The following is a 55,548-nucleotide window of genomic DNA, read 5'->3' as shown; positions in this document are numbered from 1 at the left end:
ACCGGACGGCAGGTAATGTAATAGAAACTGCAAACGCTTTTCTCCACAACACTAACCAAGTGCGATAACAACACTAAAATATTACCTTACAACGTTGCGTTCACCTGCGGATTGTAAGTAGCGCGTTGCGATAAACTCAGCGTAGCGATATTGCATAAGCGCTACTTACAATGCGTCAGGTGCAATGCATTGTTATAAATTTTTTAACTAGGCTGGCGGCCTTTTGGTTGAAAACAGTAATACATAGATTAGTGCACTAAGTATTGCAATTGGCATTATTAAAAGCTTAGTAGAAAATACATCTTTGAATTCATATACTAAAAAATTAGCCCTTACGAATTCAAAGGTAAAACCACTTAATAATGATGCGACTATTGCAGATATAAATACAGATACAGAATTGTATTTGGTGATTTTATTTAGGCCGCAATTTACGGCGAACCAAAAGACCAAGCCAGACACCCCGAACATTATAAAACCACCGACAGAAATAAAGGCAGCAATATATATGCCCGTTCCTGCAAACATTATTAGCACCGTCAAAATTAGCAGGGTAATCAATACTGAGGCCGACATTTTTGCGAACACTGAAATTCCCTTCATGGATAAGATCACCTTTTTATAACATTTGTATACCGCGCATGCGCGTTTTCTCATTTCTGATTTTTATAAAAAATCTGCCTAAGCAACTGATTTAAATAAAAATTCAGCTCGGTTGCGTCAAACAACGACTGGTGAAAAACGGGCATGCGCATTATTTACCTTGTGGGGGCAAGGTATTTACCCTGGTCAACACGCTAAGCCGTTGACTATAAAGGATTAGTTTTTATCTTGGTAGTGCTTTTGAGCATGGTAAAGAACGTAAATGAGCATCGAAGGGTAGGTGAGCTAAATAACAGATCTCCGCTACCGATGTAATTACCGCCCATTACATATTCCCCACGCGAAGGGTCTGCGCAGTAAGCGATTCAAAGCTTGCCAGCTGGCATTAAGCGCGGAGCCAAGTTGTTAGGCTTATCTGAAGCATGTGAGCGAGTGGGAGAGCTGGAGGTAGGAGTAGTTTGATCTTGAGAAAAATTTCGGGTGGCAATAAAAAATCCCGGAAGCGAATTGCCTCCGGGCTATTTTTTTTAATTACAAGAGTATGGCGATAAGGATAATGATAGGAATTGGGATGCCGAGAAAGTACAAGAGTATTGAGCGCATATTTTTCTCCTTAAGAAAAAATATTGTTAATTAAGATCGCGTTGGCGTCCGCCGTATATGGCCATTAAGCTCGCGATAAACGCACCACTTAATAATGAAATAAATAACCACAGCGATGTATAGGCTGTTACTTCACGTGCTTTGTCAGCGGCAGCGAGTGCGGCGGTTTCAGCTTCGTCTAATTTTTCTCTTAATGTGTTGAAGCTGTCTGCGACGCGTTTTTCAGCGGTTTGTTGATCTGTGCCAGTTACTTGTGCCACAAGTTGCCCCGCGTATTCCACATCGTTTTGTGGCAGCGAATCAGTTGCTACTGCGTGAACAAAAATACGCATGAGTTCGCCTTTGGCTGCATCGTTTTCTGCAGCAGTGGTATTTTCATTTGCTTGTGGTGCTGGTGCTGGTGCTGGTGCTGGTGCTGGTTCGGTCGCGGGGGCACCATCGACAGGGTCGGGTGAAGTGACCGGCTGTTGCGGGGAAGTATCTGCAGCAGTGTTTGGATCTTTGCGCAGCAGTGTGTCCAACAGGTATGGCAAGGTGGTATCGCCTTCACTGTTATCTGAAGCCAGCGCTGCCGCCGTGCCACTTGCAATCGCACTGGTGGCCGCCGTCGCTGCGCCACCAGCTACTGCTGCACCCGCCTTAACACCGCTGCCCATGATGCCGCTAATGACGGAAGTGAGTAAGGCGGCGGTACCGAGTGTGGCTACTGCCCAAGATAAAAATCCGTGTGCTGTATCGCGAAAATAGACTTCGTCGTTATGAGTGTTGAGCCAGCGGGTTCTTAATCGGCCAGCGAGATAACCGCCAAGCGCTGATGCGGCTACCGATATCAAGGTGATACCAACAATACTCGACACACCAAAACTCGTGCTGCTAATTCCTTCGCTCGACCAGGGGGACACCAGCGTTAATCCAAAACCGGTGCCGAGTAATAATAAAATTAACGATAAGGCCGCAGAAGCGACTGCACCGGCAAACACAGCACACCATGCAACGGCGCTGTTATTTTCTGGCTGAGTACTAATGATGCCTTCGCGGTAATTATTGTCCGGGCGTTGTGCAAATTGTGTTTCCATTTCAAGCTCCCATCAGTTTGTGAATCGCTAACATATAAACTGGCACTGTTCATGTCTGTACGAAAACACACACTCTCCCATTGTTTTGCTTATGCGGGTTAGCGCACTGATCTTTGTAAATTCCCACCTTATTGTTTGCGCGTGCGATCTGTTTTCTGGCGCACACTTTTTCTGAATTATTTATTAATGCTTAATAATAGTCAGTAAATTCACAGGTGGACTGAGAAATGAAAAGAGATACCCATAGCAATAAAAACAATTATGTTCAGAGTGAAAAATCTTTCCATGAATTAGGCGCGCAACCGCGTCGATCTGATGCCCGTGTGCATAAATATGCGCAGGATTCACAAAGCTATGATGATGACGAAAAAAAATCTCATCACAGTCATCGCAATGAACCGAATAAAAATCATGTCCGTGTGCAGTTGCGTCGCATAGAGCGTCTATATCACTAGTATGTAAAAGCCAAAGCTCGCTAACGAACAGACAGCCCCCCGCGAATTGCCCAAGCTTGGTAGAACCATCTTCCCCCAAGGCTTTAATTATGCAGAACGCAAACTGGGGTAAAACCTTGTCCCGCTTTTTCACTTCGGGTATCAGTTCCTGGCGCGGCCGGGTGTACGACCGGCGCGCACAGCGACCGGAAGATCTCAATCCACTGCGCGCGGAGTTATTCAGTGCCGACCAGATGGAACATTTCGGCAAAGTGCTGGCGAGTGAGCACAGCCTGAGTAAGGCGCGCACGCGCGACCGTTTGCTGACGCGCTTGGATGAAAACGAGCAGGTGTTGATTAGCGGCTGCGAGTTGCTCGCGGCTGCAGTAAAAGCGCGTTCGCGCATCGCGCCAGCGGGTGAATGGTTGCTCGACAACTTTTACATGATTGAAGAACAAATCCGCACAGCCAAGCGCCATTTCCCCAAAAATTACAGCCGTGAATTGCCGCGTTTAAGCGCCGGGCGATCTGCCGGGTTGCCGCGCGTTTACGATTTGGCGCTCGCTGCTATCGCCCATGGTGATGGCCGCATCGATGCTGAAATCCTCAGCCGTTTTGTTGCGGCTTATCAAACCGTCACACCACTAACACTGGGTGAACTCTGGGCAATTCCGATCATGTTGCGCCTCGCACTGATTGAAAATTTGCGCCGTGTGAGTTTGCGTATTACCCATGCGCGCAGCTATTTGAATCAAGCGCGCGAATGGGCGAGCCAGATGGTGGAAGTGGCCGAGAGCGACCCGAAAAATCTGATTGTGGTGATTGCCGATATGGCGCGTTCTAACCCGCCGATGGTGAGTGCGTTTATCGCTGAATTAGTGCGCCGTTTGCAAGGGCATGGCCCCGCACTCGCGTTGCCGCTGACCTGGATTGAACAGCGCTTGGCGGAGGAGAGTTTGACCATTGAGCAAATGGTGCAGGCGGAAACCCAGCAGCAGGCGGTTGATCAAGTGTCGATTAGCAACAGTATTGGCAGTTTGCGGTTTTTAGGTGCTTACGATTGGCGCGTGTTTGTGGAAACCATGAGCATCGTCGAGCAGATTTTGTTGGAGGACAGGGACGGCATTTATCGCCGCATGGATTTTGCGACGCGCGATGAATATCGCCATGTGATCGACCGGCTTGCCAAGCGCAGCAAAATTTCTGAAGCGGGTATTGCGCGCGTGGCGATCGAACTGGCGCAGCATGCGGGCGATACACCTGACGCGCATACGCGCCATGTTGGTTACTACCTGGTTGATCGCGGTTTGCCGCAATTGGAGCGCGCGGTTGCGGTGCGTTTACCACTGGCAGAGCGATTCCGGCGCGGTTGTTCCCATGTGCGTTTGCCCCTGTATCTTGGGGCAATAGTGTCACTGGTATTGCTCACGACAGCCGGATTTTTCCTGGTGGCGCAGAGTTACAACATTAGCAATTGGCAGCTAGGTGTTTTGACCTTGCTCGCCTTGATCGCTTCAACCTCACTCGCCTCGGCGCTGGTCAATTGGGTAGTTACCTTGGTGGTAAAACCCAAGCGTTTGCCGCGCCTGGATTTTGTGCAAGGTATTCCCGAAGAATTGGCGACACTTGTGGTGGTGCCAACGCTGCTCACCAGCACCCAGGGTATCGATGACTTGTTGGAGGCGCTGGAAGTGCGCTTCCTGGGCAACCGCGATGAGCAGTTATATTTTGGTTTGCTCACCGATTTTGGTGATGCGGACAGTGAAACCTTACCGGCTGATGAGCCATTGTTAGCGCGCGCGCGCACAGGTATTGAGCGGCTCAACAAAGCCTATCCATCCAGCAGTGCCAGCAATCGCTTCTTCCTTTTCCATCGCCCGCGCCTGTGGAACCCTACCGTCAAACGCTGGATGGGTTATGAACGCAAACGCGGCAAGCTCGCTGATTTAAACCAGCTGTTGCGCGAAGGGTGTGGCCATTCAGCGGCATTTTCACTGATTGTTGGCGATATAACAGCGCTGCCCAAACTGCGCTACGTGATCACGCTGGATACAGATACCCAGCTACCGCGCGATGCTGCCCGCCAGTGTGTCGGCACTATGGCGCACCCGCTGAATCGCCCGGTATACGACCCTGAACATCATGTAATCCGCCGTGGTTACGGCATCTTGCAGCCGCGTATGGCGGCGACGCTATCGGCCGCCAATTGCTCGCGCTATGTGCAACTCTACGGTGGCGAAGCGGGGATTGATCCTTACACCCGCTCGGTATCGGATGTGTATCAGGATGTGTTTGGCGAAGGCTCGTTTATCGGCAAGGGCATTTATGATCTGGACGCCTTCGAACAAGTGCTCGGTGGGCGTTTCCCTGACAACCGCATCCTGAGTCACGATTTACTCGAGGGCTGTTATGCGCGCGCGGGCTTACTGAGCGATGTTCATCTCTACGAAGATTCGCCCGCTCGCTACGAGTTGGATGTCGCTCGGCGCGAGCGCTGGATGCGCGGCGATTGGCAAATTGCCAGTTGGTTGTGGCCGCGCGTACCGGGCGCCAATGGCCAGCGGCTGGCGAATCCGCTGTCGGCTTTGTCGCGCTGGAAAATCGCCGACAATATGCTGCGCAGCCTTGCACCCGTGGCATTGCTGTTGCTGCTGTTGATCGGTTGGACACTGTTGCCCGCCCCCGAACTTTGGACGCTTGCTGCACTGGGTATCATCCTGCTGCCACCGATGCTGGTCACCCTGGTCGATGTACTGCGCAAGCCGCGCGAGATATTTCTGGCGGAACATTTGGCCGCCGTATTTGCCAATGCGCGGCGCCATTTTCTGCAGGCGCTGTTCCGTATTAGCTGTTTGCCCCATGAAGCCTGTTTTAGTTTGACGGCGATTCTGCGCAGCCTGTGGCGCTTGTGGTGTGCACCGGGATTGCTGCTGGAGTGGTGTGCTTCGGCTGAGCAGGAACGCAAAACCAAGGGCAGTTTGCTGGCGAGTTGGGACCTGCTGTGGTCGGCGCCGGCGATTGCTCTGGCGGTAACTGCTGCGCTGGTGATATTGCAACCCACCGCCTTGCCCAGCGCAGCGCCGCTGTTGGTGTTGTGGTTTATCGCACCCTTCAGTGTGTGGTGGCTAGGTCTGCCGCTGGAGCGGAAAGAGGCGAGTTTATCCGGGCAGCAGACGCAGTTTTTGCGCAAAATCGCCCGTAAAACCTGGGCTTATTTTGAACGTTTTGTGGTGGCTGAAGACAATTGGTTACCGCCCGATAACTTTCAGGAAAATCCCGGCCCGGTGATTGCGCATCGCACCTCGCCAACGAATATCGGGCTGGCGCTGCTGGGCAATCTATCGGCTTACGATTTTGGTTTTATCTCCGCCAACGTGTTGCTCGAACGCACGGCCAATACCTTTGGCAGTATGGGCAAGCTGCAGCGCCATCGCGGCCATTTTTTTAATTGGTACGACACGCTCACCTTACGGCCATTGCCACCGCGCTACATTTCGGCAGTGGACAGCGGCAACCTCGCCGGGCATCTGCTCACCCTGCGCGCCGGGTTAGTGGCGCTGCCTGATCAGACGATTCCCCACGAACGTGTCTTCCATGGCTTGGCCGATACCCTCGCGGTGCTCACCGATAGTTTGCAGTTTGCGCATATGCTGGACGATCTGCCGCATGTGGTAGAGGCGGCGATCATCCGTCTGCGCAGCTTGTTGAATTCTGCTTGTGCTCACACCCACGCCGAGCGTATCAACAATTTGCCGGCGCTCTTGCATTGCCTGGAAGGGGTTATGAACGCGGCAGTGAGTATCAATGCCTATCTAGCCGTGCAGCCTAACGTCAAACTGGCGGTGAGCGGAGCGCTTCTGAACGATATGCTCGGCGCTCCGGTGATTGATCATGTGGGGCTTGCCCATGAAGCTAAAACCTGGGGGGCAGCACTTGCCCAACAGAGCCGCTCCGCGCTCGATGAATTATTATTTTTTGCTCCCTGGTTAGGGCTGCGCGCCCCGCCACCTGCACTGGGTGGGTTTGTGGCCACCCTCGCGCATTTCACCCCCGGGATCGACTTGAACCGGATTCCCAGCCTGCGCCTGTTGACTACCTACAACCTGGGGCTGGTGCCGCTATTGGATGCACAATTGTTGCGGCCCGGTACGGTGGCCGAACGGGAATGGTTGCTCGAATTGCGCGGCTTGATAGTCACTGCCAGCCAGCGTGCCAATGAGCGCATCGCCACCTGTATGGAGCTGGCCGCACAGGCCAATGAGTTTGCGGCGATGGAGTACGACTTCCTGTACGACCGCACCCGCCACCTCATCGCCGTAGGTTACAACCTCGACGATTATCGCCGCGACAACAGCTTTTACGACCTGCTCGCCTCGGAGGCGCGTCTGTGTAATTTCGTCGCTATCGCCCAGGGCCAGGTACCGCAAGAGAGTTGGTTTGCTTTGGGGCGGTTGCGCACCATGGCGGAGGGCGAGCCAGTGTTGATGTCCTGGAGCGGCTCCATGTTTGAGTACCTGATGCCGATGCTGGTGATGCCCAGTTACGACGGCACCTTGCTTGACCAAACCTGTCGCGCCGCCGTTGGCCGCCAGATCGCCTATGGCAAGCAGCGCAATCTGCCCTGGGGGATCTCGGAATCCGGTTATCACACCTTTGATGCCAGCTTGAATTACCAGTATCACGCCTTTGGTGTACCCGGTTTGGGCTTCAAACGCGGCTTGGCGGAAGATACGGTTATCTCCCCTTATGCCTCGGTGATGGCCTTGATGGTCGCGCCCGAAGCAGCCTGCGAAAATCTGGAATGGCTCGCCGGCAATGGCGTGGAAGGGCGCTTCGGGTTTTATGAAGCGGTGGATTACACCCCCTCGCGCTTGGCGCGTGGCCAGACCAGCGCCTGTGTGCGCTCGTTTATGGTTCACCACCAGGGCATGAGTCTCCTGGCGCTCGCCTATCTGTTGTTGGATCGCCCCATGCAGCGCCGGTTTGAAGCTGACCCGCTGTTACAGGCGACCTTGCTGTTGTTGCAGGAGCGCATACCCAAAGCATCGGTACTGCACACCCATGTGGCTGACCATGCCGATGGCGCCGCCCTATTTGATCAGGTCGAAACCGCCACCTACGCGCCTTTGGAGGCGGATACCCCCACGCCGGAAGTCCAGTTGTTATCCAACGGCCGCTACCAGGTGATGGTCACCAACGCCGGTGGTGGTTACAGCCGCTGGAAAGATCTGGCGGTGACCCGTTGGCGCGAAGATGCCACACGCGACAATTGGGGCATGTTTGTTTACCTGCGCGATACCACCACCAGCGAGTTCTGGTCGGCAAGCCATCAACCCACACTCAAGCGCGCTGACAACTACGAGGCGATGTTCTCGGAAGGCCGCGCCGAATTCCGCCGTCGCGACCACGACATCGAAACCTATACCGAATTGGTCGTCTCCCCCGAGGACGACATCGAACTGCGCCGCCTGCGCATCACCAACCGTTCGTCGCGCACCCGCACCCTGGAACTCACCAGCTATGCCGAAGTGGTGCTGGCGTTACCGGCGGCCGATGCGACCCAAACCGCCTTTGGCAATTTGTTTGTGCAGACGGAAATGCTGCCCGAGCGACGTGCGTTACTTTGCACCCGTCGCCCGCGTTCCGTGGGTGAGCATACGCCCTGGATGTTTCATCTGCTCTCACCGAATGGCAGTCCAGTGGATCAGTTTTCTTACGAGACTGACCGGTTGCGCTTTACCGGCCGCGGCCGCACCTTGATGGCGCCGCAAGCCGTTACCGATGGCGGTGAACTCTCAGGTAGCCAAGGCTCGGTGCTGGACCCGATTGTTGCCATTCGCTGCCGCATAACTCTGGAAGCCGGGCAGGTGGCGACGCTCGATCTGGTGAGTGGCACTGCCGACAACCGCGAGTCTTGCATGACCCTGGTCGGCCGTTATCAGGATCGCCATTTGGCCGATCGGGTGTTTGACCTTGCCGCGACTCATAGCGGTGTCACACTCCGCCAGATCAACGCCAGCGAGGCCGATGCACAGATTTATCGCCGCTTGGCCAGCGCCGTGCTCTACGCTCACTCCGCCCTGCGGGCCGAGGCGAGTGTGTTGGTCCAGAACCGGCGCGGGCAGTCAGGTTTGTGGGGCTATGCCATCTCCGGTGACCTGCCCATCGTGTTGTTAAAAATCGCCACCAGTGAACACATCGAGCTGGCGCGGCAGTTGATCCAATGCCACGCCTACTGGCGATTGAAAGGCTTGTCGGTCGATCTGGTGATCTGGAATGAAGACCACATCGGCTACCGCCAGCGCCTGCAGGACCAGATTATGGGTTTGATCGCCACTGGCAGCGAAAGCCATGCGATTGACCGCCCCGGCGGTATTTTTGTGCGCTCGGCGGAACAGATTTCCCATGAAGACCGCATCCTGCTGCAATCTGTGGCGCGGGCGATTATCGACGGTGCCAATGGCAGTTTGGCGGAGCAGGTCAATTGGAAAGGGTTGGCAGAGAAGAAAGTTGCGCGCTTGGTGCCGAATCGCAAACCGGCGGTTGAGGCTAACCGTCCCCAACAAATCGCTCCGCGTGCGGATTTGATCCTTACCAATCCGCTCGGCGGTTTTACCGCCGACGGCCGTGAATACATCATTACCACTACCCAAGCGCAAGTGACACCGCTGCCTTGGGTCAACGTTATCGCCAACCCTAACTTTGGTACCGTGATTTCAGAGAGCGGCCTCGCCTATACCTGGAGCGAAAATGCGCATGAATATCGGTTGACGCCCTGGTGCGATGATCCCGTGGGCAGCTCCGGTGGCGAAGCGATTTACCTGCGCGATGAAGACACCGGCCATTTCTGGTCGCCCACGCCTTTGCCCAAACGTGGCCATGCGCCCTATGTGACGCGCCACGGATTTGGCTACAGCGTGTTTGAACACACGGAAGATGATGTCTGCTCGCAACTCTGGGTCTATGTCGATTTGGAAGAGTCGGTCAAATTCTCCGTACTCAAAGTCACTAACCTATCCGGCCGCAGGAGGCGCTTATCTGCAACGGGATACGTGGAGTGGGTATTGGGCGACTTGCGCACCAAATCCGCGTTGCATACGGTGACTGAAATCGATTCTGCGAGTGGCGCACTCTTTGCCCGCAATGCCTACAACAGCGAATTTGGCGGGCGCGCCTGCTTTTTTGATGTGGACGACAACTCCCGCACCTTAACCGGCGACCGCACCGAATTCCTCGGTCGCAACGGTTCGCTCGGCAACCCGGATGCGCTCACGCGTGCGCGGCTTTCAGGGCGTTTAGGCGCAGGGTTGGATCCCTGCGGCGCCATCCAGGTACCGTTTGAATTGGGCGAGGGAGAGTCGCGCGAGATTATTTTCCGCCTCGGCGCGGGGCAGGATATCGAACAGGCTCGCGCGTTGGCACAGCGGATGCGTCATCTGGGTTCGGCTCGCGCCGCGCTCGCTAAAGTGCACGAATACTGGACGCGCACCCTCGGTGCTGTGCAAGTCAAAACCCCTGATCCTGCCTTCAATGTGCTCGCCAACGGTTGGCTGCTCTACCAGACATTAGCCTGTCGCCTCTGGGCGCGCAGCGGTTATTACCAATCCGGCGGCGCCTACGGGTATCGTGATCAATTGCAAGACACTATGGCTCTCGCCCACACTCAACCGGGCATGATGCGCGCGCAATTATTGCGCGCCGCCCAGCGCCAATATCACGAAGGCGATGTGCAACATTGGTGGCATCCTCCTCAAGGGCGCGGCGTGCGCACCCGCTGTTCGGACGACTACCTCTGGCTGCCGTTGGTGACTTGCCACTACGTGCAAAACACTGGCGATACCGGTGTACTCGACGAACAATTGCATTACCTCACCGGGCGTTTGCTCAATGAGGATGAAGAGTCCTACTACGACTTGCCGGGGCAGAGCACCGACACCGGTAGCCTCTATCAACATTGCCAGCGCGCCATCGAACACGGTCTGCGCTTTGGCGAGCGCGGCATGCCGCTGATGGGCTCGGGCGATTGGAATGACGGCATGAATCTGGTCGGCATCCACGGCAAAGGCGAGAGCGTCTGGCTCGGTTTTATGCTCTACAAAGTGCTGCTCGCCTTCGCCAAGATCGCGCATCAACGCCACGATCTGGTCTTTGCTGATCGCTGTATGCACGAGGCAAAACTGTTGCAACACAATATCGACCAATACGCTTGGGACGGCGCCTGGTTCCGCCGCGCCTGGTTCGACGATGGTGTCGCTCTAGGTTCAGCGGTTAACGATGAGTGCCGTATCGATTCCATTGCCCAGAGCTGGTCGGTGCTTTCAGGGGCGGGCGATCCCATGCGCGCGCGCCAAGCCATGGCCTCGCTCGACAAGCATTTGGTGCGCCGCGATCAGGGCATTATCCAACTGCTCGATCCGCCGTTCGATAAATCCGCCATGAACCCCGGCTATATCAAAGGTTATGTACCGGGCGTGCGCGAAAACGGCGGTCAATACACCCACGCCGCCATCTGGGCAACCATGGCCTTCGCCGAATTGGGCGATAGCCAGCGCGCCTGGGAGTTGTTCAACATCATCAACCCTGTAAACCATGGCAACAGTGCCGCTGCGGTCGCGCTTTACAAAGCCGAACCCTATGTCGTCGCTGCCGACGTCTACGCCATCGCCCCCCATACCGGGCGCGGCGGCTGGAGTTGGTACACCGGCTCGGCGGGTTGGTTGTATCGTCTGATGGTGGAATCCCTGCTCGGCATCACTCGCCAAGGTACGGAGCTGCACATTAAACCCTGCTTACCAAAAGACTGGCCGGGTTACAGCCTGGATTATCGGTTTGGTAATACGGTTTATCGTATTGAAATCATTCAGCGTGATGGGGGTGAAAGCAAAATCCTGCTTGATGGTGTCGCATTGGAAGGTACGGGAATTCCGTTGGTAGAAGATGGGAGGGAGCGACGAGTGGAGGTGAGACTCGGTTCAGGTTAAATAATGCGATCCGCTTTATTTATTCTCACCCTTTATCGCCAAAATCATCTCCGTACGTCAGCGCACTGACATCAACGGCCTATCGCATTAATCTCATGCATCTTTCCTGTATTGGGTGATGTTTTGTCATGATGATCCCCGCGACCCATTTATTGCTAATTGAAAGCAATCCCGCTGATGCCAAATTGATAAAAGATGCGCTGCGCGACGACGGCACTGCGTTTATGGTGGAGTGGGTGACCTCACTTGCAGATGCGTTGAAGCATCTTGCTCAAAACTCCATTGAGGTTATTTTGCTGGATCTTGCGCTACCCGACGGCAAAGGTTTGGATGTATTCGATAAAGTGATTGCTGCTGCACCTGATGCGTTGATTTTAGTGTTGAGCGCGGCGAGTGATGACAAGTTAATGCGCGCGGCCATGAAGCGCGGAGCACACGATTATTTTGCTAAAGGTCATATCGATGCACATTGGCTACCGCGTGCGCTGAAATATATTTTGGAGCGAAAAGTATCGCGTATCGCATTGCATGAAAGCGATGAACGTTTTCGGGCGATGAGCGATGCATCGCCGCTCGGCATTTTTGTGTCGGATGCACAGGGAAACTGCATTTACACTAACGCCGCTTATCACACCATCTCCGGGCAAACCCTTGAGGAGACGCTCGGTACTAATTGGACCAGCGCCATTCATCCTGATGATCGCTTGCAGGCTATTTCAGAGTGGGGCGATGCGGTGCGCTGCCAAACCCCTTTTATCGCCGAAGTGCGTTTTTTGCGTAAAGATAAATCAGTAATCTGGACACGTTTAAATGCCGCTGCAATTCGTACAGGTGGCGAAGGAAAAAAATCGCAAGGTTTTGTGCAAATTGTCGAAGATATCAGCGACCGAAAATCCATTGAGATGATTTTGCGTTTATCGGAAGAAACAGTTTTTGAGCAGCAAGAGCGCGCGCAGGTTACCTTGAATTCGATAGGCGATGGTGTGCTTACCACTAATCTTGCCGGTAAAGTCAGTTATTTAAATCGTGTTGCAGAAACAATGACGGGCTGGACGCTAAAAGATGCCTTGGGGTTGCCGCTGGAAAAAGTGTTTACCCTAATCGACGCTGAAACGCGCAAGACGCCAGAAAATCCTATCGCACGCGCACTTACAGCGGATACCACCGTAAAGTTGCCGACGAATTGTTTGCTGGTGCGTCGAGACGGTACTGAATCACCTATCGAAGATTCGATTGCTCCTATACACAACCGCGATAACCAGGTGACAGGTGCGGTCATTGTGTTTCACGATGTCAGCGAAACGCGCGCAATGGCACAAAAAATGTTGCATATGGCGCAGCACGATTTCCTTACCGGACTCGCTAACCGCGCACTCCTGACCGAACGTTTAACCCGTGCAGTGGGGTTAGCCCAGCGCAAGAAAAAGCAAGTCGCACTACTGTTTATAGATTTGGATAACTTTAAGCTTGTCAACGACACGCTCGGTCATGCTGTAGGTGACAAATTACTGCAGTCAGTTGCAAAACGTATGACGGATGTTGTGCGTGCTACCGATACTGTGTGCCGTCAGGGAGGGGATGAGTTTGTAGTATTGCTGACAGAAATAGCTCAACGTCAGGATGCAGCACAAGTTGCCGAAAAACTGATTACTGCATTTGCAGCACCACATACTATCCATGAGTGTGAATTAGACGTGACCTTGAGTATTGGTGTGAGCATCTATCCTGACGATGGCAACGATGTGGAGAGTTTATTTCAACACGCGGATGCTGCTATGTATTGCGCTAAAACCTATGGGCGAAATAATTACCAGTTTTACCGCGCTGATATAAGCCCATCTAATCCATGCCCAATCGCGCGAAGTGGTTAAAGTCATTAAAGATTGTTTGCAGGTTTGCTGTGCCATTCCTTATGAAAATATATTTTCATAATCCCGAATCATCATGTTGTAGCATTCGCAGGCTGCAGATTCCAAACCTTTGCGGTCGAGAATTATTATTTCGCCTCGACTGTAGTGGATTATTTTTTTCGTTTGTAAAGCACCTGCCGCGACGGTAACGCTACTGCGACGTACACCGAGCATATCTGCAAGGAATTCCTGTGTTAAATGCAATTGGTCAGCATGTGTGCGGTCATGCGTCATTAATAACCAACGTGCGAGCCGCGGTTCTGTTTCATGGAAATGAATACATGCTGTTGTTTTTGCTAATTGTTCATGCTGCACATACACATAACTGTTCAATTGGTTAACCAGTGCCGGTGCCGCATGAAGTTCGCGGCGCAATTGTGCCGCACTCAGGCGCAATGATTTGCCCGAACCTTGCACAAGGGCGCGCAGTGGCGCAGTGGGAATACCCAGTGACAATGTTGAGCCCAGCATACCTTCATTGCCGATTAAACCCACCTCAAGCGGTTGATGCCCGTCAATAAGGGTAACTAAAGAAATAAATGCTGTAAGAGGGAAGTACACGTATTTAAACGGACGTTCTGCTTCGCACAAAATCGTGCCAAATTGTAGATTAACCAGTTCACAAGAGTTGAGTAAATGATCGCGCAATTTTGGTGGCAATCCTTGCAATAATCGGTTGGTTGCTGGTTCCAATGGCTGTGGTTTTTGCGAGTCCGATGGCTGGTGCATTTAATTCTTCCATATAGCACTGCGGCGCCAACAAGGGCGCGAGACAGGTGCCGTACAATCTCGCTTCCCTAGTTTGTCGAATCAATTCACATACCTCTGTTCGGTACACCACAAAGCACCTGTTTGTCGCTATTGAGACCTCGTTTGTGCGGTTGCGCACCGACTCAGTATTTTCCGCAGGGCAAGCTGGGGTACATCTTCAGGAAATATGATCATGAAAATTAAACCCAATGAAAACATTGTAGAAAGCTTGCGCGATCAAGCGCTGGAGAATTTAGAGCAGGGTGCGGTTACTGCAGGTTATTCCGCTAATGTTGATGAGGTTCTTTATTATCTCAATGAAGCCTTGGCAACTGAATTGATTTGTGTGCTGCGCTATCGCTCACATCACTTCATGGCGCGTGGCATTCACGCCAAAGGTATTGCACAGGAATTTTTAGTGCACGCTAGCGAAGAATTGGCGCACGCCGATATGATCGCTGCGCGTATTGTGCAATTGGGAGGCGAGCCAAACTTTTCACCCGATGGACTTAATACACGCAGCCATGTCAAGTTTGCTTCTGCCAATTCTTTGGTTGAAATGATCAGGGAGAATTTGATCGCCGAGCGTGTTGCGATTGACAGCTATCGCGACCTGATCCAATACCTTGGTAATGACGATCCTACCACCAGCCGTATGCTCGAGGAAATTTTAGCAATGGAAGAGTCGCATGCAGATGAGTTGGCGGATTGGTTAGATGATTTCCCTAAATCAAACGTAAGTGAGTTTGTTATCAACTGAAAAACCGGAGCTGACAATGCATCTGACAAAAGGATTAAAAATAGCAGTAGCTGTTGTAGGCGTACTTTTTTTTGCTTTTGTAATATACGGCTTAACTACTGACTGCCCTCACACTGCCGGTTACTTTTTTTGCAGCGAATCCGAGCGCGAGTATTTGCAGCCGTAAGTTTAAATGGAATGCAGGCTAATGCGAATGACATTAGTCTGCTCTTCTTTATTCGAATGCTAGATATATCGTTCAAGAATTTCTGTAGCGCGCACATAAATAATTGGCATCGCTAAATAGCACGATTAAAACTCTTTACGTGCATTCTCTGCTTTCTTGGCCTTTTTTGCTTCCTGTTTTTCTTTTGCTGTCTTAGCGGCGGGTTTCTTGGTTTCCTTTTTGCTGTCTTGTGCTTTGCTCATGATAGTTCTCGCGGATTGGGAAAAGGAGTCCTGCAGCCCTAGGCTACATCCAATTATGCAGGAAAGATATATAGCAATAGCCTCAAATGGCATCAAGATATGTGCCTTGGGTTCGGTATCGCACGGAAAACCGACGAGTCAGGTAGTCTAATGCTTGCCTCTGCGATGACTCGTTAACGGTAAATGGAGATAACATTAAATGACCAAGCGGCAGCGATCACTGGGTTTGAATGTAGCCGTTATTGCCGTATTGGTAATGGGATTTTGTGGTTGCGATAAATCTGAGGGTATTGTCAGCTCAGAAGATACTCTGGCCAGTGTGACTGCAGAGGTAGTCGATATGGAATTGGCGCACGCCGTAAAAGTAGCACTGGCCGAGCAAGAATCCTTGGCTGATGTTGATATTGCCGTAATGGTTAGCAATGGTGAGGTGAGTTTACGCGGCATTGTGGATAATCAAGCACAGCATGATCTCGCCGTAAGAACTGCAAGGGGCGTGGCAGGTGTTGAGTCAGTGGAAGATGTGCTGGGGATAAAAGAGCAAAATTAAGGCAAATGTATTTTTCGGTGACAATATTGAAGTTTTTAATTGTTTTCTGAATCAAAGCTGAATGCAGGATTTTTGTTTGGAAAAATAGTTGGATTGGATGATACCGCACAGATTTCATTTCTTTTTATCGTCTCGTTGCACATTGTGCGATGTGGATGGTCTTTCTTAAACGCCATTATTTTATGGATTCTGCAGTTCTAATTCATTTGATTTACAGTGGTGTGAGTACAATCACATTTGCAGATGTGTTTCTTATTTTGTTCATATGTTGCTGTTACTATCGCAACGGTTTTCACTAGCGGATTTTATTAATTATTAGTTAATTTTTTTCGCGATGCCAATCACGGTTTTTTTAAAAGTTTTTAGTTAAAAAATGCCGATTTTATCGGGTAGACGCGATAATTTGGCACATCAGTTTGTAATATGAATATCAGGCATTATTTGAATCTGGATATTTTTACACTAGGAATGTTTTTTTGCCTTATTTGATTTTAACTGTTTGGTATGAAGAGCGTGGCATTAAAAGTTTCTACGAGGATAGTTGAATGGCAAATTTCAAGGGTGATACCCAGGCAATCAAGATGGTTGAAGGGCACGCATTGAGCGAAAAAATAATGCGTTTTGAGCCCGAACGCAGAATCAATACCCGTGCTGCAGCGGCGCATGGAATATTTCAGCTGTATGAGTCCCAATGTCAATACACCAAAGCAGTGTTTCTACAGGACCCTGCCACTACTACCCCGGTCTTTGTACGTTTTTCTACCCTTGCCAGCGTGCGTGGTTCGGGTGACTGCACGCGCACTCCGCGTGGTTTTGCGGTGCGCTTCTTTACTGGTGAGGGGAATTTTGATTTAGTCGGCAGTAACCTGCCGGTGATGTATAGCCAGTATGGTGCAACCTTCGCCGACCTGATTCACGCGGCAAAACCGGAAACGGATAACCAGGCGCCCCATGTTTCATCCGCGCATAACCGATTTTGGGATGTTATTTCACTGAACCCGGAATCCATGCATAAAGTTATGTGGACTATGTCGGATCGCGCGCTGCCGCGCAGCTTCGCCATGATGGAAGGTTTTGGTGTGCATACGTTTCGCTTTGTTAACGCGCGCGGCAAATCCTATTGGGTGAAATTTCATTGGAAGCCAGTGCTGGGAGTGCATTCATTGGTGTGGGATGAGGCGGTAAAACTGGCAGCCAAGGATGCTGATTTTCATTTGCGCCATCTGTGGGAGTTAATCGATCAAGGGCACTTTCCCGAATGGGAATTGGGTTTGCAGATAGTTCTGGAAGAAGATCGCTACAAATTTGATTTTGATCTGCAGGATGCGACTAAATTGATTCCGGAATCCCTGGTGCCTGTGCGTATTGTCGGCAAGCTCACTCTGAACCAAAATCCGGAAAACTATTTTGATGAAATTGAGCAGGTAGCTTTTCATACAGACAATCTGGTTCCTGGAATTGAACTCAATAACGAACACTCCGTAAAAGCATTTTCTGATTCCGATATACAAATGTCGCGTCTTTGCAGCGCCAATTTTACAGAATTACCACTTAACCGTTCGCGTACGATGATTGATAAGCTTAAACGCGATATCCAGTTGCGCGCATTCAGGAATTCCGACAGCTCAAGTTGCGAACTTTATTCCGTTGAAAACCCAATGCAAAAATATTTGGCGGTCGGCGATCCTGTTAACTTTCCAGAAACGCTATCAAGTGAAAAAAAACTGGCAACCAATCAATTATTCAGTGACCGCTTTACGCAAGCCGCGCTGTTTTGGCGCAGCCAGTCAGCGTGGGAGCAGAACCATATGGTTGCGGCATTTTGTTTTGAATTGGCCAAGGTGAGCGTGCCAGAAATACGCGAACGCATGGTGGCTAACCTGATGCAGGTAGATAACACATTGGCTGCACGTGTCGCTGAGGGTTTGGGGATCACTCTGCCGGTCTCTGAATCTTTATCGGTTGCGAACATTGAATTTATAGAGTCGTCATTGAGTATGGCGCACACACGCAAGAATGTTCTCGTCGGTCGGTGTGTTGCGGTATTGGTTGGCAATGGATTCGAAGGTGCGCGCCTCATTGCATTGCGCGAGGAATTGGTGGCCGGTGGCGCAAGTGTAAAAATAATTGGCTCGCGCCTTGGTGAAGTTAAATGCAGTCAGGGGCGTGCGCTGCAGATTGATAAGAGCCTCGCCACCGTCGGGTCGGTGATGTTCGATGCAGTCTACATTCCCGGTGGGCACCGTAGTGTTGAAGCTCTCTGTAAGGATGCCAACGCAGTGCTGTTTGTCAAAGAAGCTTATAAGCATGGCAAGGCAATCGCTGCGAGCAACGAGGGCGGTATGTTAATTACTCGTGCAGCGCGCTCATCAGTCATGTCGGATGTATTTAAAGGGCCAGGTGTTATTACCGCTGGTCCCAATACGCCAACCGACGATTTTGTGAGGTCATTTATCGATGCCGTAGCCGCTCACCGTTTTAGTGAACGTCCAGATATGGGTGCCATAGTCGCCTGATAAATAACCGTCAAGTAATGTGCGCTGGGCTTAGCCCATGCGCACATTTTTTTTACCACTTACTGCGAATGTATCGCTTGGGTATGCTGTTGCGCTCGGAGCAAGTCAATGCACAACCAGAATGGAATTTAAAATATTGATAAGCAGATAAAAATAAAAACGGAGATAAATATTCAAACAATAAACGAGATACAGAATGACAATAATCGAGTGCTGGATTAACCAAGGTATCCAGCGCTAAGCGCCAGAATCCCCAAGCCGATAATACCTAACGTCATTATTGTAATAAGGCTAAGAACCATACGCGGATAGCGATTGAAAAAACTTTGCCGAAACATGGTGCATTTGCCTCCAAAAATATTACAGTCGACCCATTAATACCAATACCAGTATGATCACTACCACCAAACCTAAACCACCACTCGGGCCATAGCCCCAGCTGCGGCTGTGCGGCCAACTGGGAATCGCACCTATCAACATTAAAATCAACACAATTAATAAAATCGTTCCTACGCTCATATACTTTTCCTCAATTTTTAATAATGAATAGTCTCACCTGACCGATGTTAGTGCATCGATCAGGCGAGTGTTTTATTGTGCAGCTGTTGCATTCGCGATGATCACTTCCACGCGGCGATTCAATGCGCGCCCGGAAACTGAATCGTTGCTTGCGACGGGTGAATTTTCTCCCTTGCCATAAGCGCCCAGGCGACTGGTACTGATGCCTTGCTCTAATAGATAGGTGCGAACTGATTCGGCGCGGCGTTGCGAGAGCGATAAATTACTCTCTTCACTGCCCACGTTGTCGGTGTGGCCTTCAATCATCAGCGTGCGCTCAGGATAGGCTTTAAGAAAGCTGGATAATTTCGCCAGGTTTTCTGCCGCATTGCCTTTCAATTGTGAATTGCCGGTTTCAAACAGCATATCGCCCAGTGTCACCACTAAACCGCGTTCGGTTTCTTTTGCATTCAGCTCGGCAATTTGGCGACGCAATGCATCGCTGTCTTCGCGTGCCATATCGGCATCCAGACGGGCTTGTTCAGCGGCGTCCTGCGCGCGATCGGCTTCACGGGTGCGCGAATCCAATCGCTCAGTATTGCGTTGTTCAGTCAAGCCGGCGCGCTGGTCTTCCAGTTGTCGCGTTTTGGCTTGCGCCCAGGCGACATCTACTTCATGCGCAGCAACAAACACCAAGTGGTCAGAGAGCGCTTTATCTTTACGCGGAATTTCCGCTTCTTTTACGGCTGTGTCCGCGTTGCGGATGGCGACCGACACCTTGCTTGCGAGCGCCGGGTCATTTTGCAGCTGCGTGAGTTTTTCACGCGCAACAACGGCACCCTCAGGTGTTTTAGGTGCGCTGGCGCAACCGCCTAGAATTAACAGGCTGGTGAAAGCGATCAATATCGGCGTGCGCAAACGCAGCGAGTTTTTGGTGGAGTTCAGTTTTAATGATTTCATTGTGCATCCCCTGTTTTACGCTGCATTTCTTCTTTAAGAACATCAATGTTTTTAGTCATATCCGTATTCACTTCTTCGGCTTTGGCAAGTTCTGCTTTAGCGGCCGCGAGTTTGATATTCATACTCGCCTGCTGGGCCAAACGTTTTGCCAGTACCATATCTTCCTTTAATACTGCCGCGCGTGAAGCGCTCAATTGTTCGCGCGCTTCCTGCATTTCCGGTAATGCATATTCGGCAACACGCGCCTGTTCTGCATCGGTCAGGGATTGTTCGGCAGCGCTAATTTCTTGCGTTGGTGGCAGTGGTTTTGATGCGCAAGCGGCGAGCAGTAATAAGCTTGTGCCTAGCGCCATGAGGTGCAGGATTGACATCCGTGGACCTCTGGCAGTAGTAGTGTGTGTTAATGGATTCATGATGTTTACCTTTAGTGGGTGGGCGGTTTTGTTGCGATTAATTAATCAATTCTTTTGATTGAACGCTTTTTACGCCGCGAATATTTTGTGCAAGCTCAATGGCGAGTGCGCGTTCAACACCGCTATCGAGTTTGCCGCTCAAGGTGACGACACCGGCGTTGGTGCTAACGTTGATGTCAGAGCCATTCACATTGCGCGAGTACATATAAGTCGATTTCAGTTTGGTGGTAATCCAGCTATCAGAAATGGTTTTACTCATTTCTTTCGTGGATGCTTTGGCCATTCCGGTAACGCCGGGGGTTTTATTGACGACGAGTTTGTTGTCTACCGATGTAACACCGTGTGTGCCGGTTGCCAAACGGCCAGCGAGCGCTTTAGCTTCTTCTGTGTCGGCGGTGCCAACGAGCGTCACCTTGCCAGCATTCGTTTCCACTTCAATGGATTGGCTATCGGTGTATTTACTCCACAGCAATTTTGATTTCACGGTGCTGGTGATAGTAAGGTCATCAATGTGATCACCATAACCGCGTCCCGTTGCGGCAGGTTTGTAATCGGCCAGCACTTCAATTTTGTTATCGACATCTTTAATGCCGGTTACGCCTTTTGCGATGGCGGTAGCCAAATCCTTATTCACATCTTCTTCTACGGTACCGGTTAAAGTTGCCTTGCCTGCATCAACTGATACTTTGATATCGTTTGCGCGCAAATAAGGGCTGAGTGCATAAGTTGTCCAGATCTGTGTTTCCTGACGCGCATTAACCACCTCTTGCGAGGGTGTAGCGGAGAAACAAGCGCTGCTCATAATGATCAGCGAAAACGCGACAGCGGGAGTGAGTAATTTATGTAATGAGTTTTTCAAGTGTTTCTCCAAGAACCCGGTTAGGGTTAATAAATCGAAAGGTTATGCCGCTACAAAAATGCGTATTAATAGGTAGGGGGGATAACCTGATCCTTCAGTTGAAGCTTCTCTGGGCTACACCTTTAATTGCAGTGTGTGGGACAGGCGAATTAGCGGATAAAGACACGTTAACAGCGGGCGCCGCATTTTTCGGTGCGCTGGCGCACCCTGCTATTAGTTAAGGGAATTGGTTAGGTGAATTGGTTAGGTGAATTGGTTAGTTAAATGGGATAAGTAAATGGGATAGGTAAATGGGATAGGTAAATGGATTGGGCGAACGGGTTAGGTGAATTGCAGCGGATGAGTGCGCTGGCGAACAGACGAAGGTGGGCTTGCGGATTAATATCAGTATTCTGTTCCCGGTTGAGGTAAGCATTGAGCATTACCTGATTGTGGTGGACGAAATGAATACTTATTTAAACAACTTATTATTAGGAATTAATTATGCAAGTTACTCAAAATAATCCCGCTTCGAACGCCAATAGCAAAGACACCAGTGTAGGTGACGCGAGTTCAGGTGTTGCACGTGAGTTTCACAGTTTTGTGGCTGACATAGAGGATCTCATTAAAGCGACTACCAATCTCACTGGCGATGAATTAAACCGCGCTAAAGCCAAATTGAACCAACGCATTGCATCAGCTAAAACCACTGTAGAAGATATGGGCGAAACAATTGTTAATCGCGCACGTAAAACTGCAGAAACCACTAATACTTACGTACATGAACAGCCGTGGAATGCCATAGGTGCCAGTGCTGCGGTAGGTTTGTTGCTCGGTTATTTGTTGGCGCGTCGCTCGTAAATATTCCATCGGCAGTGATTAACAAGGATGCATTCTTTTGAATGCATTTTTTTTGATATCAAGGATGTGCAATATCCCTTAGTCACCGCGTTTGAGTGATTACACATTGGAGTAGAACATCCATGGAAATAATTAAGCGCCTGCGCTCAATGGCTAAAATCGTAATGACCCGGCTGGAGCTGCATGGGCAGCTTATGAGTGTAGAGTGGGCGGAAGAGCGGCAGCGGTTACAGCAGTTGCTCGCTATTTCCCTGCTGGGGTTCATCTTCCTATTTTGTGCGCTGTTGTTTGTCGGGATTTTTGCTATTGCACTCACCTGGACTTCTGACTATCGCATTCATACAATCGCAGTGATGCTTGCACTTTACACTGTGGGATTCGGTGTGTGCGCTTATCGTTTTACTTGCCTTGCTGCACGCGGTTCAGCGACTTTTGCTGCTACGCGCGAGGAAGTTGCCGCCGATTTGGCGCTAATACGGAGCCAGTTATGAGTTTACCTGTTGAGCCAAGCCTGAGCGCACGACGCTGTTTGTTGCAGCAGCAATTACGTATCCAAAGGCAACAAATTATTGAGCAGTTGTGTGAATCTGCCGCTGCTGAACAGCAGTTCCCGCGCAGCGCCACAATGCGTTTTCTCTCTGGGCGCACAGGTTTGAAATTATTAACTGAGCTTGCTGTGCGGCAATTATCGGTGCGCTACCCGGGTCTTTTGGTAAATGCTTTTACCTTGCTGCGCTTATTTAAAAATAAAAATCCGTAGAACAATTTAAATAATCAGGGAAGTTTTCCTAGCGAATAAACCTGTCAAAGGGAATGACGTTAACAGTCTCCCCCTCCGCTACCGACCCGCGCTCCGCGTCAAGGCGGATATAACAATTGGCTTGCGCCATCGCGCTCAATACGCCGGAGCTTTGCAAGCCTGCACTAATCACCGTGGTGATGCCGTTATTGCTGGAGAGAATTCCGCGTTGGAAATCGGTGCGCCCCGGTTGTTTTTTTAATGCATGACCGGCAATAGCGCTGAGCATTTGCGGTGGTGAGATTGTCTCCCCCGCCAAATGGCGCAAGCCAGGTACAACTAATTGGTGATAAGTCACTGCAGTAGAAACCGGATTACCCGGCAAACCAAAAAACCAACCTTGCCCCAAGCGGCCAAACGCAAAAGGCTTGCCCGGTTTCATCGCAATTTTCCAAAAATCAATTTCACCTAATTCTGCAAGTACATCTTTGGTGTAGTCCGCATCGCCCACCGAAACGCCTCCGGTAGAAATCACCACATCGGCCCACTGCATGGCGGTAGTAAATGCGCTGCGCAGAGCGGGTAGATCGTCAGCAATTATTCCCAAATCGATCAGATCAATTGGCATGCGTGTTAAGAGCGCAGCGAGCAGGGGGCGATTGCTATCATAAATTTTCCCTTGCTCGGGTGTCGCGCCCGCGGGCAACAATTCATCGCCGGTGGTGACAATTGCCACACGCAGGCGGCGCACCACCGTCACTTGCGCTATTCCGAGCGATGCGAGCAAACCAATATCCAGCGCAGATAAACGCTGCCCTGCTGCTAACACCTGGCTACCTGATTTAATGTCCTCACCTGCACGCCGAATATTTTCGCCCGCTTCAGGCAATTGTGTGAGGGTGATGTGATCGCCAGTGCGCTGCACATTCTCCTGCATCACCACTGTATCGGCACCGGCGGGCACTAACGCCCCGGTCATAATGCGCACTGCTTGATTGTTGCCGAGCGCGCCGGTAAATGGATGGCCAGCGAGCGACTGGCCGATAACATTCAGTGCTGCGGTGCAATCCTGCGTGCGCAGGGCGTAGCCGTCCATCGCGGAATTATCGCCAGCAGGGACGTTGATCGGAGCGGTAATAGGTGCAGCCAGCACACGATCCAATGCAGAGTGCAACCCAATCGTCTCAACTTCCTGCACGGGATTTAATTGATTGCAAATACGCGCGAGTGCCTCTTCGATTGGCAGCAGGCCGGGTTGAACGCAGTGATCCACAGTTTGCTCCTGTACTGGATGTAGATTGAGTGTCGTTGCAATAAATTTAGCGCAGCAAATTCTTCAGGTTATCCGCTGCAGAATGCGCCACAAAATGCCCCAGTGCACGATAAACCTCAAATTGGGTTTCTTCAAAATATTGGTCGCTGGTCGCTTCGTGTGGATACAGGGGATTGGCATTGCGATAGTAATGCAAATATTCCGGTTCGCGCCCGGTAAATGCCAGCTTCAAATACAACAAGCGCCCAATCTCGCCGTTGCTGTATTCAATAATACCTTCAGCAAAATTACTGGCGGAGATGCGATCAGCCGGACGTATGGCGGACACATCCAATTTAATATTGATCCCGAAATCAATTGCGGCGTAACGCTGCAATGTAATGAGGCCAGCGAAAGCTAATGTGGGATCCGCTTCAGCGTCAATACAAATAATGGTTTTACATTGCCGCTTGAGCAATTCGTAAACCCCTAAGTTTTCCAAATGCCCACCGTCGGAACAATTGATATAAGCGGTGCGCTCGCTGGCAAATCCGAACGCTTCCCGTATCAAATAGGGCAACCCTGGTGGGCGGAAACGGAAATTATATTTTTTTCCTTTTTGGTTGAATTTCCCGGGGTTGGGCAACCAATAATTCAAGCGCAGGTTTAACAGGGTAAGCAAAAAGCGCAATGGATTAATAGTGCCCACACCCATGTTGGGTGAAACCGCCGCTGCTGAAATAGCCACAGCGGTGCCCAGGTTAAAGTGTTTGTCTGCTGTCTCCAATGCGGTAGTGGGGCAGTAACCGGTAAAATCGCTGCCGCAATAATGCTTGGTCAAAATAAAAGGGATTGACCGGCGCGAGCGCAATTGTGGGTTGGAGCTGCCCTGTAAATTTAATGTGGTATTAATGATGTGATAGGGCGCGCTACTGTTGGCGCCGTTCAACTCGCTCATTTTTAATTGATCAACGTGTACAAGCTTTTTATCTTTTGGGCTAATTAAAAAAGTGCGGCTCAACCTATCGCGATAGAATGGATGCAATGAAAAACGGTTAATACTGATGCAGATAAAGTTGTACAGCCACACGGCCAGCCCCATCAGATAAATCCACCATTCGGCATGCCCGCGTGACAATTGCAATTGGTTAACACGCAGCATGGTTTTGTTGGCGGGCAGGTGTAACGCGCTGGCCAATTTCTCCCATCCCATTTGGCGTAGTAGAAAACCCAGACTTAGCTCATCGGCAATTACTACGTCGATTTCAGCTTGTCTTTCGGTAGTAAAAATATGTGTCCAGTGTGTGGGTGGGCAATCAAAATGAATAGTGTTATTGCCATAAGCGGTTACTGCACAGCCTTGGGTATCAATATATTTGCTCGTGAGGATCGGCAATAGCAATGTCTGCAGTTGCGCTGCAACGGCGGCATCAAACACATAGGGCTGGTAGGCGATGTTTTGCTCATAGTAGTCGAGTACTCCCGACGCATTGCCTGCGTAATTCAAGCCCACTTTATCGCTCAATTTATCACCCTGGTGATAACTGAAGGGCGAATTGACTGCCTGGATGCAAAAGAAAAGATAGATTAATACCAGCAATACCGGCGCCAGCAAACTGCTGAGTATAAGAATTAATTTTGCCCGTAGTTTTATATAGCCCACCACAAATGCCAGCAATAGCACCACACCGGTGATGGCGATGCCATTGGCTTGGGTTTTTACAAAGTGATTAATATCGATCAATAAAGTGGTGGCGTTGTAGCCAACAATATTGCGCAGGAAATGCAGCAGCGGGATTGTTAAAATCGCAGTGAGTGCGATGACGGTGTAGATGACCAAACGGCCATCGGCGCGGTCGCGCCCGCACCAGCTCAGCTTATCTTTATACAAAGGACGAAGTATAAAACCGCCAATCAGCGGTAATATTCCCAGCAGCAGCGGAAAGAAAAATTGAATTTCCGCGCTGAAGTGGCCAATCATTTCCAAAAATAATTCGGTGGCAAATACCGCCAGAATAACGAGCGGAAAAAAGGTCAATACGCTGCGCAGTACCCCTTCTACAAATAAAACGGGGGTCCTAAGGCCATTCATAAATCCACCCGCGCGCAGATATTCGCTGTAATTGCGAATATGGTTCAAGGCATCGGGTTCATTGCGGCCATTTTTATCGGTTAACAGATGTAGATTGTCTGAATTATCTTTGGCCAGCGCACTGACACAACTGCCAATGTAACCACCGCCGGACACAGTGGACAGATAATCGATTTTGGAAAAAAGCTTGTGGCTGATGAGATGTTGGATCACGCCCAAACAAAATGATGCAGAGCGAATACCGCCGCCGGAGCAGGCAAGTCCAACCAGATCATTGTCGGTGGTAAAAGTATTTTTCAGGGAGTCTGCACTCTGGTTTTCAGCGCGATTAGCTCGCCGTTTTGCCACTTCTAACAGCTCCTGCGGGAAAACTTCCTCCTGAAATTTTTCGATCTTTAGGTCTTCATTCATGGTGAGAATTTCCTTTTTATTATGAAAGCGTTATGCGCCTCTTAATAAGCCGGGGCGAATAAGGCAGTAATGCGGGATTTTGGAAGGGGTGACCTTATGCGATAAGCGGGGGGCAATACAAGTCTGGCGCAGGGTTATTTTTGTTGTATGAGTTTGTGAACCGGGCAGGTTTAACACGGGGCATATAGTTGCAAAAACGCCCCGCAGCTTGGCTGCGGGGCGTTGTTAGTGGGTGTGATGTTCCGGATTAAAACCCTTTGTATTTGCTCACCCAAGGCGAGCGACACAAGCGGCAGTTAGTCCCGATGAACATACCTTTACCTGAACCCGTCAGGTCATCTTTTAACATCCAATTTAACCAACCTACGGCAACTATCCCGAATTCGCCACCGTTATCCTGAAAATAGGCATCGCCATGGCCTTGTGGATAATTGGCGTGATACACAGGGACATTGTTCACTTCGCTGTATTCCTGTAATCCTGGATTGTAAGCAACATCGCGTGAGTCGCCGTTAAAAATGGCGATGGGTGAGTGGAAGCGCGGGTAGTAACTGAATCTATCGCCGTAAATACCGAGGCCGCTGTTCAATGCAACAGCGGTATCCACACGTGGGTCTACCGCAGCGAAGTGCGCCATACCACCACCACAGGACCAACCCATAGTCGCAATTTTATCGACATTAAGTTTGCCGTAATACTGACTGCACTTGCGGCTGTTTTCTTTCACCGCCCAATCAATTGCCTTGACAAGTTCTGTTTCATGTTGGTCGTTGGAGCCTGAACCAAAAGGTCCGCCATTGGCGATAACCAGATAGCCATTGGACGCAATTTGCAACAGGAAATCGGCTTGTTCGGTACCGACATTCGAGCAAGCGCCGTTACCCCACACCACAATCGGAATATTATTCGCACGGCTCAAATCCGGGCGATAAATCGTGTGATTCGATAAGGTTTGCGTTGCATGTTCGATGGCATAACCAAAAGCACCCGATGGTGGATTCTTTTGTTCTTGCCGTGTTACCGCTCTGTTGTAGTCGATGGCAGTGGGTGTCTGACGATCTGCGGTAGTGCATTCGGGTTCGGTTGAGCCGGTGAAGGTTCCGCCATTGGTTGAATAAATCGCAAATCCGCTGAGGGTGGCGTTATCGACAATTGTTGTAAGGTTGATTGTCAGCTTGCCATCGGTCACGGCGATATTATTAACGCGTTGATCATAGGCAGTGTTACGGCCAACCAAACCGAATAAATCAAAATCGGAAAGTACAGCTTGCCCTTCAACACTGATATTAAATGCGCGCGCGCCTGCGCCGTTGTGATACAGCTCGGCAAAATGCAGCACAACATTATAAGTAGCATTGCTCACCGGAATTTCATAACTGTAGGTGCCGTAACGTTCGGATTGATAAAGTGCATCTTCCGTCACTCCCGCAATTCCATCCGTCACCGTTTGTGTTGTACCGCCAGACGCAAAGCGATCAGGCTGATACACGACGCCATTTAATGTTGCCGCCGATGAATTTCCTGCGTTGATGGCATAGACAAATGTTTCTGCCGCGCGTGAACTGCTCGAGCTGGAAACGCGGCTTGAACTTGATGAGCTAAGCACACTGGACGAACTCATCACGCTTGATGAACTGCTGAAGCGAGATGAACTGATCGCACTGGACGAACTTCTTACCGAGCTGGCGGCGTTACACACTAGGCCGCCCTGATTCGTCGGCTGGCTGTTACAGGTGGTATTGCTGATGCAGCTTTTGTTATTTTCCCAGCCCCAACCGCTCTGCGTAGTTATACAACTTGGGTACAAAGTACCGTACCAGTTACATTGGCATTGATTTGCGCTGCTGCTTGTAGTGACAACACTGCTGCTGGTTGCTGTGATACTACTGCGTGCGCTGCTTGTGGCGTTGATGCTGCTCGCAGTGCTGCTAATACCTCCACCACAGTTTCCGCTGAAACAATCTGTGGTTGAACCAAATCCAATAACTCCATTGCAGTGCATCAATTCACTATTGCCACCGCCACCGCAAGCCCCATTCGCGTAAAGCGCAGTGTTGTAAGTCATATCTTCCGCTTGGCGAGTTTCACCATTCACCTGGATGTAATCGACTTGCACATCGCGGCTGCCAGAATCATTGTCGTACTCGATGTTGATATCGCCGGATGCAGCACCGGTGTAAACATAATTTTGGTAACTGGTGGTTAACGTCCAGTTGCCAACATTCACGCCGCCCACTCTGAGATAAATATGTTCTGTTCCAGTAACACCGCGTGCGCGTACGACAACGCTACCTGCGCCAATACTTGTGGCGCTGCTATTCGCGCTTGAAGAGTTATTCGCAACACTGCTGCTGCCTCCATTGATAGGGCCTTGGCTAACGGTGATGTCGGAACTACCGGTGCTTTGATAACCCTCAGTCGCCACGATCTGGTAATCATGGTTGCCCAGGTTTAATCCTTTGCTCGCCCAAAAATTAGCGTGGTTCGCAAACGTAATGGTGCCGGAAATATTGCCGAATCCCTTTTTAGGATTTCTTACACTGAAATATTGATAAAAGGTTTGGGTTCCATCGATAGAAGGCTGTTGCGTACGCAAGCAACGGCGTACGTTATAGGTTGCACCATCGCTTTGGAAGCTGCCGTAATCAGTACCACCAGAACAACTCGCGGGATTGTACGAACCGTAACTTTCAATCACGTAATATTCGATCAATGGACTGCGTGTCCAACCGTAGAGTGCAAGATAAGTATTTTGGCTGTTGCTGCCACCGTAATTGCCGCTGTAGCTAATAGTTCTGGAACTGTTGCCTGGCTGCCAGCCTTTACCGCCCACCCAGTTATTCGTGCTGTTATTCCATTGTGAGGCATAGCGGCCACCGCCGTACAAGGTCATGGTTGCACTGCCGGAATCTTTCCAGAATGAATAAAAAAATCCATTGTTGGTGCCAGTGGAATTGCTGCTCAGTGTTTGTGAATTTGCCGAGGTGGAACACAAAGTGGCGAGCCCCAAAACCGAAAGGCAAACCATTTTTTTTAGCGTTGTCAGTTTCATTGGGAATTACCTCCACATAAATAAGCGTGATTAAACTGCCGGGTAGTTAATGTCATTATTGATCTCCGAAGGGCTGCTGGTGTGTTGACGCATCCTGATCGCTAGGAGCAGGTTTTTTAATCGAGAGAAGGAATGCTGTTTTTATGTGAGGGTCAGCTGAAGAATTGTGGCTGGCGATCTGTCTCGACCGAATGAATTTTAAATATTGTATGTTTATATGGATATTGGAGTTTTTTACAAAAGTGTCGGTTTAGCAAACTGGTTCTACAAATCGGGCATGGGAAGTGTTTTTTTATGATCTGGTTCTACTATTTAAGTGCCAGGCATAATCAAACAGCATTGCCAGGGAAAAATTATTTAAAGGTAAAAATTTTTGCGCAATTTTTAGTTTTGAAATGTGAATATTTTTTTGCAGGTGTGATTGTGTGCAGTTAATGCCGCGTCTATGTCAGCCAGATTAATAGTTACCGATTTTGAAGCAAGTGAAATTTGACTAAAAATTATTATTTAAATTTTAAAAAAGGATAACAGGCGTTAAATAGCTTGCGCGCGAAATGTGAAGTGGATAATCAGCGTAATCTATAGGAGGGGATTTGTATTGCAGGCTAACACAACGGAGCAGGCTTACAGAGAAGCCCGCTCCGTTAATTGAATGATCTTAATGTTGGATAAATTTATTCACATCCAGCCAATGCATAAACGCATCGAACCATTTGTTACTAGTGCGATCCGGATTGCCTAATCCAAAACCATGTCCACCGTTTTGGTACAGGTGAAATTCCACTGGAACCTTGGCGTCATACCAGGATTTTATTAATCCGAATTCACCATGGAAAAGGAAATCATCAACCGCGATTGCCGCGAACATGGGTGGTGCGTTTTTGGGTACTTCAACCGCGTTCATGCCGCCGTAGATAGGCGCAATAAAAGCCAGCTTTACTTTTTTCGATTGCAGTGTGGTTGCCATGGTTAAGCCTGCTCCAGCAGAAAAGCCCATCATGCCAATTTTCTTCATATCGACATTCCACTCTTTAGCGCGGCTCTCAATTAGCGCATAGGCGGCTTCCGCATCTTCCAATTGGTTTTCAAGGTTTCCACCGGGTCTTGCACGCGGCGTTTTATCGCTCGAATTTTTTGCTGCTTCTGCAAATCGCTGGGTCATTTGTGTTTCAAATGCTTCCAATGAGTCAGCGGTTGGTTGCAACCGGTATTTCAATACAAATGCATTGATGCCGCGCGCTGCAAGTGCTTCAGCAACTTCCCAGCCCTCATTGCCCATCGACAGCCACATAAACCCACCACCGGGTGCAACTATGACGCTGGTGCCGGTTGCTTTTTTGGGGTCGGCGAGAAAGGGCGTTAATGTTGCCGTTGAAATATTTCTCGCCATAGGGTCGCCCCATTGGCGAAACCAGGATTCTTTCGCCGGTTGATCATCGACACCGCCTGTACCCAGAGGAATAGCGCCAGGTTCTTTCGGCGCTTCTATGGGGTACATTTTTCCATCCTGGGCAAATGCTGCGCTACTGACCAGGCAAAAACCCAAGACTAACGATTGAAAAAAACGAATAAATTGCCGCTGCATAGGGAGGACTCCGATTAACAAACATTTTTATAGTTGAGAGGAAAAAAACGTGCTTTTATTTTTTTATAAGCTTATTTAAACAAATGCGGATGATTTTTGACTGCGGCATTTGCGCATGTCTCAAGCATGCTGGCTAATTCGCACAGGGCCTTAATCGATTTGTCGGGCGCACCTGCCAGTAAAGTGTCAATCACTTTCCCATAAATCCTGAGGATGGTTACGTAATCTGCCTGCCGTTTTACCGATAGCCTCAAGGTTCTATCAATATTTAGTTTTTCTTTAAAAATAATTTTATTTAAACGCGGGAATCCACTTAACTCCGACAGTGTTAGATGAAAGTCGTGATCGAGCTTGAAAAATGCTACCTCTGAAAAATTGTTGTTCTTTTCCAGAGCTAATAAATTTTCCCGTAATCGCGACAACGGCAAGGTCTTGTCAAGATAGGCGAGATGCACATCTTTAACGATCGCAATCAGTATTGACCTGACGATAAAGATCGAATCTAAAATATTTCCCAGCTCCAGTTTGCAGATAGTGGTGCATCTTTGCGGGATAACCTGAACCAACTTATCTTGCGACAGCAAATTAAACGCTTCCCTTACTTTTCCTCGAGGTATGCCCAGCTCATTGGCTAATTCCATTTCCGAGAAATTGCTGCCGGGTGCATATTCCATGGATGCGATTTTGACTTTTATAAGATCGTAGACTGATACGCTGAGCATTTGATTTCCAAATAATAAAATTACGCCTATATATCGCTAAAAAGCGGCATCAAAAATTCTCTGCGCCTCCAAATCGATCCTCACTATGTGAATACACCTGACAAATCATCCAGGAAGCACAGCTATTGTGATCAATCTATCTTGTAGTCAATATTACCATAATTAAAACATACAATATTTCAATATGCTTATCAATCAATTGCGTGTGTAAATCGTTCGAGGCTGGTGAACTAGTGTGCTAGTGATGAGCAAATGATTTCGGTTACACCGATATTTCTACAATTTTTTTTGAGAGAGACAGGCTTATGCGTCAGCTCTTTTTTTAGAAAATACCGAGGGGGTGATTGGCAGCGCCAATTTAACGGGCGGAGTAGATTGAGCGATGTTTCTTAATAAAAGAATAGGCAGCCTGAACCCGTTTAAAACGTTCGGTGGCTATATGCATTTGTTCTTGCGCCAGACCCTGACTCATTAATTTATCGGGATGGAGCTGGCTCGCCAGTTTTTTATAGGCTCGCCGGATTTCATCTTCAGTCATCTCAGTCGTCACACCCAGTATTTTGTAGGCCTTGTGTAGGTCCTGATGGCGATTGCCAGTTGGTTGATGGGCGTTGGTGTTTGCTTTTTTCTGTTCTTTATTTGGCTCAGGTTGTGGTGCACTGTAGGTATCGGGTTGTGCAGGCTGCGGCGGATTGCGGCTCAGGGCGAGTTGGTCTTGCTCGTAAATCATTTTTAACAAGTGATTGAACACTATGCTTTTGTAACCAAGTTCCCGTGCGACCCACAGCAGCGCATGCAGCTCTTTTTCCATCAGGAACCCATCAGCACGCGCCATGGTGAGCAGGTGCACCAATAAAATCTGGATCAGTTTGGGGGTTGTTGCTGCGCGAAACTCCACCAAGGCCTGACTCGCATTAAAGTCGGGTGCAGTGCCAGATTTGAATAACAGCAGCGCATTGCGCTGCTCATCCTCGGACAAGTGCATCTTTTTCATATGGACTTTAATGCGATTCACTTCCTCACGGTTGATTTGTCCGTCGCAACTGGCGATATACCCCAAAAAACTAAATGTCGCCTTCAAAAAAGCTGCGCGAATACTTTGGCGCTTGTCGGCCATGAGGATGATCTTCCTGTTACAGGTTTATCTCATTGTTTTACCAAAGCCTACATCTTAATATGACATTGCGCTACATCCCGGATTACGGAAGTTGCCGTTTATGGCAGTGCTGGAATGACGTTTTGGATATTAATAATAATGAATGCAAATTTTCTCAATCTTCACGACGCGGTCCTAATTCTCACGTTTATTGAGTGCCTGTTTTTAGTTGGGCTACTTAAAGTGTTGCCGACTGCAAGACCCCAGTCGCGCATGCTTTTGTCATTCTTTTTTGTGCTGAACGCTATTTGGGTGGTGGTGACGCTGCTCTCCTGGAATGACCAACTGCGCGTGCTCTGGATCAACACCACCTTGGTTGCGCCCGTGTTCACTGCTTTCGCGTTGTTATTGCAAGGGCCCTGTTTATATTTTTATTTTCGCTCATTGATCGAAACTATTGATTTCAAACAGTGGAAAATTTGGTTGCATCTATCGCCTTTTGGTTTGGTGACGCTGGTCTTGATTGTATTTGATGTAGACGGTGTCTCCTGGATTTTAAAAACAGAAATGCCTGCCGAGCGCGAGGCGGCAGCGCGCTTTGCATGGACCATTATTCGCTGCTTGCCGATTGTGTATATAGTGGCCTGCTTCTCCGTTATCCGCCGTTTGCATGAACAACAACACCATCTTTATTCGGTGGTATCACCCGCTAAGTTTAAATTGGATTATTTTGTATTGTGGAGTTTTGTCACCCACTGGAGCTGGGCGTTTTTCCAATATGTGGTAGGCAATTTCCTGAGTGAGGAAGTGAATGACGTCATCGGCAATATGGAGGATTATCTCGTCGTCGTTCAACTCAATGCACTATTGGTTTTGGGTTTGATTAACGCCAAAGAGTTATTGAACGTAACCCAATACGATGTTAAAAAAATTGGCAACCAACCGCTGGATGATTCCAAAATAGCATTGGTTGAGCGCGCGATTAACGAACAAAAAATATATCTGGAAAATAACATCAACCTCGACCGCTTCGCGGAAGCTGCAGGCCTTAAACCACGGGTGTTGTCCGCGATTTTGCACACCCATTACCAACTGAATTTTTTTGATTTTATTAATGGTTTGCGCGTCGAGGAAGCCAAGCGTTTGCTCAGCGCACCGGACATGGATGATGTTTCCATCCTCGACATTATTTATAAATCCGGATTCAACAGCCAGTCATCTTTTCAACGGATCTTTAAGCGAGCTACCGGATGTACGCCGAGTGAATATCGGCGCAACGCACGTTCATCTACAGCTTTGACAGAATAATTTTACGCACAAAAAAACGGTCACACACAGATGTGTGCGACCGTGATCAAGCAAAGCAAATCGGTAGTATTAGTTGCTTGTGCCAGAGCAGCCAGGCAATGAAAAATTAGCGCCAGTATTTCCGGTAAAGCCAAAGTTGGTGGATGCGCCGCTCGCCAAAGTACCGTTATAATTTACGTTGGTTGCAGTCACTTTAGTGGTACCGTTACCCGCCAGTGTTGCGTTCCAGCCGCTGGTAATTTGTGCATTTTGCGCAAAATTTAAATAAACCTTCCATCCATTTACCGCAGCTCCTGTGTTAGTAACCCGCACATCTGCCTGGTAGCCGCCCGACCAACTGCCCGTACGTGTAACCGTGCAGGTAAATTGGCTGGGCGCAGCACTGGATGCGCTACTGGCGACAGAAGAGCTGGCTGCTCTTGATGAGCTGCTCGCTACCGATGAACTACTCGCCGCTGAACTTATGCTGTCCGAAGAAGCTGCGCTGCTCACCGAGGAGGCAGTGGTCGAATCGCCAAAGACTGAGACCTCCCACAGCGAATAGCCCCAGTTGGGATTGGCTTTGCCGGTCAGGTTGATGCGCAGGTAGCGTCCTTGCCCAACGAACGACAGATTTTCAATGCCGCCCGCGCCATTATTTTTGCTGAAAATCGGGTTGGAAAAATTCACATTGTCCGTAGAAATTTGAATGTTATACGCGGTGGCGTAAGCGGCCTCCCATTGCAGGCGCGCGCCGGACAGGTCGTAATAGCTGCCCAAATCAATCGTTACCGATGCATTCGCCGCATTTAATGCCGATGCCCAACGGGTCGCCCCGTTGCCATCAACCAATTTGGCGGCCTCGTAACCCGCGCCTTCTGTGGAGCTGGCAACTGCTGCCTTACCCAGCGCTAAATTAACCGGTCCGGCGGACGAGCTGGAGCTGCTGGTGGCGGAGAAATCCGGCAACTGATCGATGGAGATGGTTTTGCTGTTACTCATGGCGGTGCGCCAGGAGTTTTCGCAACCTTTTACATCGCCAGAGCTGGGTTGCCCCTGGGTGCGATAACAATCGCGAAATGCCCAAACGATTGAAAATGAAAAGGGCGGTTCGTTAGCGGGATTGAGTGCGTTAAAGGTTTCGGCGATGCCGACGATTTTATTGTTGCCGATGGCTTTGAGCGTGTTGTAGTCAGTCCAGCTTTGGTAGTAATCCGAAGTGACCGAGTCCACCATGTTATCGCCGGGGTACCAGTCGCGCATGTTACTGCGATAGCCGCCGGTGCTGGCCATGCCATTGAATACCCAAAGCACATTATTCACGCCCTGCGCGTTGACGCGATCGTAAATCAGCTTCCACAAACGCTTGTAATTGTCGGCGCCTTTTTTGGCCCACCACATGAAATTGTCGTTGGCTTCATGGAGCGGGCGGAACAATACCGGTACGCCCGCGTCGCCCATTTTTTTCAGTTCGCGCGCAACCACGTCGATATCCTGATACAGCTTGGAGTTGGGGTTATTCATGTCCTGATCAAAGGCGCAATCGGTGTAGTACTCGCCACCGCGCGGGCATTTCCAATGCCATTGAAAGGCCACTATGCCTTTTTTGATTTTGGCAAAATCGATGGCCTTTTGCGTTTCAGAGGTATCGCCGTCGGTGTAGCGATAAAAATCGAACGCGATGATTGCGGGGTAACGCCCAGTCCACTGTTGGACTTTATCGGCATCGGGCATATCGGTTTGGCCGGAGATAAAACTGTTATTTTTCAGGTAGCAAAGCAGGTTTTTGGCCTGCAGGTTTGCATCCGGATCAGCCGGTGTCTGGCCACAACTACTTTGGGCAAGCGCGCTACTCGCCAGCAGGCTGCTGGCGGCGCTGATAATGAATCCTGCAAGAAATGGTTTTTTCATAATAGTGTCTGCCTGTTTATGCGCCGCCCTGTTCTACAGCGGGCGGCCGGGAGGATTAAAAAGAGCCCGTCCCTGGGCAAGCTCAAGAAGCCAATCGCGCGCAAACAAACTGCCCACGCGCGAAAGACCGGGGGGCTACAAGGGTGGATAGGCGTTGTTCAAGAGCACCTGGAATCCTTCTTTGAACCAACGTCCAGCAACGGGTGCGTTGGCCAGTGCGCCGGTAGTGGTACCGGCAGCATTGGTGAAGGTGGGGTCGCAGTTGCGGTCAAAGCCTTTGGCTGGATCTTGCGGGTCGTATGACAATGCCAGCGAGGCCGCGCCGTCTGATTCGCCCGGCGGTTTTACCCATACATAGGCGTCAATACCGGCAAGCGGAGCAACTTGCGGGCGCTCGCCCACACCGCCGGGTTGGTTGCACCAGTTGCCGCGATGCGCGCGGCGGTCAATGCGCGATTGATCGACAAAGGAGTCCAGCGTACTGCTGGTAGAGCGTGCAGTTGGACGGTTAGTACCACCCCAGCCGTTGCGCGAGGTATCCACCAACATACCTATGGAGGATGGGAAGCCCGCTGAGATCATCGCCGAACGCCACGCCTGCACGAAGGAGACTTCGCTGAAGTGCGGGTTCCACTCATAGAATTTGGCTTGACGGGTTTGGCTGCCGCCACCGGGGAAGGCGCTATTGGCCAGCGAATCCAGGAAGGGCTCGTACAAAGGTGTGTAGCCAGAGGTGTTGGAGACAAATCCGGCGATGGAGTTAACGCCGCCCGTTGCGCCCTTGATCGCGTCGCCTATCAAAGTCACAGCTTTACCGAAATTCTCGCTCCAACCTAACCAGCCGGAGTGACCAATATCCACATAGCTGTAGACGTTCGGAATCGCATACAACTTGCTCAGGGTGTAACGGGTATTGGCGACATAACCATGGGTCGCGTCAGCCGCTTGTTGGCAGGCGGGTGTGCTCAGGTTGGTCACCAGATTGGGGAGCGAGTCCGGCTCAATAATCGCGATGATGCGCAGGTCGCGATATTTGGGATCGGCAAAAATTGCTGCTAAAGCATCAATGTATTCAGTGCGATAGCGGTTTGAACCCTCAGCGCCTTGTTTTAACTCACCGTTGGACGCCAGCGCATGGCAATCGCGGTTGGGCAGGTCATACACCACTACCTGAATCACGTTGGCATTTTGGTCCAGCGCGGCATCCAGGTGATCGCGCAGGCCCCAGCTGCCGTCGGTCGGTGCAATAGCCCCGATGCGGTCCATCCATACGGCGGTGTTGTAGCCGGAGATTTTGGAACCACCGGGTTCTGCCTGCGCCTTATCTGACCAGACTGGGTCCCGGTACCACTGGGCGCCTACGAACGGGTTATCCAGACGTACACCCGGTGCAACACTCGATACTGATGAACTTGAGCGAGAGCTGGGTGCAATTGAAGAGCTAGTGGAAGGAATTGAGCTGGAGGTCGTTGTCACACTTGAACTGCTGGGTACAACCGACGAGCGCGAGCTGGGTGCAACCGAGCTGGATGGCCGGGACGATGAGGTCACCACCACCGGCTGGCCGGAACAGCTTGGCAGAATCAGCGCGCCGGAGGTATTGCCGGTCAAACCAAAGGTGGTTGATGCACCTGAACCCAGGTTGCCGTTGTAGCTCACATTGGTTGCGGTAACCCGGTTGGTTCCGCTGCCGGTCAGGGTGGCGTTCCAACTGTTGGTGATCGCAGCGGTTTGCGGATAATTCAGGTAAACCGTCCAGTTTTGCACCGCAGCGCCGGTGTTGGTGACTTTCACATCCAACTGATAACCGCCTTGCCAACTGCCAGTTTGAGTGACCACACAGGTGAGCGGGCTGGTAGAAATAATCGAGCTGCTGGAGCTGGAAGGTGGAAGCGAAGAACTGATACTGCTGGACGAGCTGGAAGAGGGCACGTTCACTCCGTAAGAGCGCAAACGGTTGCGCACGAAGTTGCCGGAATCGCTCAGTTGCGCGCTGCTCCAGCCGCCGGTTCCACTAGCGCCAGCCCTGAGTGCCGCAGAGGTTTCATTCTTGTCTGACAGCGACCAGTTAACCCAGCTAATGCCATAGGAATCCAGCAGGTTTAGCCAGATATTGGTTTGATCCGGGCAGATGCTGCCGTTGCCCGTGTACTCACTGTTGCCCCACTCGGTTGAGACGATTGGCAACTTCGCATCGGCCGCCGCCCGCACTATGGCGCGCAGTGGTTCCTGATGTTCCGGCGAGCAGGCGTAAAAGTGCAGGGCGTAAGCCACATTGTTGAAGGTAAGCGGGCTGGCAACCACCTGATCCAGGCGCTGGCTCCACACGGCGGTTCCCACAATCACAAAAGCATCGGGAGCACCGGCGCGAATCACCGGAATTACTTCGTTGGCATAGGGTTTGATCGAGGATTCCCAATCTACCCCGTTAGGTTCGTTGGCAATTTCATAAATAATGTTGGGGATATTGCCGTATTTGGCGGTGACCCGTTGGAAGAAGGTTTTGGCCTGTTCTTTGTGAGTCAGCGGGTTACCGTCGCTCAAAATATGCCAATCCACAATCACATAAAGGTCGTTGGCGATGGCGGCATCAATACCTTTCCAGAGTGTATCCAGTACGGCGGGGTTATCGAGGTAGCCGCCTTCTTTGGTGTACATCGCCAAGCGTACGACGTTGGAATTCCAGTCATCCCGCAACCATTTGAAGCTGCTGGAGTTCACGAACTGGGGATACCAGTGCAAACCATGGGTGCTCATGCCGCGCAACTGGAATGCCTGACCGCGCTCATTTACCAGCCGGCCGTTGAGGGTGCGCAAGCGACCATTCTGGCTTACCAAACGGCCCGTGGCGTTTGTGATACTCGAGCTGCTGGATGATTTGCTGGACGAGATGCTTGAGGGGGCGCTTGAACTAAAACCGTTCGCCCCTGTGCCAAAAATCGCTATATCCCAGAGTGAGTAGCCCCAAGCCGGATTGGCCTTGGTGGTCATATTGATGCGCAGGTAGCGACCTTGGCCGGTGATGCTGATGTTCTCTACCCCACCGCTGCCATTGGTTTTGCTGAACAGGTTGGTCCAGTTCACATTGTCGCTGGAGATCTGGATGTTGTAGCCACTGGCATAGGCCGCCTCCCAGCTCAAGCGCAGGCCGGTAATGTCGTAGTAAGCCCCCAAGTCCACCGACAAACTGGCGGTTCCCGCTGTCAGTGCCGAAGCCCAACGGGTCGCGCCATTGTTATCAAAGGCTTTTGCTGCCTCGTAACCTGCGCCTTCAAATGAAGAAGCGCTGGCCGGTTTGCCAAAGGCGATATTGGGAACCGTAGACGATGCGCTACTTGAGCTGGATTGGCCGCCGAAAATTGTCGCCAATTTGGAGGTTTGCTTAATGCCGTTAGTGCCATTGATCAACCGATTACCCCAGGAGCTGAGGCTATTCACGTTGAAATTATTGACGATATCCAGCGATTTGGTTTCGGCGTTGTTGCCCGACCAGGACCAACCTAAATAACCAAAGCCTAGCTGTTGGCTGACCGCCATAATGGCATCTTCGTCAACATTGGCGCCCTTGTGGTCGGCGCCAAATTCGCCTACAACCACGGGCAAATTCTTATTTTTAAAATCCTGCAAATAGCTTTGAACGGCAGAGGAATTGCCGTAACTCTCGTACATATGCACGGAAAACACGGTGTTACGCTCGCTGTCGGCATTGAACACTGAGGTCGCATTATTGCGCATGGTGTTCGACCAATCCTGCCCCCAGTTAGGCGCATCCACCATGATGGTGTGTTTGATGCCCGCCTGACGCATTCTTTGGATAGATTGAGTTTGTAATGAGGTCCATTCGCCCGCCCGGTTATTGCCCAAAGGCTCGTTGGCGATGTTGATGATGACGTAATCTTCCTGATTGTTGAGTGCACTGCGGATGTCAGAACTCAACCAGTAATTAACGGTATTGAGCGGGTTCTCTGCATTGCCTCCATCGCCGTAACCGGTCGCATCATGCACCTCCAGCACCGCGATCAGTTTGTTGTCTTTACACCATTGGATGACCTGCGCGACTTCCGCGCCGCCCACGCGTCCACCTAATCCGCCAGTGCCATTAGCCAATACAATGCGGACGGTGTTGGAACCTGTCGCGGCTATATCGCGCAGCGCCTGGGGCGTGGTGTCTTTGTACCAAACGTGAGCGTGGTTAACCCCGCGCATCACAAACGGCACGCCGTTACCTTCTGCCAATTTACCGCCTTGCACACTAAACCCTGCCAGAGCCGCCGGTGAGCAGAGACTCAGCGCAAGCACAGAAGCGGGAAACCACTTTGCAAATTGCTTATGCATAGATACCTCTAGAGATTATTTTTATGATCGATACGGAGGGCATATGAATGCCTATTCCCCAGTTGAATACGATTACAATATTTATCGGATTTATGTGTAATCGGTTACTTGTGCGGTCAAAAAAACACGGCAAACACCGCGGCTGACCTGTTGCAGATACTAATTAAGAGGGCGATTTACTCTACTCATCCGCGTAAAAACGCATAGATGACTAGTTATTAGGGGCGAGCGATTCAAGAAATGTGAACTGGGGTGACATTCGTGTTGGCGAACCTAAGACTGACTCTTTGTCCCCGCGGCTCTCCCAAGACTCCATGCGCAGACAACGGGAAGCATGTTTTATGATTATGCTGATAATGATTGTGATATTGATTCTCATTTGCTGATGATTTAGTATTGCGTTTATATCAACATTTCACATGTATTTCCGGGGCGATTCAGCCTGAAACAAGCGTTATTTAGGAGTGGTTATGCGTAAGTTATCTCGCAGCGCTTTAGCGTTGTCTGTTGCGGGTGTTATTTGGGGAGCTGGTGCCATAGCGCAAACCAACCAGCAATCGGGAGCATCTAACCAGCCTTACGGCGACGCCAGCAAAGGCGAGATTGAAACTACCTATGTTTATGGCGAGGCCGATAAAACCAAAACCGCGACCAAACTGAACCTCACAGTGCTGGAAACCCCGCAGGTGGTATCGGTAATCTCCCGCGACCAGATCGATGACTTTTCCCTGCGCGAGGTGAATTCGCTCTTGGCTTATGTCCCTGGTGTCACCGTTGAGCAAGTAGAGACCGGTCGCACTTATTACACGGCGCGCGGCTTTGACATCGTTAACTTTCAAACCGATGGCATGGGTGTTCCCTTCTCTTATGGCCTGACACAGGGTCACGAAGACACGGCCATTTACGAACAAGTTGAAGTGGTAAAAGGCGCGACTGGCTTGATCACCGGCCTCGCCAATCCCTCCGCGACTATTAACTATTTGCGCAAACGCCCCACTGTCGAAACGCAAGCGTCGCTGGTTGGCTCAGCCGGTAGCTGGAACCAATATCGCTTGGATGGCGATATCTCTGGGCCGATTATTGCTGACAAGCTCAATGGGCGATTGGTGATGGCCAAGCAAGATGGGGATTCCTATCTGGATCGCTACGGCAAAGAATTGACTGTGTTCTACGGCATCGTCAGCGGCGCAATCACCGATAGCACACGTTTCGCCCTGGGCCATAGCATCAACGACAGCCACAGCGATGGCAATTCATCCGGCGCCTTGCCGCTGTTTTACAGCGATGGCTCCCTGACCGATTACGATGTATCCACTAATACCGCCCCGGACTGGGCCTATCAGGATGTTGAGCAAACCCGCAGCTTCGCTGAGCTGGAACAGGGCTTGGGCGCGAACTGGACGGCGAAAGCGGTTTTCACGCGCAACGATCTGGATAGCGAGTGGACATCACTTTATCTGGCGGGCGCACCTGATCCTGTGACTGAAGCGGGATTACTGGCGCACGCCAGCCTCTATCAGGCCGCAGACGAAGAAGAAATCGTCGATCTGTTTGTCAGCGGGTCTTTTTCATTCCTGGGGCAAGAGCACGAGTTGGTGGCCGGTATTAATCTGGCGGATATCACCCTGACCGGGCGCTCCATTTACACCGATGAATGGAATTACAACCCTGTGGGCGCAGCCTGGGCTGAGGGCAAAACGGCGTTGCCGGAATTTGATGTTTACGATGCTGCATCCCAGTCCACCTACATAGATCAGACGCAAGATTCCTACTATGTATCGACTCGCCTGAACCTCACCGATGCGCTTTCCGTTCTGTTGGGTGCCCGCACAGTGGATATCGAACAAGACGGTATTAGTTACGGTGCTCCGCAGGCGGCGTCCGACGACGAGACTGTGCCATATGCCGGTATTACCTACGAAATTCTTCAGGGCACTATGCTTTACGCCAGCTACAGCGAAGTGTTCAATCCCCAGACTTGGGTTGATGCCGACTTGGCGCCCTTGGGCGCAGTGCGCGGAGAGAGTTCTGAAATCGGTGTTAAGCAAGAAGTTTTTGCCGGTAACGCTGTCCTCACTTTGGCAATGTTTGAATCCAGACAGGAAAACTTTGGCGAATGGGTAACCCGTGATACCACATCCGGTTTAAATATCTATCGCGGTGTCGGGTTTGACAGTGATGGATTTGAAGTGGAGCTGGCCGGTGAAGTGTTAACTGGTTTGAATATCAGCACTGGTTACACCCACGTCAATGTCCAGGACGATAACGGCAAAGATACCCGCCGCTTTATTCCGACTCATCAGTTTAAGTTGGCGACGGCTTACAATGTGGCGGCAATTTCAGGCTTGCGTGTGGGCGCAGGGGTGAACTGGCAGAATGAGCTCTATTACGGCGATACCCAGGTGCAGGGCGATCTCGCCCTCGTGGATCTTTTTGCACGCTATGCCGTCACAACAAACCTGACTTTAGCGCTGAATGTGAATAACGCGGGCGATGAAAAATACCTGTTGAGTCCACAGTGGGGGCAGGCCAACTACGGCGCCCCTCGCAATGTAATGGGTTCTATTACCTGGCGCTATTAATTAAAGAGACAAATCTATGCGCACTTTCTTTACCTTGCTTCACCGTTATTTCGGGCTCGCGATTGCCGGATTTCTGGTTATTACCGGGTTGACCGGTGCCATTATTTCCTGGGATCACGAGCTGGATGATTGGCTGAATCCGCACTTGCTGGATGCCACCACGGTTGGCAGCCCGCAGAGTGCGACAGATTTGGCCGAACAGGTGGAGCGGCAATATCCCCAAGTACAGGTAACCTACTACGAGTTATCGGTTGAGCCCGGGCACGCCTATTACTATTGGGTGGAACCCAGGGTTAACCCGGAAACCGGAGAGCTATATGAGCCAGGTTTTAACCAGGTATATGTCGATCCGGTGTCGGGCGAGATATTGGGTAAAAGGGAGTGGGGCGCGGTTTGGCCGATCACCACCGAAAACTTCGTCTCCTTTCTCTACAAATTGCATTTTAGTTTGCACATTCCCGAGTTTATGGGCACTGATCACTGGGGTATTTGGTTGCTCGGTGTGGTTGCCCTGACCTGGACCATCGATTGTTTTATCGGGTTTTACCTGACTTTACCCAGACGCAAACGCAGCGCTCAAGTGGCATCACCCGTCATTGGCGATAGCAGCGGCAGCTATTGGCAACGCTGGAAACCGGCGTGGAAGATTCGCTGGAGCGGCGGCCCAACCAAATTGAATTTCGACCTGCATCGCGCTTTCGGCCTCTGGACTTGGGTGCTGTTGTTTGTCATCGCCTTCACGGGTTTCTCCCTGAATCTGTATCGGGAAGTATTTTTCCCGGTGATGTCGATGGTGTCCGATGTGACCCCAACCCCTTTTGATCAACGTACTCCATCAGATCACGACAACCCTATCGAACCGGGTTACGGCTTCACTCAGGCTATCGCCTTGGGGCAACAAGCGGGAGCAGACAAGGGGTGGTCCCAACCAGTAAATAGTGTCTGGTACTCACGCGAATTTGGCATATACCGGATTGAGTTTTTTTCTGCAGCAGAGGGGCATGGTGCTGGTGGTGTCGGGCATAAAGCCGTATTTTTGGATGCAAAAAGTGGCGAGCTGCTCGGTGACTTTACCCCTTGGAAAGGGACTGCGGCTGACCTGTTTGTACAAGCTCAATTCCCGTTGCACTCAGGTCGTATTCTCGGGTTGCCCGGGCGCATCCTGATTTCAATAATGGGCTTGGTTATTGCGATGCTGAGTATCACAGGAGTGATTATCTGGCATAAAAGATACAAAGCGCGTAATGCACGGAAAGTTGGTCAGGAAGTAGCTGCTGAATTACCTGGCGGAGTTCAGCCTTCTTAAATTAAAAAAGCAGTTTGAGCTCATCTCGATTGGGCTCATTCTGCTAGTTTTTTCATCGCACATGTCATTTCATCAACGATCTATACCATCCGTGAAAGTGGCGAATACCATCTTCCATGGGAGTTTGATAAGGCCCCACTTCATTCACGCCGAGTCGATATAGGGCTCGTCGTCCGGCTTCGACACGTTCAGCAATTTCATCATCCTCCAGAGCAGTTTCCATATAGGCTTTGCGGTGCGATTCAGCGAGGTCCGGATATTGTTCCAATAATTTTTCCGGATAATAAAACTCCACAACGTTCAACGTGCTGTGCACAGATTTTGGGTATAACGTGGACAACACCAGTGCGTAAGGGAAAACTTCAATCATGTGTGTGGGGTAATAGGTTGCCCAGATCGCGCCAAACTCAGGTGTTAATCCCTGATTGTAGGAGAGTAAGTCGGTGTGCCAGGCCTCATAGGTTTTTGTGCCTGCACGGTTCAGGTTGGGCGAGACACCAATCCGCTGCATGCTAAACCAGTCACCGTAATCCCATTTCAAACCTTTGCTATTAACGTAGCGGCTCAGCCCCGGGTGAAATGCGGCGATGTGATAATCATCGTTATAAATTTCAAGAAACGTTTTCCAGTTGTAGGCGCACGAATGCGGCTCTACATGTCCCAACACATAATCACTGAAGTCGAATTCCGGCATGGCAAACAGAGTTGCCATATCTGCAGCGGGGTTGCGTTTTCCCTCGAATAATAAGCCGGACACATTGCTTAATGGAAACCGTTGCAGATTTGCGCAAGGCGGTTGTTTTGCGAATTTTGGTGCGTTTAACAGCTTCCCGGTTTGATCGTAACTCCAGGCGTGTATGGGGCAAAAAATACGGTTGCCTGTCGATTCCAATTTACCCCGGCGAATATTGTCGGGGTCTGGTGTACCGCCCAACATAATGGCCTGCCGGTGCCGGCAAACATTGGAAATAAGTTCGACCCCATTTTCATTCCTGATAAGTACGCGCGAGTTTTCTTCGTGCGGCAGGGCATGCCAATCGCCGATGTTAGGTACCATGGCTTCATGCCCCACATAAATTGATGAACGGGAAAATATTTTTTCCTGCTCCTCGCGAAATATGTCTTCTGAACAATAGGCTTCAATGGGCAACGCCAACTGCTCTTCGGGAACGAGCCATATATCGTTGTAACTGGCGGAGTATCGATCCAGATTATCCAACAACTTGTACATTGACCTGCCCATTGTTTGCCCCTCTAATCAATAAAATAATGTGGCCTGTAGCGCGTAATCCATACGGATGATTCAGTATCGACACTTACCGCGCATTCAGGAATCAGTCGATTGGCTTCATCCTTCGTGCGCGACAGCAAAGTCACAAATCTCAGCATGCAGCTTCTTTTTGGCGATAAACGGTTTGTTTTTCATCCGCAAATTGCGCAACCGGATTACTGAGTGGTTCGGCCATAATCAAGCTGGAAGCAGGGTCGGCGAGATTTATCATTTGCAAATTATTTTTAAGCTGCAAACGGTTCAGGCAAGAATGCATAAATGTCGGGGCAAAAAAATCGTAGCGCTGGAATTTATGTGTTAACTCCGGATGCTGCGCCTGATAAGTTTGTGCGCATCGCGCCACTAGCCGCCAATACTGCTCTTCTTGAATGGTTCCGCTTTCTTCCAGAATGTGTGACATAAAACGGAATACACCATCGAATACATCGATAAAAATACCCAGCAGTTTGTAATCTTCCGGTACGTCCACCACCATCCGCGCAGCGTCTTCAGGAACTTTGGCATCCTTGTTCAAAATGACACATTCTTCCGCCAGATCTTTCATAAACACCCGTTTTGGGGTGTAGCCATCGAGCACCACAATCAGATTTTCGCAGTGCGGCATAAACACTAAATCGTGCGCATAAAAACAATGCAAAAGCGGTTGTAAGAAAGCATCAAAATATTGTGTCAACCAGGCCTCTGGCGATAAACCAGAACGCTCTATCAATTCTGCGATCAGCGCCCTACCGTCATAATCCACGTGCAAAAGAGCCGTCATGGTCATCAACCGCTCCTCGTCTTTCAGCAATGGAATGGGGCTCTCACGCCAGAGCCCGGAAAACATTTTTTTGTAGGGACTGTCTTTGGTGAGCGCGGTTTCGTAGTAATAATTTCTGAAACCAATTGATGCGATTTCGCGCAGAATGGAGAAGCCAAGACGGTTCAGGGTTTTATCGTTAGCAATAATATCCTGCAAAACCGTGTTAATAGCGGGCGTTCCTTTCATGTAGTACGGAGAAAGGCCGCGCATAAATCCCATATTTAAAATGGAGAGCGAAGTTTTGACATAACTCTTTTCAGTATTCGATTTATTGAAATAGGTTCTGATGGATTGCTGGGCTGCATAACTATCGGTACTGATTCCCAATGGAACAATTTTTCTGTTTGCCACATAAGCAGCAAACGCAATACTTAACTTGGTATACCACTGCCAGGGATGCGCCGGCATAAAATAATAGTCATCGCTGTTTAAACCCATAGTGACAAGTTTGTTAATGTACTTATCAAATAGCTCCGCACCGATTTCGCGCTTGATAAAGCTGTAATATTCAAGCTCTTTCACGCAGGCAAATTCAGCGTGGCCCCGATGTACCGCCAGCCAGATAATATTGAAATCACTGCCTGTTTCCGGTGCGTAAGCTTTATAATCATAGGCATCAAACCCTATCCGTCCGTTATTGGCGACGAAGCCTGGGTGTCCTTCCGTCATGGACGATTCGAATGTTTGGTAATCCGCATCAACCAACTCGCTACAGGGAATATCGGAATTTCGCATTTTGTATGCGGCGCCGTATAAGGTGCTGCTGATTTCATCGAGGTAAATAGGCAATTTTTCTTCGGCTATCCCCAGCGTTTTTTTAAAATCATTAATCAACACCAATGCATCCAAATTAACCGGCTCGCCGGCGACCACTCGTTTGATAGATTCTTTCGCTATCCGCCAGTGACGCAGATACATTTTCTTCGCATTGAAAAAATAACTGCAATTGGGTTCGTCTGCTTGAACTTGATAAGCCGCCCATCCACCATCCATATGTTCAATCAATTTGGGGGTGAAGATTTGCTCGTGGCTGAATTCACTTAGCGCTTTGCAAACCAGGTGGCGATTAGCCAGTGCCCAGGACTCTGGAGACAGGTGCGCTACGGCGGATTCTGGTTGTTGATAATTAAATTGATTCACTGGTATTTACCCTCTGTAGTGAGTTTATAAAGTTTTCTTTTGAACAAAATCCGAGGCTGGCTTGTTTTTTTTCCAGCTGGACAATGCCGTCATAATGGAAACCGACAAATGCGTTTAACTTATGCACCTTGTCATTTCTCACATCCGGTTCCACCACCACCCGCTTGGCATTTTTTTGAAAAAACAAAAACGCCATAATGTGGCGCAGCACGTCGCGGGTGAACCCGGAAATAGGTTTTTCGGTAGCCGGGCCAACCATAAAGTGCATGCCGATATCGCCCGGCTTAACGGAATAATGTTTTCCAACTTCATCCAATTCCGGCCAATAGCATTCCATCAAGAAGGCAGGGTGGTTTTTATAAAACCCGAGATAAACTTCCATGTGGTTTCCTTTTTGTATCTCGTCATAGATTTTCCGGGTTTCTTCCAGTGAGGCGTTCTGCATATTCCAGAACGCGGCATAATCCATCAGAAACCAGGAGTGAACCGTTTCGATATCTTTTTCCACATCCAATAAGCGGATATCTATCCAGGGGTTCAGGCCAAATTCTTCAACGTAATTATTCATCCTTCCTCCAGGGCAAACTTTTTTTGTTGATGTGGTTGATGCGCCGCCAGTCCGCGTTGATGATGCCTGTCAACACCAAATACACTTCGGTCGATAATGGCAGTGAAAATAAATCCGGCGGCAGCCAGCGCGAATGACATAGGCACACCGATCCAACTGACGATATACCCTGCCGCGAAAGAGGCGAGGAGCACGCCGAAATTCTGGAAAAAATTGGTAACGGCAAAATCGCGGTCATAAAAAGCGGGCTGACTAATACGAAATAGCGTGACTTCCAACTTGACGACAACTTGAAACAGGCTCCACCCATAAAGACAGCGGCCAATAAGTACAAACAAGGGCGATGAGGATGCTTGCAACAGTAAACCGGTTGCACCGATCAGCAGGTTCACCGCGGTATGATCCAGATTGCGAAATTTATTTTTCAAAAATGATTTGTTGATGATCAGGCCGATAATGGCCACCATGCCCGGTATCGCAAAAACAATTCCGGTAATAGTTTGGTTGCCGGACGCGTAAATCGATTCCCAATAGACGGAAAAGAATGGCCGCACCAGATAGGCACTCATATCGAACAGCAACATCAGGCCACTGAGTTTCGCCAGTGCGATCCATGCACCGGCAGGGCGCGTCAATTTTTCATTTTTTTCCGCAGGTGTTTTGTCATTGCTTGCTCTGGTTTTCTCTTCGCTTGTTCTGGCTTTGCTAACGGAAAAAATCAGAAAAAAGCAAATTCCCATCTGCACAAAATCTCCTGCCGACATCAAGTACATACTTGCTTCGGGGCCAAGATGTTCCAATACAGAGCCGCCCACAGAAGCCCCAAAAATTGCACCGACATGGACAACAACAGCCACCATGCCAATTACCAGTCCGTGATTTTCAGGTTTTTCTGCGCGCATCAAGTAGGGGAAAAGCAACAGATAACTCGCTTTCATAATGAACATCAGCATGGTCAGTACCCAATACACCTGTACTGTCGGTGCATGTGCGCTGGCAATAGCCAGTGATCCCGCTAAAAATTGCGTTATCCATAGCAGGTGTAGCGTTTCAATTCGGCGCGTGAGTTTTGCCCAAAAAGGTAAGGCGCACATGACGGCAATCGAGATAGCCGCTATGTAAGCCCCCACATGCACCGGGCTGGTCAGCCCGTAACGCAGTTCAAAAAATTGCGGATAAAACGCGATGAGAATAGAGTCGCTGATAACGCCGCACGCAGACATTATCAGGATGGCAATGCGTAGAGTCATCGTGGCACTCCACTACCTATAGCTTCCCAACCGGATTCATTTCCGGGAACAAAACTCTGGAATGCGAAGCGGCGCTCGACGGAATAAATATCCCGTCCGGTAATTTCCCGGAGTATGCGGCTATTGCGATAACAGGACATTCCCAGATCCTGATTGATCAAACCGTGGCTTTCAAAACCCGCGTTCTGAATAAAAATTTCCCGTCCATGAATATCTACCGCCCAGTTTTCTTTCTGCAGATATTTGCCCTGTTCATCGCGTTCGATGCGGTCGAAAACACCTTCCATAAACGCGGGGACTTCGTACTTGTGTCCGCTTGATAGAACCAGTCCATCGGTATGCGTTTGATACTGTTCGCCGGTCTGCGTATGTGCGAACTGCAGAAAGAATCCATTTGTGCGGTTATCAGTGCTGTTATCTGGCTCAACATTGATTAGGTTCATGCACGACATTAATTGGACTTTCGGTAAATTATTGTGTCGGCTTGCATCCAGAAAATCGTAAATTTCATCGAGTAGCGATTGATTTGCACCGCAGTAAACACTTTTTTGTTCTTCAATAATTTTTTGTTTTGTGGGCATATCCAGCCCGTGAAAATAAGTGCCGTAATCGCCGCACAAAATTTCCAGCGTCAGCTTTGCTGTTTCCATTTGGAAAAATCTTGGCGCACGCGTCACCCAATCAAGCTGATAACCAAAATGTTCGCTGTCTTTCAGCAAGTCATAAAATATTTCTGCACCGCTCTGTCCTCCGCCGACAACCGTTATTTTTTTCTGTTTCTGTAACTGCGGTTTGTTCTTCAGATAGTGTGATGAATGTAATTCAAATCCACGGTGAACAGCGCCAAGGCAATCGGGAATGCGCGGTTTCATACCAACACCAACAACCAATTTTTTTGTCAGGAAACTAAAAGGTTTTTTATATTGGGTTTCAATTCCCGCTACCCGATAGACGCGCTGTTCAGGTTCATAAACCACTTGTTCGACATGGTGGTTAAAACGGATATTGTCCAGCCGGGAAACTGCCCATCGACAGTACCGGTTGAATTCCTGCCGCTCCAAATAAAAATTTTCACGCACATAGAAATTAAACAGGCTGCCCTGTTGCTTTCGGTAATTTAAATAACTGAACGGGCTGGTAGGATCTGCCATGGAAACCAGATCGGCGAGAAAGGGGCTTTGCAAGGTAACGCCGTCGATCAGCATGCCTGGATGCCAGTTAAATTCCTCTTCTTTATCCAAAAAAACGCAACGCAAATCAGTTACGGCTGATGACAGGCATGCAAGGCCTAAATTAAACGGCCCTACACCCACAGCAACAAAATCATAAATGGCATCGTTGTACATTTGTTGTCCCTTGCTGGATGGCTATAAATAACAATTTAATGCAGATGTTTATGAGAATTATTCGTATTTGAGGAGGTTATAGATAAGAAAATCGATATGCGAGAGATTTAGGCGACACGGCATTATTAGTGGCACTTAAAATTTCGGCGTTCGTGAAGGTTTTTTATCGATTTAAGTTGAAGGAGTAGGGCGGGTGGGGTGTGGGCTGTACAAGATTCGCGTGAAACTCTTGATATCACTCGTTTAAAGACCCCGTAAAAAAACAAGCGTATCGGTGTATGAAGTTGGTTTCTTCGCTGCGATCTACATGTTTGTGAATCCAGTTGATTGGTTGCTGTGTCTAAGCAGGGTATTTCACTGAAATACGCTCCAATCCTTTTCAACCTGAGGCATAACTATGGAAAAGTTGTTGTTAATCTTCACTCTGCTATTTGTTACCAATACGTCATTTGCAAGCGATACCCAATCTGCGCCGGAAGGAAGTTCTCCGTCTTCACAAACCGAGCTCTACAATGAAATTCTCAGAATGGACACGCTTTTTTTCGATGCGTTTAACCGGCGCGAGTTGAAAACTACATCGAGTTTATTTGCTAAAGATCTTGAGTTTTATCACGATAAAGGCGGCTTTTCCGATTACCAGAAAAATCTGGAAAATTCCAAATCCATGTTTGCTAATAATAAAACCCTGCAGCGTGAATTGATTCGTGAGAGCTTGCAGGTTTATCCCATTAAAGATTACGGGGCATTACAAATCGGGGAGCATAGATTTTGCAGCCTTAACAATGGCAAGCAGGATTGCGCGATTTTCAAATTTACGCATATATGGCGGAAAGTAGGTGAAGGTTGGCAGTTGGCGCGTGTGATAAGTTATGATCATTAAATATTGATTCTATTTATTGTTTTAGTGGGCACGGAGGGGAGTAGATGGTTCAGGTATATAAATCAAAAATCGATACATGGTTGGTCGTTGTTCTGGCCGCAGCGATTATTTTATGCACCGTTCCGTTTTTATTGTCGCTCATATCGGGAAATAGTGACGAGCTGTTGCCCACCTTGCCCGCGTTTGTTATCGGCGCAGGCATTCCGCTTTGGCTTATGACAACTACCTGTTATACATTGACTGATTCGGCTCTGCTGGTGAAAAGCGGGCCATTCAAGTGGCAGATACCCATTCAAGAAATTAATGGCATTACGCCCACTCGCAACCCATTGTCTAGCCCGGCACTGTCGCTAGATCGGCTTCGAATTGATTATGGCAGAGGTCAATCCATCATGATTTCACCCAAGCAAAAAAGTGAATTTCTACAGCATTTGGCAGCGCGTCGCGCACAAATGAGTTAATCGTTAAGAAAAGCGTCACAGCCTTACAAAAGAGAACGTCACTCTACATCCGCATCTGTTTCTTAAGATGCAAATCAGTCCTGTCAATTACATGCGCAATAGAAATAATCGCCTCTGGTGGTAGTTTTACTCTGTCGCGAACTTCATCAAACAATAGCCCCAACAAACATGCCTGGCACTACAACTGATAAACCGCGTCGGCATTTGTTTTATTCGGCACAGGCTTTTTCATCACTGCAGGCACCTTGCCATTGGGCGAATGAATTTCCGGGCGGATTGTTGAAAAAACGCGTATTGGGATTGATAGAGTTTGATGGCACACGAAATGGTGATGTTGCGAATGAGCTAATAATGTTACCGGACGATCGATGTGCCGCGTCTTGTACGATATATCTCACACCAAATATGTCCTTCGCCCACTGGTCGCTTGACCCAACAATTACATAAACTACTTAACCATTGGAGGTTGAACTTGCTTGTATGTTTGTACAAACGTCAGCGAAAGATAATTCTCTGGGAGGAGATATGGGATTCTTAGTGGTAGTGATAATGTTATTGGTGCTCTGGCAACTAGCTTCAGCTGCTTCTGACAAGTAAAGCGTTATTCCCTCTCATATCAACTAAAGGCGGCCAAAAAAGCCGCCTTTAATTTTTCTACATCCGCATCTGTTGTTTAAGATGCAAATCAATCCTGTCAATCATATGCGCAATTGAATTAATCGCCTTCGGCGGTAGTTTTATCCTGTCCCGAACGTCATCAAACAATACCTCCAGTAAACATGTCTGGCACCACAGCTGATAAACCGCATTGGCATATATCGCTGCAAAAACTTTGCTTTAAAACTGGAATTTATGTGACACACGAGAGTGGTGAAATAACATCTGGCCTCTGGAAGTTAGTTGTCTGCAAGTATGTAGATTGGTTTTCAACCACTAACCTATGATTTGACACTTCGTAGTGCGAGGCTTTGAGCTGTATAACGGTCGTAATTTGGTAGTCGTTACCGCTCAGGAAGATGGTGATGACAATTGTGAGCCTTAAACATCCATTTAATAGATCTTTGAGCCAGTTTTTGAGGGGAGTATTTTTGCGATTTTTGCGTCTCATACTTTGCCTCCGATACGTTCGAGGCGGGTGGATGGGGTTGCTTTTGAGCTGCCAAAGATTTGGCTGATTCTTAAAAAACCGGTTTGTTGGAGGGCGTTCATAGTTATCTATTCCAGTATTGTTAGTCACAAGGAAAAGATTAAAAGTTTTTTCTACGTTCGCATTGGCCAGCCAATGGCCAGCCAGAAAACTCTTAAATATGTTTATTTATTTCGTCAATACCAGCAGTGATAACCTTATTTAAGTTGCTTAGTCCTTTGTGCTTATCTTTATGTTTTCCGCCTAACAGACTATTTGCTTTCGACTGTACGAGGTCGGCTATGGCTTTTGAATTTAACTGTCCCTCATGTTTTTTATAGCTCTCATCTTGCTCTGCAATTATTACGGCCATCAATCCAACTGCTTCCAAAAAACTGTCATTCGAAATACCTTTGAAAACTTTATTTTGTTTTTCTTGGCGCTGATCACTAGCATTCTTGAAGCTTTCCTCAAATTCCGTTAGCTCGTCTATGGTTACAAAAATGTCTTCAATTGATGGGTAAAAATCGCCTCCGAAGAAACTATTCGTTCTGGGGATGGGCATAACAACTTCGTATAAATTGCCGTTTTTGTCTTTAACTAAAGTGCTATCAATAGTTGAACCATTTGGTAGGGTTTTTCGAATCAGAACCGTCAGCCACTCGTTATTCCAAGGGTAATCTCCCATAACTATTTCGTAATATCCGTGAGCTTCGAAAGTATCATCAGCATTTGCTATGCTTCGTAAATAATGGCCTCTCATATCCCAAAAAATACTGATTTTGCGATGTTTTGCCAGATCCAAAACATCTTCAATTGTTACTGATGTACCTGCAATTCCACTGATTTTCTTCGCAACCTCGGAAAGGCTTGCCCACGTTTTCAGTTTCAACAGTCTACTCATAGGTGCTACCACTCTTTAATTTTTAGGTTTTGCAGGGAATCCGTTCAACATTTCATCATTTTAATGTAATCATCTTTGTATTCTGCGTGGTGAGTGTAAGCGGTTATTAAGCTGGCACAGGTCTTAATGGTTTATTTTTTGGGCGGGCAGGTTAGCGAGAAAATAGCAGGTTTATTCAAACCCCAAAACAAAAACCCCCGCTACTTTCGTAGCGGGGGTTTATCGTTTGGTGCCAGGAAAGGACTGGTCTTTATTGTTTATCATATTGATACATAAGTATTTTTATTTGTCATGTTTGCTTTAATACCGTCACCGATACCGTCATGTGTTGAGCGCTACCCCTCGATTTAGGTGACCGATAAGCCGCTGAAAAATATTTTAAAATATTTTCTGTTTGTTCCGTCCGCCGCATCCATACCACCACAACCCCCCATGACGGGACAGCTTTGGCGCTTTTGTGCGAGGCATTGCTCCGTGTGATTTTAATCAGGGGGAAGAACCTAAAGGGTGGGGGGGTGACCTGTTGTAGATGCCCCCCGTCATATATTGGCTTTTTGTATTCAATTGCTCAGTTGTGAAAGAAATACTGGGGGAACGGTCATTTAGGTATGGGCCTCGGACTTTTTGATACCCCCCACGCCCTCAGGCAATTTGTAATGCATTGACCAGCACCAGCACCAGCACCAGCACCAGCACCAGCACCAGCACCAGCACCAGCACCAGCACCAGCACCAGCACCAGCACCAGCAAAAAGGCTAATCCGTATAAACCTGATAGCAATAGCCCGCGCTCTAATTCCGTGGAACATGGCGCGCTAATAGCACCACATAAAGGGGCGGGGGGATTAGTTTTATATAGAAAATATATCACCTACCCTCTTTTTTGGGTGGGGAACGCGGGGAATGTGGGGAACGATTTTTAAGTTATTGATTTATATATATTTAAATGGGGAAAAGTTCCCCAAGCACCGTGCCCCACTGGTTTATGAAAGTGGGGAACACGGACTAATTAAGACCATGTAAGGGCAATAATGTGGGGGTGATGCTCACTTGATACAGTGAAAGCCTTACACGAACAGCAGGCCAGAGAGACAGGGAAAGCACACAGGAAGGCCGTGGAACATTGAGCCTATGGGCATTACTCGCCCACGATATACACACAAATTAGTGGGCACTATAAGCACCGGCTAATTGCATGATCGCAACACACAAATTAGCGGGCACTATAAGCACCGGCTAATTGCATGATC

35 protein-coding genes are annotated in these 55,548 nt (G+C 49.4%); 14 read left to right on the top strand and 21 right to left on the bottom strand.

The features are described from left to right. Positions 1 to 207: 207 nt before the first annotated feature. Both J2X05_RS20710 and J2X05_RS20705 read right to left on the bottom strand, forming a co-directional pair. Positions 208 to 603: a hypothetical protein gene (locus tag J2X05_RS20710; protein WP_310076274.1), complete on the bottom strand. Its 396-nt coding sequence runs from the start codon at positions 601 to 603 to the stop codon at positions 208 to 210. A gap of 629 nt (positions 604 to 1,232) precedes the next feature. Next, on the bottom strand, positions 1,233 to 2,282 hold the full coding sequence (locus J2X05_RS20705; protein ID WP_310076271.1) for a hypothetical protein: 1,050 nt from the start codon (positions 2,280 to 2,282) through the stop codon (positions 1,233 to 1,235). Positions 2,283 to 2,509: 227 nt separating this feature from the next. On the opposite strand from J2X05_RS20705, the gene J2X05_RS20700 reads away from it, so the two are divergent. From J2X05_RS20700 to J2X05_RS20690, 3 genes are all read left to right on the top strand, one after another. Further along, on the top strand, positions 2,510 to 2,737 hold the full coding sequence (locus tag J2X05_RS20700; protein WP_310076270.1) for a hypothetical protein: 228 nt from the start codon (positions 2,510 to 2,512) through the stop codon (positions 2,735 to 2,737). Positions 2,738 to 2,826: 89 nt separating this feature from the next. Beyond that, positions 2,827 to 11,697, top strand: coding sequence for a glycoside hydrolase family 94 protein (locus tag J2X05_RS20695; RefSeq protein WP_310076268.1), 8,871 nt, complete (start codon positions 2,827 to 2,829; stop codon positions 11,695 to 11,697). Positions 11,698 to 11,825: 128 nt separating this feature from the next. Then, on the top strand, positions 11,826 to 13,568 hold the full coding sequence (locus J2X05_RS20690) for a diguanylate cyclase domain-containing protein (RefSeq protein WP_310076266.1): 1,743 nt from the start codon (positions 11,826 to 11,828) through the stop codon (positions 13,566 to 13,568). A 39-nt stretch (positions 13,569 to 13,607) separates the two neighbouring features. On the opposite strand, the gene J2X05_RS20685 is transcribed toward J2X05_RS20690, so the two are convergent. Next, positions 13,608 to 14,336, bottom strand: coding sequence for a Crp/Fnr family transcriptional regulator (locus tag J2X05_RS20685; protein WP_310076263.1), 729 nt, complete (start codon positions 14,334 to 14,336; stop codon positions 13,608 to 13,610). 214 nt (positions 14,337 to 14,550) lie between these two features. Here J2X05_RS20685 and J2X05_RS20680 point away from each other — a divergent pair, with 214 nt between their 5' ends. From J2X05_RS20680 to J2X05_RS20670, 3 genes are all read left to right on the top strand, one after another. Then, positions 14,551 to 15,117 carry a ferritin-like domain-containing protein gene (locus J2X05_RS20680; protein ID WP_310076261.1) on the top strand — a complete coding sequence of 189 codons (567 nt, stop codon included), beginning with the start codon at positions 14,551 to 14,553 and terminating at the stop codon, positions 15,115 to 15,117. A 607-nt stretch (positions 15,118 to 15,724) separates the two neighbouring features. Beyond that, positions 15,725 to 16,075: a BON domain-containing protein gene (locus tag J2X05_RS20675; protein ID WP_310076259.1), complete on the top strand. Its 351-nt coding sequence runs from the start codon at positions 15,725 to 15,727 to the stop codon at positions 16,073 to 16,075. A gap of 545 nt (positions 16,076 to 16,620) precedes the next feature. Continuing rightward, entirely contained in the window at positions 16,621 to 18,591 is a 1,971-nt protein-coding gene (locus J2X05_RS20670) for a catalase (protein WP_310076257.1), read from the top strand. Positions 18,592 to 18,951: 360 nt separating this feature from the next. On the opposite strand, the gene J2X05_RS20665 is transcribed toward J2X05_RS20670, so the two are convergent. From J2X05_RS20665 to J2X05_RS20650, 4 genes are all read right to left on the bottom strand, one after another. Continuing rightward, on the bottom strand, positions 18,952 to 19,110 hold the full coding sequence (locus tag J2X05_RS20665; protein WP_310076255.1) for a DUF3309 family protein: 159 nt from the start codon (positions 19,108 to 19,110) through the stop codon (positions 18,952 to 18,954). A gap of 72 nt (positions 19,111 to 19,182) precedes the next feature. After that, positions 19,183 to 20,049 carry an OmpA family protein gene (locus J2X05_RS20660; protein WP_310076253.1) on the bottom strand — a complete coding sequence of 289 codons (867 nt, stop codon included), beginning with the start codon at positions 20,047 to 20,049 and terminating at the stop codon, positions 19,183 to 19,185. Beyond that, complete coding sequence (locus tag J2X05_RS20655) at positions 20,046 to 20,462, bottom strand: DUF4398 domain-containing protein (RefSeq protein ID WP_310076252.1); 417 nt, start codon at positions 20,460 to 20,462, stop codon at positions 20,046 to 20,048. Before J2X05_RS20655 ends, J2X05_RS20660 begins: the two co-directional genes overlap by 4 nt. Before the next feature lie 37 nt (positions 20,463 to 20,499). Further along, complete coding sequence (locus J2X05_RS20650; protein ID WP_310076249.1) at positions 20,500 to 21,321, bottom strand: BON domain-containing protein; 822 nt, start codon at positions 21,319 to 21,321, stop codon at positions 20,500 to 20,502. A gap of 483 nt (positions 21,322 to 21,804) precedes the next feature. Here J2X05_RS20650 and J2X05_RS20645 point away from each other — a divergent pair, with 483 nt between their 5' ends. The 3 genes from J2X05_RS20645 to J2X05_RS20635 all read left to right on the top strand — a co-directional run bounded on the left by J2X05_RS20645 (position 21,805) and on the right by J2X05_RS20635 (position 22,921). Then, a complete protein-coding gene (locus J2X05_RS20645) occupies positions 21,805 to 22,161 on the top strand; it encodes an ElaB/YgaM/YqjD family protein (protein WP_310076247.1) in 357 nt (118 codons plus the stop codon). Positions 22,162 to 22,283: 122 nt separating this feature from the next. Next, complete coding sequence (locus J2X05_RS20640) at positions 22,284 to 22,652, top strand: phage holin family protein (protein WP_310076246.1); 369 nt, start codon at positions 22,284 to 22,286, stop codon at positions 22,650 to 22,652. Beyond that, positions 22,649 to 22,921: a hypothetical protein gene (locus tag J2X05_RS20635; RefSeq protein ID WP_310076244.1), complete on the top strand. Its 273-nt coding sequence runs from the start codon at positions 22,649 to 22,651 to the stop codon at positions 22,919 to 22,921. The genes J2X05_RS20640 and J2X05_RS20635 overlap by 4 nt, the downstream gene beginning before the upstream one ends. Before the next feature lie 28 nt (positions 22,922 to 22,949). Here J2X05_RS20635 and moeA read toward each other — a convergent pair whose 3' ends face one another. The 6 genes from moeA to djlA all read right to left on the bottom strand — a co-directional run bounded on the left by moeA (position 22,950) and on the right by djlA (position 33,131). Further along, a complete protein-coding gene (gene moeA, locus J2X05_RS20630; protein ID WP_310076243.1) occupies positions 22,950 to 24,173 on the bottom strand; it encodes a molybdopterin molybdotransferase MoeA in 1,224 nt (407 codons plus the stop codon). A gap of 46 nt (positions 24,174 to 24,219) precedes the next feature. Then, a complete protein-coding gene (locus J2X05_RS20625; protein WP_310076241.1) occupies positions 24,220 to 26,655 on the bottom strand; it encodes a patatin-like phospholipase family protein in 2,436 nt (811 codons plus the stop codon). 247 nt (positions 26,656 to 26,902) lie between these two features. After that, complete coding sequence (locus J2X05_RS20620; protein WP_374725287.1) at positions 26,903 to 29,707, bottom strand: glycoside hydrolase family 11 protein; 2,805 nt, start codon at positions 29,705 to 29,707, stop codon at positions 26,903 to 26,905. Positions 29,708 to 30,365: 658 nt separating this feature from the next. Further along, positions 30,366 to 31,292 carry an alpha/beta hydrolase gene (locus tag J2X05_RS20615; protein ID WP_310076239.1) on the bottom strand — a complete coding sequence of 309 codons (927 nt, stop codon included), beginning with the start codon at positions 31,290 to 31,292 and terminating at the stop codon, positions 30,366 to 30,368. A gap of 71 nt (positions 31,293 to 31,363) precedes the next feature. Then, on the bottom strand, positions 31,364 to 32,014 hold the full coding sequence (locus J2X05_RS20610) for a GntR family transcriptional regulator (RefSeq protein WP_310076237.1): 651 nt from the start codon (positions 32,012 to 32,014) through the stop codon (positions 31,364 to 31,366). Positions 32,015 to 32,372: 358 nt separating this feature from the next. Next, a complete protein-coding gene (gene djlA / locus J2X05_RS20605; RefSeq protein ID WP_310076235.1) occupies positions 32,373 to 33,131 on the bottom strand; it encodes a co-chaperone DjlA in 759 nt (252 codons plus the stop codon). Between the two features lie 252 nt (positions 33,132 to 33,383). Between djlA and J2X05_RS20600 the strand changes: the two genes are divergently transcribed. Further along, positions 33,384 to 34,418, top strand: coding sequence for an AraC family transcriptional regulator (locus J2X05_RS20600; RefSeq protein WP_310076234.1), 1,035 nt, complete (start codon positions 33,384 to 33,386; stop codon positions 34,416 to 34,418). Between the two features lie 69 nt (positions 34,419 to 34,487). Here J2X05_RS20600 and J2X05_RS20595 read toward each other — a convergent pair whose 3' ends face one another. Both J2X05_RS20595 and J2X05_RS20590 read right to left on the bottom strand, forming a co-directional pair. Then, the gene (locus J2X05_RS20595) at positions 34,488 to 36,308 is read right to left on the bottom strand and encodes a glycosyl hydrolase (protein ID WP_310076231.1); all 1,821 of its coding nucleotides are present in this window, start codon (positions 36,306 to 36,308) and stop codon (positions 34,488 to 34,490) included. A 135-nt stretch (positions 36,309 to 36,443) separates the two neighbouring features. After that, entirely contained in the window at positions 36,444 to 40,643 is a 4,200-nt protein-coding gene (locus J2X05_RS20590) for a cellulase family glycosylhydrolase (protein ID WP_310076229.1), read from the bottom strand. Between the two features lie 470 nt (positions 40,644 to 41,113). Here J2X05_RS20590 and J2X05_RS20585 point away from each other — a divergent pair, with 470 nt between their 5' ends. After that, positions 41,114 to 43,225, top strand: coding sequence for a TonB-dependent siderophore receptor (locus tag J2X05_RS20585; RefSeq protein WP_310076227.1), 2,112 nt, complete (start codon positions 41,114 to 41,116; stop codon positions 43,223 to 43,225). 16 nt (positions 43,226 to 43,241) lie between these two features. Further along, positions 43,242 to 44,531: a PepSY-associated TM helix domain-containing protein gene (locus J2X05_RS20580; protein ID WP_310076224.1), complete on the top strand. Its 1,290-nt coding sequence runs from the start codon at positions 43,242 to 43,244 to the stop codon at positions 44,529 to 44,531. A 64-nt stretch (positions 44,532 to 44,595) separates the two neighbouring features. On the opposite strand, the gene J2X05_RS20575 is transcribed toward J2X05_RS20580, so the two are convergent. The 5 genes from J2X05_RS20575 to J2X05_RS20555 form a co-directional block, all read right to left on the bottom strand. Beyond that, entirely contained in the window at positions 44,596 to 45,774 is a 1,179-nt protein-coding gene (locus J2X05_RS20575; RefSeq protein WP_310076222.1) for an aromatic ring-hydroxylating oxygenase subunit alpha, read from the bottom strand. 139 nt (positions 45,775 to 45,913) lie between these two features. Then, positions 45,914 to 47,764: an IucA/IucC family protein gene (locus J2X05_RS20570; RefSeq protein WP_310076220.1), complete on the bottom strand. Its 1,851-nt coding sequence runs from the start codon at positions 47,762 to 47,764 to the stop codon at positions 45,914 to 45,916. Continuing rightward, positions 47,751 to 48,332, bottom strand: a complete 582-nt coding sequence (locus J2X05_RS20565) for a GNAT family N-acetyltransferase (RefSeq protein WP_310076218.1) — start codon at positions 48,330 to 48,332, stop codon at positions 47,751 to 47,753. The genes J2X05_RS20570 and J2X05_RS20565 overlap by 14 nt, the downstream gene beginning before the upstream one ends. Beyond that, a complete protein-coding gene (locus J2X05_RS20560; protein ID WP_310076215.1) occupies positions 48,329 to 49,582 on the bottom strand; it encodes an MFS transporter in 1,254 nt (417 codons plus the stop codon). Before J2X05_RS20560 ends, J2X05_RS20565 begins: the two co-directional genes overlap by 4 nt. Next, positions 49,579 to 50,928: a lysine N(6)-hydroxylase/L-ornithine N(5)-oxygenase family protein gene (locus J2X05_RS20555; RefSeq protein ID WP_310076212.1), complete on the bottom strand. Its 1,350-nt coding sequence runs from the start codon at positions 50,926 to 50,928 to the stop codon at positions 49,579 to 49,581. The genes J2X05_RS20560 and J2X05_RS20555 overlap by 4 nt, the downstream gene beginning before the upstream one ends. 397 nt (positions 50,929 to 51,325) lie before the next feature. On the opposite strand from J2X05_RS20555, the gene J2X05_RS20550 reads away from it, so the two are divergent. Together J2X05_RS20550 and J2X05_RS20545 are read left to right on the top strand one after the other, a co-directional pair. Then, a complete protein-coding gene (locus J2X05_RS20550; RefSeq protein WP_310076211.1) occupies positions 51,326 to 51,808 on the top strand; it encodes a nuclear transport factor 2 family protein in 483 nt (160 codons plus the stop codon). 44 nt (positions 51,809 to 51,852) lie between these two features. Continuing rightward, the gene (locus J2X05_RS20545; RefSeq protein WP_310076209.1) at positions 51,853 to 52,269 is read left to right on the top strand and encodes a PH domain-containing protein; all 417 of its coding nucleotides are present in this window, start codon (positions 51,853 to 51,855) and stop codon (positions 52,267 to 52,269) included. 1,301 nt (positions 52,270 to 53,570) lie between these two features. On the opposite strand, the gene J2X05_RS20540 is transcribed toward J2X05_RS20545, so the two are convergent. Then, a complete protein-coding gene (locus tag J2X05_RS20540) occupies positions 53,571 to 54,299 on the bottom strand; it encodes a hypothetical protein (RefSeq protein ID WP_310076207.1) in 729 nt (242 codons plus the stop codon). Between the last annotated feature and the right edge of the window lie 1,249 nt (positions 54,300 to 55,548).

Source organism: Cellvibrio fibrivorans, from assembly GCF_031457055.1.
Classification (GTDB): Bacteria; Pseudomonadota; Gammaproteobacteria; order Pseudomonadales; family Cellvibrionaceae; genus Cellvibrio; species Cellvibrio fibrivorans.
The sequence above is the reverse complement of the archived record's forward strand: the minus strand, read 5'-3'. Positions and strand labels throughout refer to the sequence as shown.

What these genes read in the sequence shown, in the direction of transcription:
- J2X05_RS20710 (WP_310076274.1), bottom strand. Translation starts at nt 603, where the DNA reads ATGAAGGGAATTTCAGTGTTCGCAAAAATGTCGGCCTCAGTATTGATT.
- J2X05_RS20705 (WP_310076271.1), bottom strand. Translation starts at nt 2,282, where the DNA reads ATGGAAACACAATTTGCACAACGCCCGGACAATAATTACCGCGAAGGC.
- J2X05_RS20700 (WP_310076270.1), top strand. Translation starts at nt 2,510, where the DNA reads ATGAAAAGAGATACCCATAGCAATAAAAACAATTATGTTCAGAGTGAA.
- J2X05_RS20695 (WP_310076268.1), top strand. Translation starts at nt 2,827, where the DNA reads ATGCAGAACGCAAACTGGGGTAAAACCTTGTCCCGCTTTTTCACTTCG.
- J2X05_RS20690 (WP_310076266.1), top strand. Translation starts at nt 11,826, where the DNA reads ATGATGATCCCCGCGACCCATTTATTGCTAATTGAAAGCAATCCCGCT.
- J2X05_RS20685 (WP_310076263.1), bottom strand. Translation starts at nt 14,336, where the DNA reads ATGCACCAGCCATCGGACTCGCAAAAACCACAGCCATTGGAACCAGCA.
- J2X05_RS20680 (WP_310076261.1), top strand. Translation starts at nt 14,551, where the DNA reads ATGAAAATTAAACCCAATGAAAACATTGTAGAAAGCTTGCGCGATCAA.
- J2X05_RS20675 (WP_310076259.1), top strand. Translation starts at nt 15,725, where the DNA reads ATGACCAAGCGGCAGCGATCACTGGGTTTGAATGTAGCCGTTATTGCC.
- J2X05_RS20670 (WP_310076257.1), top strand. Translation starts at nt 16,621, where the DNA reads ATGGCAAATTTCAAGGGTGATACCCAGGCAATCAAGATGGTTGAAGGG.
- J2X05_RS20665 (WP_310076255.1), bottom strand. Translation starts at nt 19,110, where the DNA reads ATGAGCGTAGGAACGATTTTATTAATTGTGTTGATTTTAATGTTGATA.
- J2X05_RS20660 (WP_310076253.1), bottom strand. Translation starts at nt 20,049, where the DNA reads ATGAAATCATTAAAACTGAACTCCACCAAAAACTCGCTGCGTTTGCGC.
- J2X05_RS20655 (WP_310076252.1), bottom strand. Translation starts at nt 20,462, where the DNA reads ATGAATCCATTAACACACACTACTACTGCCAGAGGTCCACGGATGTCA.
- J2X05_RS20645 (WP_310076247.1), top strand. Translation starts at nt 21,805, where the DNA reads ATGCAAGTTACTCAAAATAATCCCGCTTCGAACGCCAATAGCAAAGAC.
- J2X05_RS20640 (WP_310076246.1), top strand. Translation starts at nt 22,284, where the DNA reads ATGGAAATAATTAAGCGCCTGCGCTCAATGGCTAAAATCGTAATGACC.
- J2X05_RS20635 (WP_310076244.1), top strand. Translation starts at nt 22,649, where the DNA reads ATGAGTTTACCTGTTGAGCCAAGCCTGAGCGCACGACGCTGTTTGTTG.
- J2X05_RS20625 (WP_310076241.1), bottom strand. Translation starts at nt 26,655, where the DNA reads ATGAATGAAGACCTAAAGATCGAAAAATTTCAGGAGGAAGTTTTCCCG.
- J2X05_RS20620 (WP_374725287.1), bottom strand. Translation starts at nt 29,707, where the DNA reads ATGAAACTGACAACGCTAAAAAAAATGGTTTGCCTTTCGGTTTTGGGG.
- J2X05_RS20615 (WP_310076239.1), bottom strand. Translation starts at nt 31,292, where the DNA reads ATGCAGCGGCAATTTATTCGTTTTTTTCAATCGTTAGTCTTGGGTTTT.
- J2X05_RS20610 (WP_310076237.1), bottom strand. Translation starts at nt 32,014, where the DNA reads ATGCTCAGCGTATCAGTCTACGATCTTATAAAAGTCAAAATCGCATCC.
- djlA (WP_310076235.1), bottom strand. Translation starts at nt 33,131, where the DNA reads ATGGCCGACAAGCGCCAAAGTATTCGCGCAGCTTTTTTGAAGGCGACA.
- J2X05_RS20600 (WP_310076234.1), top strand. Translation starts at nt 33,384, where the DNA reads ATGCTTTTGTCATTCTTTTTTGTGCTGAACGCTATTTGGGTGGTGGTG.
- J2X05_RS20595 (WP_310076231.1), bottom strand. Translation starts at nt 36,308, where the DNA reads ATGAAAAAACCATTTCTTGCAGGATTCATTATCAGCGCCGCCAGCAGC.
- J2X05_RS20590 (WP_310076229.1), bottom strand. Translation starts at nt 40,643, where the DNA reads ATGCATAAGCAATTTGCAAAGTGGTTTCCCGCTTCTGTGCTTGCGCTG.
- J2X05_RS20585 (WP_310076227.1), top strand. Translation starts at nt 41,114, where the DNA reads ATGCGTAAGTTATCTCGCAGCGCTTTAGCGTTGTCTGTTGCGGGTGTT.
- J2X05_RS20580 (WP_310076224.1), top strand. Translation starts at nt 43,242, where the DNA reads ATGCGCACTTTCTTTACCTTGCTTCACCGTTATTTCGGGCTCGCGATT.
- J2X05_RS20575 (WP_310076222.1), bottom strand. Translation starts at nt 45,774, where the DNA reads ATGGGCAGGTCAATGTACAAGTTGTTGGATAATCTGGATCGATACTCC.
- J2X05_RS20565 (WP_310076218.1), bottom strand. Translation starts at nt 48,332, where the DNA reads ATGAATAATTACGTTGAAGAATTTGGCCTGAACCCCTGGATAGATATC.
- J2X05_RS20560 (WP_310076215.1), bottom strand. Translation starts at nt 49,582, where the DNA reads ATGACTCTACGCATTGCCATCCTGATAATGTCTGCGTGCGGCGTTATC.
- J2X05_RS20555 (WP_310076212.1), bottom strand. Translation starts at nt 50,928, where the DNA reads ATGTACAACGATGCCATTTATGATTTTGTTGCTGTGGGTGTAGGGCCG.
- J2X05_RS20550 (WP_310076211.1), top strand. Translation starts at nt 51,326, where the DNA reads ATGGAAAAGTTGTTGTTAATCTTCACTCTGCTATTTGTTACCAATACG.
- J2X05_RS20545 (WP_310076209.1), top strand. Translation starts at nt 51,853, where the DNA reads ATGGTTCAGGTATATAAATCAAAAATCGATACATGGTTGGTCGTTGTT.
- J2X05_RS20540 (WP_310076207.1), bottom strand. Translation starts at nt 54,299, where the DNA reads ATGAGTAGACTGTTGAAACTGAAAACGTGGGCAAGCCTTTCCGAGGTT.